A 57671-nucleotide genomic window follows, 5' to 3' on the forward strand; every position below is an offset into this window, starting at 1 on the left:
ACCCCCAAGAACGACGCGGGCGAGCAGCCCGGCCAGATGAGCGTCGCGGACGCGACGGCCAAGTCGATGAACACGGCCTACGCGGCCATGGCCGAGAAGCTCGACATCGCCGACATCAACGGCGTCGCGAAGAAGCTCGGCGTGCACCGTGCCGACGGAGGCGAGATGCACGACTTCGCGTCGTCGATCCTCGGCACGGCCGACGAGATCGCGCCGCTGACCATGGCGACCGCCTACGCCGGGATCGCCGCGGGCGGCGTCTACTGCTCGCCGATCATCGTGGACAACATCAAGGACGACAAGGGCGTCGACATCGGCGGACAGCCGCAGTCGTGCAGCCAGGTCGTCGACCCGCAGGTGGCCGCGGCCGCCGCGGTGGCCATGCAGGGCCTCTGGCGGAACGGCACCGGCGTCGGCGGCCTGCCGGCCGACGGCTACCCCGAGATCGGCAAGACCGGCACGACCGACCTCAAGGACCAGATCTGGATCATCGGCGCGACGTCGAAGATCGCCACGGCCGTGTGGCAGGGCGTCGCGGACGGCCCCAAGAAGAGCCTCCGCAGCTACAACTCCCCCAACCTGGCCGGCTCGACCAGCTACGCGACGGCCCGCGTGCAGTACTTCAAGGCCGTCCAGAGCGTGAACAACACCGTGTACCCGGGAGGCGCCTTCGGTGAGGCTTCCGGTGCTGTTCTCCGCGGCTCGGGCGTCGCCGTGCCCGACATGGCCGGCACGACCCCGTCGGCGGCCCAGGCGCTGCTGAGGGGCGTCTCCCTGGCCTACGCGGACGGTGGCACCCAGCCGTCGGCCCTGCCCGCCGGGCAGGTCATCGGCTCGGACCCCGCCGTCGGCAGCCTCGTGTCGAAGGGCACGACCGTGAAGGTCTTCACCAGCGACGGCAGCGGCGCAGCCGCGGTCCCGGACGTGACCCGGCAGAAGGTGGGCGACGCGGTCAAGTCGATCGGCGGAGCCGGGTTCGACGCGTCCAAGGTGTCCATCGCGGGGTTCACGCCCGGAGACGGGAAGAACGCCTGCCAGGTCGCCTCGACGAATCCTGCCGCCAACACGTCCGTCGCGAAGGACTCGGCCATCGGGCTGACCGTCTACGGCGACAAGGACGGCAACGACCCGGGCAACTGCGCGTGAGCCCACGGAGCACCGGCGGGCCGAGCGCCCTCCAGACGACGGCCGTGACCGCAGCAGCGGGCGCGGCCGTCGGCCTCGGGGCGCTGGCCTGGGGCGTGTTCGTCGAACGCAACCGGTTCACCGTGCGGCACGAGGTGTTGCCCGTCCTCGAGCCCGGCTCCCGGACGCTGACGATCCTGCACCTGTCCGACCTGCACCTGGCACCCTGGCAGGCCGAGAAGCAGGAATGGATCCGCGGCCTCGCCGTGCTCGAACCGGACCTCATCGTCAACACCGGCGACAACATCGGCCACGAGGACGCCCACACCGCGCTCGAGTACGCGCTCGAGCCCTTCCGGGGCGTCCCCGGGGTCTTCGTCAACGGCTCCAACGACTACTACGGACCCTCCCCCAAGAACCCCCTGGCCTACTTCGGCGGACCGAGCAAGGCCCACCGCACGCCCGTCGACCTGGACGTCGACCGGATGCAGTCGTTCTTCACCGACCAGCTCGGCTGGCTCGACCTGAACAACAGGGCCCGTGCGCTCGAGATGCGGGGCTCGCGACTCGAACTCTTCGGGGTCAACGACGCCCACCGCGGCTGGGACCGCCTCGACCGCATCCCCGGCGCCCTCGACGACCTCCGCGAGAACGTGGGCTGGCAGGACGACCACGGTGGACCCGAGCCCATCAGCATCGGCGTCACCCACGCGCCGTACCAACGCGTGCTCAACTCGTTCGTCAACAACGGCGCCGACGTCATCTTCGGTGGTCACACCCACGGCGGACAGGTCCAGGTGCCCGGCTACGGTGCCCTCGTCACCAACTGCGACCTGCCGCGCAGCAAGGTCAGCGGTCTGACGACCTGGAGCCATGCCCGCAAGACCGCACACCTCGAGATCTCGGCCGGTCTGGGCACCTCGATCTACGCCCCCGTGCGGTTCTCGTGCCGCCCCGAAGCCGTGATCGTGACCCTGACGGCCTGAGCATCACCGGAGTGACACGAGCAGGCCCGAACATGGGCTATTCTTGTCAGGTTGCTTCACGTGAGAACGCGAAGACATCGGGGTGTGGCGCAGCTTGGTAGCGCGCCTCGTTCGGGACGAGGAGGTCGTGGGTTCGAATCCCGCTACCCCGACCAAATCAAATGGCTCCACCCTTGGGTGGAGCCATTTGTTTTTCTGTGCTCGTTGGTTCGCCCTTCGGGCGACACGAAATGGCTCCACCTTTGGGTGGGGCCAATTTTTTTGTTTTCGATCATCGGTCGTACTTCGGGCGACACGAAAGAGGCCCCATCGTTTCGTGGGGCCAACTTCCTTGTAATCGCCGGTTCACCCTCGGGCGACACGGGTCAGGCGAGGCGGCCGCCGGACTCGGCGAGATAGCAGGCACCGCAGAGCGACTCGTACGTCACCTGCTGACCGTCGATCGCCACTTGGTCGCCGTCGAAAACGAACCGGTCACCGACCGTGCGCGCCGTGAAGACCGCCTTGCGACCGCAGCGGCAGATCGTCTTGAGCTCTTCGAGCGAATGGGCCACCTCGAGCAGTCGCCGACTACCGGGGAAGGCCACCGTGCGGAAGTCCGTCCGGATGCCGTAGGCCAGTACGGGGACGTCGTCGAGGATCGCGATGCGCAAGAGGTCGTCGATCTGGTGCGGCGCCAGGAACTGCGCCTCGTCGACGAGCAGACAGGCCAGGCTCGACCCGGTCTCGGCCCGGACGGCGTCGCGGCGGGCCGAGAAGACCTGGCGGACCTCGTCGTCGGGGGCGAAGGTGACGTCCGCGGCCCGGGTCACGCCCAGCCGCGAGACGATGGCGTCGTCACCCTTGGTGTCGACGCCCGGCTTGGCGAGCAGGACCCGCTGACCGCGTTCTTCGTAGTTGTACGCCGCCTGCAGCAGAGCCGTGCTCTTGCCGCTGTTCATCGCGCCGTAGCGGAAGTAGAGCTTGGCCACTACTGCAGGTAACCGTCTTCGGCGGCCCGACGGATGAGCTCGGACTTCTTGCTGGCCGGACGGTTGGCCTTGGCGTACTTCTCGCGGACGCGCCGGAGGAAGGTCTTCGCCGTCTCGTACTGCACGTTCATCTGCGCGGCGACCTCGTTGGTGCTGAACCCCGAGACGTACAACCGGAACGCCTCGGCCTCGCCGGCGCTGAGCTTGGGTCGGGTCTGGTTCGCGGCGCCGGCCGGCAGGGGACGCCAGTCGCGCTGCGGGGAGTTGTCGCGGGCGACGCCCATGACCTGGCGGGCCGCATCCATCACCTCTCGCATGGGCAGGGTCTTCGACAGGAACGCCGACGCTCCCGCCTCGAGGGCACGCTCGCGGGACTCGCGGGTGTCGAGACTGGACAGCACGACGACCTTGGCCCCGGCGGCCCGGCAGGTGCGCACGCGGGCCTCGATCGAGACGGGCTCTTTCAACTGGAAGTCGAGGAAGACGAGGTCGGTCGGGAAGTTGTCGCTGTGCACCAGCTGCAGCCAGGTGTGCGCCGTCAGGACGAGGTCGAAGTCGTAGGCGTTGACGTTGATCCAGCTGCTGAGGCTGTCGAGGAGCACCTCGTGGTCGTCGAGGATCGCGAGCCGGACACGACGAGCGGGCGGTGCCTCGGAACCCGGGCCGACGGTGGCCCAGGAGGGTGATGCGACGGGCCTCCCGAAGCCCGGACGGTGGGACGAGCGGCCGCTCGGCTCAGTGCTGGTCATAAGAAAACCTTAGTGTCAGAAGCGACGGCGCCCGGTCGACCCGCAGGTCGCCCGAGACGAGGCGCAGCACGGTCAGACAGGGGGCGAGCGACCGTCGTGCGGCGACGGCCGAGGCCCGGCACGCGAGCTCGATCGTGACGCCCACCCGCGCCTCCTCGGCCTCGAGCAGGACCCGGAGCGAGCGGACGTCGGCGGCCTCGACGTCGTCCACCGTCGCGACGAGGGCCCAGAGAGCGGTGCGGTGCCCGGGGCCCAGGAGATCGGCGAGCCGGTCGGGGTCGACGACCTCGGCGGGCACCCGGCGGCCGGGCGCGGCGAGTCGCCGGGCCAGCCACGTCGCGTCGGCGTCGGCCACCAGGGAGGCGCGCAACGCGTCGGCCACGCGCCGGGCCTCGTCGGCGTCCCCCTCGACGATCCGGCCGGATTCGACGAGCCGTGCGAAGAACGGCACCACCTCGCGGTTGAGGACGGTGACACGGTCCTGCTGGACCGACCGGGCGAGGGTCACCCTGAGGTCGTCGGTGCTGGCCCTGCGGAATCCCGTGGCCCGCGAGACCCACCCCTCGACATGGGCCACGAAGACCCCCGAGAAGGTCGCCGACGCGGCGGTCAGGGCGAGCAACGGGGTGAGGGCGACGACGACGTACGACGCGGTGGGCACCGGTGTGACGAAACCCGGCGCCTCGACCAGGACCACGAGGGCGAGGACCACGGCCACGGCGCCTCCTGCGGCGAGGATCTCGCGTGCCGAGCGGTACGGCGCCACCCCGAGCAGGAGCACCCCGGAGACGATCCCCGCCCAGTCGTCCCGGACGAAGGGATTGCTGCCGGAGGTGGCCAGGGCGGACAGGACACCCGCCACCGCACACGTCGCGGCGACGCACCAGAGCGCCCGCGGCCCGAACGGTGCCCGCAAGGGGCCGGCCGACACGACGAGTGCGACGCCACCCGCGGCCACGGCGACGAGTGCACCGACCGCGGCCCCCGGCGAGGACACGTCGGAGGCCCGCAGCAGCGTGCCGACCACGGCGACGAGCAGGGCGGCGAGAGCCGCCCCGAAGGTGATCGGTCGGGCCGCCAGGGCGCCGAGGGGGTCGACCTGCTGGGGTGATCGATCGGAGGCGCGCCCGAGGGCACGAGGAGGGGCGGGGAGGGTCACGCGGGCACCCCGTCCTCGGTGGCGACGTCGCCGACCACCGGCGCCCCGGCGGCGAACGGGACCCGCAGGACGATCGACGTCCCGCTGCCGGGGGACGACCAGACCTGCACGTGACCGTGGACGCGTGTGAGACGGCCCTCGACCGACGCCGTCAGTCCGAGACGGTCGGGGGCCACCGCCGCCGTGTCGAAGCCGACTCCGTCGTCGATCACCATCACGGTGAGGTCGGTGCCGTCGCCGAAGACGACGAGCTCGGCCCGGTCGACCCCGCTGTGGCGGCTCACGTTCACGAGGCACTGTGCGACCGCCAGGCCGAGGGCGTCCCCGGTGACGGGGTCGAGGCGACCGACGGCCGAGACGTCGCCGGTCACGGCCACCTCGAGGCCGCCCGATCGCGACTGCTCGACGGCCGCGTGCAGTCGGCTGGCCTCCCAGCCGTCGGCGGCCGTCACGGCGGCCTCGGAGGGCACCGACCCCGGTGAGAGCCAGTCGCGCCCCACGAGGAGCTCGAGATCGGCCGCGATCGACCGCGCGGTGTCGGGCGACAGAGGACCGGGGCGGGCGGTGGCCACGGCCGCGAGATGCCCGAGGATCGTGTCGTGGACGAGGGCCGCGGCCTGCTGCTCGATGTCGACACGGATGCCCTGCACCTGCTGCTCGAGTGCGGACCGGTGCAGCCGCGGCTGAGCCGACCGCGCGCGTCCCCGCGACGCCTCGGCGTGACCGGTCACCACCGCGACCAGGACGAAGGCCAGCAGGGCGGTCACGTCGAGCCGCAGGGAGGCCCCCGTGTGCCAGGTCGCCAGCTGCGTGGCGAGCTCGCCCGCCGCGTAACCCGCCGCAGCCCAGAGGAGACCCCGGCGGGGCCCGACGGCGGTGCTGCCGACCATGATGAGGGCGATCTTGGGCAACGAGAGCGAGAACGCGTCCGACGCCTGCACCGCCGCGACCTGCGAGAAGAGGGTGACGGCGTACCAGTAGAGGGCGGCGGTCCCGACGATCAGGTAGGCGAGGTGGGCCGTCGTGGACCGCGTGCGCTCGACAACGACGAGCAGGACGACCATCGGGAGGAGCGAGACCAGAGCGGGCCAGAGCAACAGATCGGGTGTGGCGGCCTGTTTCGTGAGCAGGAGGGCAGCCGCCGCCGCGAGGACGGTGGCCGCGATCGCGTGGCAGGCCCTCGACACCGAGTCGCCGAGCGCCGTCGGCGCCAGGTGGGCAGGGAGGCCGAGCAGCATGGGGCCTCCTCGGCTCGTTCGTGGTCAGGACAGATCATGACAGAAGCCGGACCTGGGCTGTACCCCGACATGTGGGGCCAGTGCGGGTGTCGCGCAGGCAGAGCGCTTCTTCTTGTGCCCCGTTCTGGTCGAGCGGGGCACAACACCCCGTGCCGATGACCTCTGGCCCTCGGAGGCTCAGAACAGTCGCGGCTGTGATCGGGCCCCGCCCGGCAGTTCGTGGGCGATGAGGGCGCGCGGGACCGCGGAGTCACCGGCACCGGCACCGGCACCGGCACCGGCACCGACGGCCAGGTCGGGGATGCCCGCCAGGCCGCCCGTCCCAGCGGCAGGGGCCGCGCCGGTGCCGTTGAGGCCCATCAGTCGGAGGGATCGCGCGCTGTCGTCGAGTGCGGCGGAACGCATCGACCCCGTGGCCGGGTCGGCCTGCCCCTTCTCGAGGCCGTACTCGCGCAGCAGGGGCCGTAGCCGGGCGGCCAGCCAGGAGCGGTAGCCCGTCGGGGCGTAGGTGCCCTGGGCGTAGAGCGCACGGTACTTGCCCACGAGTTCGGGGTGCTCACGCTCGAGCCAGGCGAACCACCACTCTTTGACCCCGGGCTTGAGGTGCAGGGCGCTGTACATGACGCTCGACGCGCCTGAGTCGCGGACGGCGGCGAGCGCGGCGTGCAGGTGGTCGAGGCCGTCGGTGAGGTACGGCAGCACGGGCATCATGAACACCGAGCAGGACAGCCCCAGCTCTCTGGCCGCGGAGACGGTGGCCAGGCGGGCCGCCGTCGTCGGCGTGCCCGGCTCGACCGACTGCTGCAGGTCGTCGTCGTGGACGGCGATCGACATGGCCAGGTCGACGGGCACGTGCTGCGCCGCCTCGGCGAGCAGGGGCAGGTCGCGCCGCAGCAACGTGCCCTTGGTCAGGATGCTGAAGGGCGTGCCCGAGTCGGCGAGGGCGGCGATGATGCCGGGCATGAGCCGGTACCGGCCCTCGGCGCGTTGGTAGGGATCGGTGTTCGTGCCGAGCGCGACCGGGTGGTGCTGCCAGGTGGGGCGGTGCAGCTCACGCGCGAGCACCTCGGCGACGTTGACCTTGACGACGATCTGCCGGTCGAAGTCGTCGCCGCCGTCGAGGTCGAGGTACTCGTGGGTGGGGCGGGCGAAGCAGTACACGCACGCGTGGCTGCAGCCCCGGTAGGGATTGATCGTCCACCCGAAAGGGAGGGCCGAGTCACCCCCCGGCACACGGTTGAGGGCACTCTTCGCGACCACCTCGTGGAACGTCACCCCCGCGAACTCGGGCGTCGTGACGGAGGTGATCAGGTTGTTCAATCGCGCCAGACCGGGCAGCGCCGAGGCGTTCTCGGTGTCGACCGCTTGCTCGGACCATCGCATTCCCCCATTCGAACACATGTTCGAACCAGGGTCAACCCGAGGCCCGCAGCACGGGGACGCGAGGCCCGGGACGGGTCGTCAGGCGTGGATGTGCAACGCCTCGGCGGTCGCACCGATGGTCGACGCGGCACGGCGTTCGTCGGACGAGAGGTCGTCGCCGTACGTGGGGATCATGGCGTTGAGCCGGGGCTTCCACGCCGCGATGCGGTCGGGGAAGCACCGCTCGAGCACGCTGAGCATGATCGGCACGGCCGTGGACGCCCCGGGGGACGCACCGAGCAGGCCCGCGATGGTGCCGTCGCCCGCCGTGATGACCTCGGTGCCGAACTGCAGCACCCCGCCCTTCTTGCGGTCCTTCTTGATGACCTGCACCCGCTGACCGGCCGTGATGCGGTACCAGTCCTTCGGGTCGGCGTCGGGCATGAACTCGCGGAGCGCCTCGAACTTGGTCTGCTTGCTCGCCGCCAGTTGCCCCACGAGGTACTTGACGAGCGAGAGGTTGGCGAGCCCGGCCCGGATCATCGGGTAGAGGTTGTGGGCACGGATCGACGCGAAGAGGTCGAACATCGAGCCGTGCTTGAGGAACTTCGGGCTGAAACCGGCGTAGGGCCCGAACATCAGGCTGGCCTGCCCGTCGACGACGCGCGTGTCGAGGTGCGGCACCGACATCGGGGGCGAGCCGACGGCGGCCTTGCCGTAGACCTTGGCCTGGTGCTTGCCGACGATCGCGGGATCGTCGCAACGGAGGAACTCGCCGCTGACCGGGAACCCACCGAAGCCCTTGATCTCGTCGATGCCCGACTTCTGCAGCAGGTGCAGCGCTCCCCCACCGGCACCGACGAAGACGAAGCGCGCGTCGACGGTCGTCGGCGTGCCACCGACCTGCTTGCGGAGGGCCACCCGCCACGTGCCGTCGGCGAGCTTCGTGAGGTTCGTGACGCGGTGGTCGACCTCGAGGATCGCCCCCTCGCCCTGCAGGTAGGTGAGGAGGAGGCGCGTGAGGGACCCGAAGTCGACGTCCGTGCCGGCGGCGATGCGCGTCGCCGCGATCGGCTGCCCCTTCGCCCGTCCCGGGATGAGGACCGGTGCCCACGACCGGATGACGGACGCGTCGGTGCTGAACTCGAGCCCCTGGAACAGCGGGTGCTCGCGCAGGGCCTCGTGGCGCTTGCGGAGGTACTCGACGTTCTTCTCGCCCCAGACGAAGCTCATGTGCGGGGTCGAGTTGATGAAGGCGTCCGGCTGGGGCAAGGCCCCCTCGGCCACGAGGAACGACCAGAACTGCCGCGACACCTGGAACTGCTCGTTGACCTTGACGGCGCTCGACGTGTCGATGGTGCCGTCGGAGCGCTCGGGCGTGTAGTTGAGCTCGCAGAGGGCGGAGTGGCCCGTGCCCGCGTTGTTCCAGGGGTTGCTCGACTCGAGGGCGACGTCGCCCAGCGCCTCGTAGATCTGGATCGTCCAACTCGGCTCGAGCTGCTTGATCATGGCACCGAGGGTGGCACTCATGATGCCTGCCCCGATGAGGGCTACGTCGACGGGCTTCTTCGCATCGGTCACGACGTCAGTCTAGGCCCGGCCCCTCGGCGACCCCGGGTGGCCGCCGGAGCACGACACCCCGGTGTCTCGATGTCGAGAGACCGGGGTGCGACGCGTCGCCGGCCCCTCGGGCGACCGGCGTCGACGGATCAGGCAACGGCGCGTTCGGCGGCGACGAGCTCGGCGATCTGCACGGCGTTGAGCGCCGCACCCTTGCGGAGGTTGTCGTTGCTGATGAAGAACGCGAGCCCACGGTGACCGGGGACGCCCTCGTCGTGCCGGATGCGGCCGACGAAGCTGGGGTCGGCTCCCGCCGCCTCGAGCGGGGTCGGGACGTCGGTGAGGACCACCCCGGGGGCGTCGCGCAGGAGTTCTTCCGCGCGCTCCGCCGTGATGTCCGAGGCGAACTCGGCGTTGATCGAGAGCGAGTGCCCCGTGAAGACCGGCACCCGGACGCACGTGCCGCTGACCAGCAGGTCGGGGCGCTCGAGGATCTTGCGGCTCTCGTTGCGCAGCTTCTTCTCTTCGTCGGTCTCGTTCGTGCCGTCGTCCACGATGCTGCCCGCGAGCGGGATGACGTCGAAGGCGATGGGACGGACGTACGTGACCGGCTCGGGCAGGTCGACCGCGCGACCGTCGTGCACGAGGCCGATGGTGTCGCCCTCGATCGCGGCACGGGTCTGCTGCAGCAGCTCGTCGGCGCCGGCGAGTCCACTGCCCGACACCGCCTGGTAGGTGCTGACGATCAGGCGCTGCAGGGTGGCCTCGGTGTCGAGCACCTTCAGCACGGGCATGGCCGCCATGGTCGTGCAGTTGGGGTTGGCGACGATGCCCTTGACCGCCTCGCGGAGGGCGTGGGGGTTGACCTCGCTGACCACCAGGGGCACCTCGGGGTCCATGCGCCAGGCGCTCGAGTTGTCGATGACCAGTGCCCCGGCCGCGGCGAACCGTGGCGCGTGTGCCCGCGAGCCCGTCGCGCCCGCCGAGAAGAGGGCGATGTCGAGACCCGCGGGGTCGGCCGTCTCGACGTCCTCGACCACGATGTCGACACCGCGGAACGGCAGGGTCGTGCCCGCCGACCGGGCGGTGGCGAAGAAGCGGATCTCGGCGATCGGGAAGTCGCGCTCGTCGAGCAGCGTGCGCATGACCTTGCCGACCTGTCCGGTCGCGCCGATCACGCCGACGCGCAGTCCTTCGGCCATGGGTGCCTCCTGGGTTTCGGTGGTGCGGGGTTCGGTGGTGCGGGGTTCGGTGGTGCGGGTCCTGGCCCGGTGGGAGCCGGGTCGGGAGGCGCGGTGCGGTGGCCGCGCGCGCCTCCTCGGGTGGTGGGTCGCGTCAGCGGCCGGTGCCGCCGTGGACGACGGCGTCGACCTCGGCGTCGAGGCCGAAGGCCGTGTGGACGACGCGCAGGGCGTCGTTCAGGGTGTCGGCCCGGGTGACCACCGAGATGCGGATCTCGCTGGTCGAGATCATCTCGATGTTGATTCCGGCCTCGAAGAGGGCCGTGAACAGCCGCGCCGAGACGCCGGCGTTGGTGCGCATGCCCGCGCCGACGAGGGCCAGCTTGCCGATCTGGTCGTCGTACTGCAGGGACTCGAAGCCGATCTCGGCCCGGTCGGACTCGAGGGCCTGGAGCACGACGGCACCCTCGGACTTCGGCAGGGTGAACGAGATGTCGGTGCGGCTGGTCGACGCCGCCGACACGTTCTGCACGATCATGTCGATGTTGGCGCCGGTCTTGGCGACCGTGCGGAAGATCTGGGCGGCCTTGCCCGGGACGTCGGGGACGCCGACGACGGTGATCTTGCCCTCGCTGAGGTCGCCCGCGACCCCGCTGATGATGGGTTCTTCCACGTTCTCTCCCTCTTTCGGGTTGACGACGAGCGTGCCCTCGTTGTTGTTGAACGACGAGCGGACGTGCAGGGTGACCCCGTGACGCCGGGCGTACTCGACGGCACGGATGTAGAGCACCTTCGACCCGGCGGCGGCGAGCTCGAGCATCTCTTCGCTCGTGACGCGGTCGAGCTTGCGGGCCTTGGGCACGACGCGGGGGTCGGCCGTGAAGACGCCGTCGACGTCGGTGTAGATCTCGCACACGTCGGCGTCGAGCGCCGCGGCGAGGGCGACGGCGGTCGTGTCGGAGCCGCCGCGACCGAGGGTCGTGATGTCGCCCGTGGACCGGTTGAACCCCTGGAAGCCGGCGACGATCGCCACGTACCCGGCGTCGAGCGCGTCGCGCACCCGTCCGGGCGTGACGTCGACGATGCGGGCCTTGCCGTGCTGGGCGTCGGTGATCATGCCGGCCTGGCTGCCGGTGTACGAGCGGGCCTCGACGCCCAGGCTGCGGATCGCCATGGCGAGCAGGGCCATGCTGATGCGCTCGCCCGCGGTGAGCAGCATGTCGAGCTCGCGGCCGCCGGGCAGCGGGCTGACCTCGTTGGCCAGGTCGAGCAGTTCGTCGGTGGTGTCGCCCATCGCGCTGACGGCCACGACGACGTCGTTGCCGGCCTTCCGCGTCTCGACGATGCGCTTGGCGACGCGCTTGATGCTCTCGGCATCGGCGACGGACGACCCGCCGAATTTCTGCACGATCAAGCTCACGGTGACTCCTGAGAAGGGGGACTGGGCGCGCCGGAGGACGGCTCACGCCTGCGTCCGGCGATTCTATTCGGTGTCGAGAGCGTGTGACGTACGTCGGTCGCGGGGCGTCATCGGCGCCTCTCCCCTACGGTGGACCGATGCCCGACACCACCGACCAGGCCCGCGGCGCCGCCAGCCGCCTCCAGGACAGCCGCGCCCTCACGACCGCCGCCCGCGTCGGCTTCGCCATGAACGGCCTGCTCCACGTCGTGATCGGCGTGATCGCCCTCGGCGTCGCGTTCGGAGGTGGAGGCGAGGCCGACCAGGGCGGTGCCCTCGGGCAATTCGCGTCCCGTCCGGGCGGGGTCTTCCTCCTTTGGCTGATCGTCGTCGGGCTCTGGGGCCTCGGCCTCTTCCAGCTGCTCGAGGCCGCTCTCGTCCGCGGGACGGACAAGGACGCCTGGGCCGAGCGCGCGAAGGAGGGCGGCAAGGGCGTCGCCTACCTCGCCGTCGGGTTCACGGCCTTCACCTTCGCCCGGGGCTCGTCGTCGGACAGCTCGGGACAGACCCAGACGCTCAGCGCCCGGCTGCTCTCCGCACCCGGCGGCGTCGTGCTGCTCGTCGTCGTCGCGCTCGCCATCGTGACGATCGGGGCCTACTTCGTCGTGAAGGGCGTGAAGCAGAAGTTCCGCGAGGACCTCACGCTGCCGGGCGGTGCGGCGGGACGGGGCACGGTCGCCCTCGGCGTCACGGGTTACGTGGCCAAGGGGATCGCCCTCGGCGTGGTGGGGGTGCTGTTCGCGGTCGCGGCCGTCACCTCGGACCCGAGCGAGGCCACGGGGCTCGACGGCGCGCTGAAGGCCCTCGCGGCCCTCCCGTTCGGCGTGGTGGTGCTGACGGCCGTCGCCCTGGGGCTCATGGCCTACGGTGCGTACTGCGCCGTGCGGGCACGGCGCGCCCGCCTCTGACGGGCAGGCGCGCGCCGAACGGGTTCAGGAGGCGCGGGTCGTCATTCGGAGACGAGCCGGCGGCCCTCGAAGGCGCGGCCGAGCGTGACCTCGTCGGCGTACTCGAGGTCGCCGCCCACGGGCAACCCCGAGGCCAGTCGCGTCACCCGGAGACCGAAGGGCGCGAGCATCCGGGAGAGGTACGTCGCGGTCGCCTCGCCCTCGAGGTTGGGATCGGTGGCGATGATGACCTCTTGCACGGTGTCGTCGGCGAGACGCTGCACCAACTGGCGGATGCGCAGATCGTCGGGACCGATGCCGTCGATGGGACTGATCGCCCCGCCGAGCACGTGGTACAGACCGCGGAACTCGCGGGTGCGCTCGATGGCCTGGACGTCCTTGGCCTCTTCGACGACGCAGATCGTGGCGGGCGAGCGACGCGGGTCACGGCAGATGTTGCACGTCTCTTGTTCGCTGACGTTGCCGCAGATCTCGCAGAAACGCACCTTGGTCTTGACGTCGACGAGCAGCTCGGCGAGGCGTGACGTGTCGAACGACTCGTTCTGCACGATGTGGAACGCGATGCGCTGCGCCGACTTGGGCCCGATGCCGGGGAGGCGACCGAATTCGTCGATCAGCTCTTGGACGATGCCTTCGTACACGCGCTACTCGCTTCTCTGAGGCGTGACCCGGGGGGCGATCGTCTCTTCTTCGATGAACTGGGCCCCGAGGATCTCGCGCACGACGGCCTCGCCGTAGCGCGACCCGGTGGGGATGCCCCGGCGCGGGTCACCGGTCGCCGCGCGACGCTCGGCCACCGACGGACCCGCACCGGCGGAGGCGGTCGGTGTGCTGGTGGCCGCTGTGGAGGGCGACGGGGCGGCGGCGGCGGGGCGAGCCGGGGGCACGTCGACCTCGGGCGGAGGAGGCGCGGCGTCGACCGTCGGGACGCCGCCGGGCGGTTCTTCGGTGATGTGCTCGGGTTCGTCGGGCTCGGGGGGCGGGGTCTGCGGGATGGGGGCGACGTCCCACCCGGTGACGGGGGTCGAGCCGCCGGACCGCGCGGCGGCCGCGGACGCCGGAGCGCTGGATCGCCCGGCGGACGCGGGCGCCGCGGCACCGGACCGCGCGGCGGCCCCGGGCGCCGCAGCCGGCGCGGGAGCCAGGGACGGGCTCGGCGCCGGCGACGCGGAGGCCTCGGGCGTCGACGACGTCGCGGCGGGGGCCGTGGCCCGGCCCGTCTCGGACGGCGCCGACCCCGGAGACGCGGGCCCGGACGGCTGGCGTCCGGCCTCGGGTGCCGGTGTGGTCGACCGGCCGGTCTCTCGCGGCGCACCCGACGTGGCGGGAGGGGCGGCGGCGTCGACGGGTGCACCCGTGGGGGTCGGGCCCGCGGGGCCGTCGCCCTCGACGCGGGCGATGTACTTCACCTTGACGCCGAGGACGTCGACGATCGCGCGTCGCAGGTACTCGCTGACGCCCTCGGCCGCGCCCTGCGGCCGCTTGAAGCTCTCGACGTCGTTGGCGCTGGGGAAGGCCAGCGTCAGCACGTCGTCGACGAAGTCGACGACGGTGGCCGTGACGACGACCATCCAGGCCGTGCGCCGCGCCTTCTGGACGACCTCGACGATCTCGGGCCAGCTGTCACGCAACTGCTGGAGCGTGACGGGAGCCGCGCCGCTCCCGGACGCCTGGCCGGTGTCGGGGCTCTGTGCCCACGCGGCCGAGTGCGGTGCGGACGGAGGCGCGGGTTCGGTCGGCGTGGCGGAGTCGGCCTGGTCGGCCCGGGTGGCAGAGGTCGACGGAGCGGCCGTCGCCCAGGACGCCGTCGCACTCTCGACGGCCGACGGGCCACCGGCCGCCTCGGTCGACGGCGTGGCCTCGACGGGCGAGGCGGACGGGGCCGACGCGGTCGGCGCCGACGCGGCGACGGGAGGCGTCGATCGATCCGCCGCGGGCCGGACCTCGGCCGGCCGGGCAGCCGCCTGCGTCGACGGCGCAGCGGACGGACCGGGCGCGGCGGACGGACCGGAGCCGGAGCCCTCGACCCCGACGCGTCGTTCGAGGCGCTCGACCCGGGCGAGGGCGCCCCGGCCGGTCTGGTCGCTCTCGGGGACGAGGACGCGCGCGATCATCAGTTCGAGGTGCAGCCGCGGCGAGGTGGCCCCGGTCATGTCGGTGAGAGCGCGGTTGACGACGTCGGCCGAGCGCGACAGCTCGGCGGCGCCGAAGGCGTGCGACTGGTGCACGAGACGGTCGAGCTCGTCGGCCGTGACGCCCCGCAACACGGCCGAGGCACCCTCGACGGTCGCCCCGACGACGATGAGGTCGCGCAGGCGTTCGAGCAGGTCTTCGACGAACCGCCGAGGGTCTTGCCCGGTCTGGACGACGCGGTCGACCGCAGCGAACGCGGCGGCGCCGTCACGGGCGCCCAGCGCCTCGACCACGTCGTCGAGCAGCGATGCATGGGTGTACCCGAGCAGCGCGACGGCGCGCTCGTACTGGATGGCGCCGTCCTCGCTGCCGGCCATCAGCTGGTCGAGGAGCGAGAGGGTGTCGCGCACCGACCCGCCGCCGGCACGGACCACGAGCGGCAGCACGCCCGGGGCCGCCTCGACCGACTCGCTCTCGCAGAGTTCGTGGACGTACTCGAGCATCTGGGCCGGGGGCACGAGGCGGAACGGATAGTGGTGGGTGCGCGACCGGATGGTGCCGATCACCTTGTCGGGCTCGGTGGTCGCGAAGATGAACTTGACGTGCTCGGGCGGTTCTTCGACGACCTTCAGCAGGGCGTTGAAGCCCTGCGGGGTGACCATGTGGGCCTCGTCGAGGATGAAGATCTTGAAGCGGTCGCGAGCCGGGGCGAACACGGCCCGGTCACGGATGTCGCGGGCGTCGTCGACGCCGTTGTGGCTGGCCGCGTCGATCTCGATGACGTCGAGCGAGCCGCCGCCGTCGCGTGAGAGCTCGACGCACGACGCACAGACGCCGCACGGGGTGTCGGTCGGGCCCTGGGCGCAGTTGAGGCAGCGGGCCAGGATGCGCGCGGACGTCGTCTTGCCGCAACCGCGCGGCCCGCTGAAGAGGTAGGCGTGGTTGACGCGGTTGGTGCGGAGTGCCGTGCGGAGCGGATCGGTCACCTGCGTCTGCCCGATGAGCTCGGCGAAGTTCTCTGGCCGGTAACGGCGATACAGGGCGGTGACCACAGAGCAAGAGTAGTCGGGGCTACCGACAACGGTCGACGGCGGGAGTCGCCGTCGAGGGCCCCTCGCGGCGCCCCGGGCGCACGAGAGGGCCCGTCGTGTCGACGGGCCCTCGGGTGCGGCTCCCGGCCGGGGTGGACTACTCGGCGGACCCCCTCGCGCGACGGCGGACCCTGGTCGCCGACACGAGGCCGAGGCCGATCAGCAAGGCGAAGGCCGCGAGCGAGAACCAGCCGAGGGCGTCCGACCCCGTGTACGCCAGGCCCGAGACGGAGCCGGTCGGGACCGCTCCCCCACCGTTGCCGGTGCCGGTGCCGGTGCCGGTGCCGCCACCCGATCCGGGCAGACCCGGGAAGCCGGGGGTGCCAGGGGTACCCGGGGTGCCCGGGGTCCCGGGCGTCCCGGGAGTGCCCGGGTCGCCCGGCGTGCCCGGGGTCCCGCTGGCCGCCGCGACGGTGAACCCGGTGGTGACCGGGGCCGACGTGGCGCCCGCGATCGTCTCGGTCGCGGCGACCACGTGGGGTCCGACGGCGACGCCCGCGAGGACGACCGTCCAGCTCCCCGTCCCGGGGTCGGCCTGGACGACCTGCGCGGTGCCGTCGTCGAGCTGCACCGTCACCGTGGCACCGGGTTCCGCCGTCCCGACGACCGTCACGGGCGTCGTGCCGCCGGTTCCGGCCTGCAGGACCGAGCCGGCCACCGGGCTGGTGATCACCACGGGGTCGACCGAGGCGATCAGGAGGTCCTGGCTCACCGTGGTCGTGCCCGCGTCCGCGGTCTGCGTCGCCGTGACGACGTAGGCGCCGACCGGGACGTCCGTGAAGTCGACCGCCCAGGTGCCGTCGGCCCCGACCGTCGCCGACTGCGTCGGTCCGCCGCCGAGATCCACCGTGACGAGCGCGCCGGGTGTGCCGGTGCCCGTCACCGCGACGTCCTCGAGGCCGTTCCCGTCGACGTCGGCGATCAACGCGCCGGGTGCCGGCGAGGTGATGACGACGGCGTCGGTGCTAGCGGCCGCCGTGACCGTGAACACGACGGTCTCGGGGGCCGACACCGCGCCTCCCACGGTCTGGGTCACGGACAGGGTGTGCTGCCCCTGCTCGACGCCCACGAGGGTGGTCGACCAGGCGCCGTCGGCGTCCACGTCGACCACGACCGGGAGGCCGCCGTCGATGCTGACGGCCACCGAGGCGTTCGGCTGGGCCGAACCGCCGACCAGGACGTCCGCCGTCCCCGCCGTGCCCGCCGGCAGGATCGAGCCCTGTTCGGGCGAGGTGACCACGAGCGGCGCGACCTCGGCCGCGGGGGCGAGGGTGACGTCGACCGACGCGCTGCCGGTGACGACGCCGCCGACCGTCTGTTCGACGATCACGGTGCGGGTGCCGACCGGGACCGCCGGCAGGGTCACCGACCAGGTGCCCCCGTCGGTGACGGTGGCCGTCTGCGTGATGCCGCCGACGGAGACGGTGACGGTCGCTCCGGGCTCGCCCGTTCCGGTGACCGGCAGGTCGACGAAGCCGTCACCGTCGGTGTCGACGACGAGCTGTCCGTCGGCCGGCGAGGTGATGGTGGGCGCGGCGGCGGGGTCGACCGGGACGGGCACGACGACCACCGAGACCTCGACGGGAGCGCTCGTGGCGCCTCCGATGGTCTGCACGGCCGAGACCGTGTGCGTCCCGGTGCCGAGCACGACCGGCACCTGCCACGAGCCCGAGGCGTCGACCGTCGTGGTGAGGGGGTCTCCCCCGTCGACCGTGACGGCGACGGGTGCGCCCGGCTGCCCCTGGCCACGGACGACGACCGGCGCGGTGCCGGCGTCGCCCGCCTGGTACTGCTGGCCGTCGGTCGGTGCCGTGATCGTGAGCGTCGCGGCGGCCTCGACCACGACCGTGGTCGTGACCGGAGCCGACTCGACCCCGCCGACGGTCTGCGTCGCGGACACCACGTGCTCGCCCACGCCGACCCCCGCGAAGGTGGTCGACCAGTCGCCGTCGTCGTCCACGTCGACCGTGACGGCCGTGCCGTCGTCGAGCGTCACCGCGACGGTAGCGCCGGCCTGGGCCGAACCGGACACCGGCAGGTCCACCGTCGAGGCGGCGGACGGCACGAGGAGGCGCGTGCCCGTCGCCGGGTCGGTGATCCGGATCGGGTCTGCCGCGACCACCGCGAACGGCTGGGTCACGGGGACCGTCGTGACGGTGTCGTACTGCTGCACCACCGAGATCGGTCCGGCACCCACCGGCACCGCGTCGAAGGTCGTGGTCCACGCCCCCGTCGTCGGGTCGGCCGTGACGGCCTGGGTCAGGTCGCCACCGAGCGAGACCGTGACGGTCGCGCCGGGCTGGGCGGTGCCCGACACCGTGACCGGCGTCGTCCGGCCGTCGAGGACGACGACCGTGGCACCCGGGGCGGGCTCGGTGATGGTGACCGGGGTGCCGACCACCACGTCGAGCTGCTGGGTGGCGGGAGTCGTCGAACCGGCCGGCACCGTCTGCGTCACGACGACCGGGTACGAGCCGACGGGCACGTCGCCCACCGTGACGGTCCAGGTGCCCTCGGGGGTCACCGTCGTCGTCTCGGAGAGGTCGTCGCCCACCGCGACCACGACCGTGGCGCCGGGCTGACCCGTGCCGGTGACCGTGACGTCGGTGGTGTCGTCGGCGTCACGGACGACGATCGACGACCCGGCGGGCGGCGAGGTGATCGTCACCGGGGCGGCCACGACGACCGACACGTCCCGCGTGATCGGGGTCGACACGGCGCCGTCGACGGTCTGGGTGACCGAGGCGGTGCGGTCGCCGACCGGGACGCCGTCGACCGTGACGCTCCAGGCGCCGGTCGTCGGGTCGGCCACGACGGTCCCGACCAGGCCGTCACCGAGGTCGACCGTGACGGTCGCTCCGGGCTGGGCCGTGCCGGACGCGACCACCGGGGCGGTGTCGCCCGCGGCGAGCACGACGACCGTCGTGCCGTCGGTGGGCCGGTCGACGACGAGACCCGCTGCCGCCGCGACCGTGAACGGTTGCGTCGCCGCGGCCGAGGTCGCGCCTCGGATCGTCTGCGTGGCGGTCAGGGTGTAGTCGCCGACGGGGACTCCGTCGACGGTCGTCTGCCAGTCACCCTCGGGCCCGACGGTGGCGCCGGCCGTGAGGCCCGTGCCGAGCGAGACGGCGATGGTGGCGCCGGGCTCACCGGTGCCCGAGACGACGACCGACGTGGTGCCGGCCGGGTCGAGCAGGGAGACCGTCGCACCGGGGGCGGGGGTGACGATCGCGGGCGCGGCGGGGGCCACGACGATCGACACGTCCCGCGTGACCGGGGTCGAGGTCGAGCCGTCGACGGTCTGCGTGACCGCGATGGTGCGGTCGCCGACCGGGACGCCCGGCACGGTGACGCTCCACGCGCCGGTCGTGCCGTCGGCCGTGACCGTGCCGGTCAGGTCGTCGCCGAGGTCGACGGCGATCGAGGCGCCCGGCTCGGCCGTGCCCGACACGACCAGGTCGGTCGTCGCGTCCGGCGTCGCCACCGCCACGACGGTCCCGACGGCCGGGGCCTCGATGACGACCGCGGCGGCGGAGACCACCGAGAGGGGTTGGGTGACGGCGGGCGACACCGAGGTGCCGAGCGCCTGGGTGGCGGTGAGCGTGCGCTCGCCGACCGTGACGCCGGCCACGACGACGCTCCAGGCGCCGGTGGTCGGGTCGGCGATCGTCGAGGCCACGAGGTCGACGCCGAGGTCGACGCGGACGGTCGCCCCGGGTGCGGCCGTGCCGCTGACCGTGACGGCCGTCGAGGCGGTCGCGTCGGCGACGGTCACGACGTCACCGGGCTCGGGCTGCAGGACCCTCAACCCGGGACCGACCACGATCCGGAACCCGGCCGCGACGGGGGTCGAGGTCGTGCCGGCCACGGTCTGCGACGCCGTCACCTGGTAGACGGCGGTCGGCAGGTCGGCGAAGAGGACGGACCAGTCGCCGGACGTCGGGTCGGCGGTCGTGGTGACGGCCGCTCCCCCGTTCAGTCGGACCGAGACCGGGGCGCCCGGGGACGCCGTGCCCGAGACGGGGACGTCCACGGTGCCGGCCGGGTCGAGCACCGTGAACACGGTGTCGTCCGGGTCGACGATGACGACCGGGGCGGCCGCGCGGATCTCGAACGAGCTCTCCTGCGCCGGCGAGGTGGTGCCGCCGATGCTCTGCGTCACCGACAGGTCGGCCGCGCCCACGGGCACGCCCGGGACGTCCACGGACCACCGGCCCGTGGCCGCGTCGGCCGTCGTCGTGGCGGCGAGGTCGGCGCCCGTCGCGGGATCGAGGACCACGTCGACCGTGGCTCCCGCCGCGGCGGTGCCGGAGACGGTCACCGTGGTCACGACCTCGGGCCCGGCCACGTCGACGACGGAACCGTCGGCGGGGGTCAGGACGACGAGGGGGTCGCCGGCGAGGATGCGGACCACCCGGGTCTCGGGAGCCGAGACCGAGGTGCCCACCGTCTGGGTGGCGGTGACGGTCCGCGTGCCCACGGGCACCCCGGCGAAGGACACCGTCCAGGCACCCGTCGTGGTGCCGGAAGTGACCGTGTCGGTGAAGCCGTCGCCGAGGTCGACGCGGACGACCGCGCCCGGCTCGGCCTGGCCCGACACGACGAGCGTCGTGGTCGAGGACGGGTCGGCGAGGACGATCGGGACGCCGTCGGCCGGGGCGACGATGGTCAGCGGGGCGGCCGGGTCGATCGTCACGACGCGCGTGTCGGCCTGCTGGACGGTGTCCCGCACCGCCTGTGAGGCCCCGAGGACGCGCTCTCCGACGCCGACGCCGACGAGCGTGACCGCCCAGGCCCCGGTGACGGGGTCGGCGAGGGTGCTGCCGACCTCGGCGCCGTCGAGGGTCACGGTGATCCGTGCGCCCGGCTGGGCGGTGCCGGCGACCGGGACGTCCTGCGTGGCCGCGGGCGAGGCGACGACGTAGCGGATGTCGGCGGCGGGCGTCGTGATGACCACGTCGGCCCCGGAGACGATCTCGAAGGCCCGGGTGACGGGCTCGGTGGTCGTCGTGCCACCGACCGTCTGGGTCGCGGAGGCGACCTGGTCACCCACGGGGACGCCCGGAACCGTGACGGACCAGAGCCCGTCGGGCCCGGCGGTCGTCGGGACGACCACGCCGGCCAGGGTGACCTCGACGGACGCACCGGGGTAGGCCGTCCCGGTCACGACGACGGCGGTGGTGCTGTCGGCGCCGGCGACCGTGACGACGTCGCCGTCACTGGGTGCGGTGATGGAGAGGTCGGCCTCGGCCGAGACCACCGAGAAGTCCGTCGGCTCGGCCTCGAGGAGGTCGGGGCCCTGCTGCTGGCTCGCGCCCACGACGTGGTCGCCGACGGCGACCCCGGTCAGGACGAGGGACCAGGCGCCCTGCGCGTCGGTGGCGACCGGGGCCTGGTCGACGCCGTCCACCGTGACGGTGACGGGCAGACCGGCCACGCCGGTGCCCGCGATGGTGACCGGAGCGGTCCCCTGGTCGTCGGCGACCACCAGCTGGGTGCCGGGGACGGGCGCCGTGATGACGACGTCGCCGCCGACGCTGACCAGGACGTCCCGCGTGACGGCGTCCGAGGTGGAGCCGTTGATGCTCTGGGTCACCGAGACCGTGTGCGGACCGACCGGGACGCCGACGACCGCGACGGACCACTGGCCCGAGACCGGGACGACCACCTGGCCGACGAGGCCGTCGCCGAGGTCGACCTCGACGGTCGCCCCGACCTGGCCCGTGCCCGAGACGACGACGGGCGTCGTGTCCTGCGGTCCCGGGACGAAGTACTCGGCGCCGTCGAGCGGTGCCGTGACGGCCAGGGGCGTGCCCTGCGCGATCGTCAGCGGCTGGGTCACCGGTGCCGAGGTGGTCCCGCCGAGGGTCTGAGTCGCACCGAGCGTGCGGACACCGGCGGGGACGTCGGGGATGACGGCGGTCCAGGCGCCCGTGGCGGGGTCGACCGTGGCAGGCACCTCGAAGCCGGCGCCGAGGCCGACCGTGACGGTCGCCCCCGGGTCGGCCGTGCCGGTGACGGTCACGTCGGCCGTGGTGCCGCCGACGATCGGGATCGTGGCCCCGGGGGCCGGCGTCGAGATGGCGACCGGGGTCCCGGCGACGATCGTCACGACGCGCGTCTGCGCAGGCGACACGGTGCCGCCGACGGTCTGCGTCGCCGAGATCGTGCGCTGACCGACGGGCACGCCGGCGACGTCCACCGACCAGGCGCCGGTCGTGGCGTCCGCCGTGACCCGGCCGGTGAGGCCGTCACCGAGGTCGACGCGGACGTCGGCGCCGACCTGGGCGGTGCCCGAGACGGTCAGCGTGGACAAGGAGGCGCTGTCGGCGACGCGCACCGTGGTGCCCTCGGCCGGGGCGAGGATGTCGAGCGGCGCACCGGCGGCGACCGTCAGCGGCTGCGTGACCGGCACCGAGACGACGCCCGCGACCGTCTGCGTGACGCTGATCGTCCGGGGCCCGACGGGCACGGACGACACGGTGGCCGACCAGGCGCCCGTGGCGTCGGCCGTGGTCGTGGCCACGTAGCCGTCGCCCAGGTCCACGCGGACGGGGGCGTTCGGCTCGGCGGCTCCCGTCACCGTGACCGGGGTGGTCGAGGTGGCGTCGGCGACCGTGAGGGTCGCACCGGGCGCCGGCGTCGAGATCGTCACGCCGGTCGCGGCCACGAGGGTGAAGTCGGTGGTCTGCGGGGCGGACACCGCGCCTCCCACCGTCTGCGTCGCGGTGGCCGTGTAGGTGGCGACCGGCAGGGCCGGGAAGGTCACGGACCAGGTGCCGTTGGGGGCGACCGTCGTGGTGAGGTCGCGGCCGCCGCCGAGGGTGACGGCGACCGGGGCACCGGCCTGCCCGGCACCCGAGACGGTGACGTCACGGGTGGAGTCGGCTCCGGGCAGGCGGTACTGCGTGCCGGAGGTCGGGCTCGTGATGGTCAGGCCCGTGCCGGCGACGACGCTGAAGGCGCGCGTCACGGCGGCGGAGACGTCTCCACCGAGGGCTTGGGTCACCGACGCGGTGTAGCCGCCGACGGGCACGCCCGGGACGGTCGTCGACCAGGTGCCGTCCGCGGCGACGAGGGCCGTGGCCGTGCGGCCGCCGCCCAGGTCGACGGCGACGGTGGCCGTGGGGGTCGCGGTGCCCGAGACGATCACGGGGGTCGTGGAGTCGGCGTCGAGGACCGTGAAGACGCGTCCGGCGGTGGGCGTGGTGACGACGAGCGGCTGCTGCGCGACGACGGTGAAGTCCCGCGTGACGGGGCCGGTGGTCGCGGTGCCGAGGGCCTGGGTCACGGAGGCGCTGTAGGCCCCTGCGGGCACGTTCGCGACGGTCACGCTCCAGCTGCCGTCCGCGGCGACCGTGCCGGTGCCCGTGAGACCGGCACCGAGGTCGACCGTGACGGTGGCGCCGGGCTCGCCGGCACCGGTCAGCACGACGCTGCGCGTGGCGCCCGGGGAGGCCGGGACGACGAACACCTGCCCGGCGGTGGGCGTGGCGATGCTGAGGGGGGCGAGGGCCGCGGCGCGGACGGTGGAGGTCGCGAGGTCGACCCGGGACGCGTTCACCAGCGGGAGTACCGAGAGGCTGACCGCGTGGACGGAGCTCGAGCCGGCGTCGGTGCCTCGGCCGTCACGGAAGCCCGCGCTGTCCTGGGCGTTGATGGTGACGCGGACGAGCTGGTTGAGCAGCGTCGTGAGAGGCGCGAGGGTCGTGACGACCGCGGCGGTCGTGGTGCGCAGGCTGGTCGTCGTGGCGGCGAGCGCCGTGCCGTCCACCAGGGGCGAGTAGAGGCCGCCCACGCTGCCGAGCAGCGTGCCGACGACGGGGAGGAGGGCCCCCCGGAGGACCGTGGCGCCGAGAGCACCGACGAGACCCGACCCGGTGACGGTCGTGGCGGCCGGCTGGACGGTACCGTCGAGCAGCGCGCCGAGGGTGGTCACGGTGCGGGTGCTCAACGTCTCGTTCACGCCGACGACGGCCAACTGGATGCGCAGTGCGACGGCGAGGTCGACGGTCACCTGGGTCGCGCGGATCGCGTCGTCCACGGCGGCTACGAGGTTGGTGGGCAGCTGGTTCTGCAGGATGTCGGTGATGCCGGCGGTGATCGCGGTGATGGTCGCGGGACGCAAGAGGTCGGTGTTCGCGGGCAGACCGTTCAGGGCGTCGAGGTCGATGACCACCTGGCCCGTGCTGGGGATGATGGTCACGGGCCCGCTGGTCAGGGGACGGTCGAGTTCCGCCGAGATCGTCGAGTCGAGGTCGACGGTCGCCTGCACGTTCACCGTTGGCTGGCCGAGCGTGACGGCGCCACCGAGGGGCAGGCCGTTCACGGCCGTGGTGAGCGGGCCGGTGATCGAGTTCGCGAGGCCGCTGACGGCGGTGCTGCCGGCGACCCCGTTGACCGCCGTCCCCAGGCCGCCGACCGTGGAGCGGAGGGACGAGGTCACGCCCTGGACGGCGGGGCTGGTCAGGGTGAACTCCGCACCGGCGACCTGGTAGGCCGTCGTGGGCGTGGTGGCGGTGGCGCCCCGCTGCTGGGTGATCTGCGACGAGAGCGCGCCGAGCTGCAGGGTCACGTCGCTGAGGACGCCCTGCGTGGCGGGCACCTGGGCGAGCAGCGGCTGGAGGCGGAGGGTGGTCTGCTGGGCCGGGCTGCCGTCGCCGACGGCGATCGAGCCGTCCTGGGCGATGAGACCGGCCGAGGCGGTGGCGCCGGTCGCGGTGGCGTTCGCGTACTGACCGTCGACGCCGAGGGTGAGCAGCCCGTTGCCCCCGAGGAGGCGGATGCCGTTGCCCAGACCGACCGTGAGCGCGTTGACGGCGGTGAGGTTCAGCGGGTTGCGCGACGTCGGCGGGTTCTGCGTGGTGCCGAAGGCCGAGTAGGCACCGCCGAGTGCGGCGACCTGGTCGAGCGCGACGATGCCCGTTCCGCCGACGAGCGACGCCTCGGCCTCGCTGCGGTCGGTCGTGGCCGCCTGCGCGGGGACGACGACGACGAGCGCGCCGACGACCGCCGCGACGACGGCGGCCGCCGTCGCCTTCAGTGCGCGGGACGCGTGGGAGCGCCGGGGACGCTCGATCGTCTGGCTTCGCATGGGTGTGCCTCTTCCTGACGGGACGAGCCCGCCGCCTGATCCGAAGAACTCCCGCTGGTGAGGCGGGAGGTGCTGCTGTTCTGTTGTGTCGTCGCCGCGTCGCCGCCCGGGGACGACGACGAGGCGAACGGGACTACCGCGCGGTGCGCGGGCTCGTTCGCCTGGGGCGGGTGCTGCTGACGTGCCGTGGTGAGGGGCTCATCGGTCCTGATCCTGATCCTGATCGTGTGGTGCGGGTGCGACGGCGCCGTCGCGCGTGGTCGCACCGTGGTGAGGGGTGCGGCCGGAGCGGTGGTTGATCGCTCCCGACGAGCTGGTTCGGTCTCGTCGTGATGCCGAGCTTAGGGGGCATCGCGCGGATCGCGCACCCCACGAAGGGGGGCCACGGGGCCTTCGGCCCCCAAAAGAGAAATGACCCCTCACGCACCCGTCAGAGCCCGGTTACCCTTGCTGCATTTCTGCCCTGGGGGAATTGGCCTGGATGACGCCACGTGAGGAGCCTCGACGAGTTTAGCGGCAACTGAGTGGTCGCCGCGACCCGGGGTGTTGCCTGGGGGCATGAGAATCGTCATCGCCGGAGGACACGGCAAGATCGCCCAGCTCCTCGAACGCCGACTCGCCGACGCCGGGCACGACCCCGTCGGCATCGTCCGCAACCCCGACCACACCGCCGACCTCGAGGCCGCGGGGGCCCGTGCCCTCGTCCTCGACCTCGAACGGACCGACGTCGACACGCTCGCCGGCCACCTCGACGGGGCCGACGCCGTCGTGTTCGCCGCGGGCGGCGGCGGCGGCAGCGGCGCCGAGCGCAAGCTGACCATCGACCGCGACGGGGCCGTCCTCCTGGCCGACGCCGCCGAGAAGGCGGGCGTCACGCGCTACGTCATGGTCTCGGCCATCGGCACGGACGACTTCGACCCGGCGCGCGCCGAGCTGCCCGCCGCGAACGACGACGACGTGTACCAGGTGTACATGCGTGCGAAGAGCGAGGCCGACGCCGACCTCCGCCGTCGCGAGGGCCTGGACTGGACGATCGTCCGTCCCGGTGGCCTGACCGACGACGCCGGCACCGGCCGGGTCACGGTCGGCACGACCGTCGAGCGCGGCAGCATCCCCCGCGCGGACGTGGCCGAGATCATCGCCACGGCGCTGATCGAGGGCACCGCCGTCAAGACGCAGTTCGAGGCCGTCTCGGGCGACGTCACCGTCTCGGACGCGCTGGCGACCATCAAGTACTGACCCGCGCCTCCTGGTCGTCCACCGACCACGGAGTGACGGACGAGAGCCCCGGAGGCGCGACCAGCGCACCGGGGCTCTCCCCCGTCTGAGGGTCGGTCGGGTCGTGTACCCGCAGACGCCTCAGCTGAGGGCGGCGGCCTGTCGGGCGATCTCGAGTTCTTCGTTCGTGGGGACGACGAGGACGGACACCCTCGACCCCTCGGGCGAGATGTACCGCGCCTCGCGGGACGCGAGTTCGTTGCGGTCGTCGTCGACGTGGATGCCGAAGAACTCCAGGCCCATGAGCGTCCGACGACGCAGCAGGGCGTTGTTCTCGCCGACCCCTGCCGTGAAGACGACGGCGTCGAGTCCCCCGAGCTGGGCGACGTAGGCACCGATGTAGTGGCGCAGGCGGTGCCGGTAGACGGCCAGCGCCGCCTCGGACACGGCATCGCCCCGGGACGCGCTGTCCTGCACGTCGCGCATGTCGCCGCTGCCGGTGAGGCCGAGCAGCCCGCTGCCCTTGTTGAGCAACGTCTCGAGCTCGGCGAAGTCGAGTCCCGCCTCACGGTGGAGGTGGAACACGGCCGCGGGATCGATGTCACCCGAGCGCGTGCCCATGACGAGCCCCTCGAGGGGCGTCATGCCCATGCTCGTGTCGATGGACCGTCCGCCGTCGATCGCGGCGGCCGACGCGCCGTTGCCGAGGTGCAGCACGATGGTCTTCAGCTCGGCCAGGGGGCGACCGAGGAACTCGGCTGTCTTCTCGCTCACGTACTTGTGCGACGTGCCGTGGAAGCCGAAGCGACGAACGTGGTGCTTCTTCGCCAGCTCGGCGTCGATCGCGTAGGTGTAGGCGGCGGGGGCGAGCGTCTGGTGGAACGCCGTGTCGAAGACCGCGACGTGGGGGACGTCGGGGAAGGCCTCCCGGGCCGCGCGGATGCCCTGCAGGTTGGCCGGGTTGTGCAGCGGGGCGAGGGCCGACAGGCGGTCGATCGCCTTCTCGACGTCGGGCGTGACGACCGTCGCGCGGTCGAACTCCTCTCCGCCGTGGACGACGCGGTGGCCCACCGCGACCGGCGGGTACTCGGCGAAGGACGGGCCGTGCGCCTCGAAGGCGGTCAGCATCGCGGCGAAGCCGGCGGCGTGGTCGGCGATCGGCTGGGTGTCGTTGCGGGTCTCGTCGCCCGTGACCTCGTTGCGGTGACGGGTCGACCCGACGTCCTCGCCGATGCGCTCGACGAGACCGCTCGCGAGCGTGCGCTCGCCCTCGAGCTCGATCAGCTGGTACTTGAACGACGACGAGCCGGAGTTGACGACGAGGACGGTGCTCACGAGGAGGCTCCTTCGGTGCTGGTGACGGCGGCGGCGGCGGCCTGCGTGCCGGCCTGGATGGCCGTGATGGCGACGGTGTTGACGATGTCTCCGACGAGGGCCCCGCGGGACAGGTCGTTGATCGGCTTGCGGAGGCCCTGCAGGATGGGGCCGATCGCGACCGCACCCGCACTGCGCTGCACGGCCTTGTACGTGTTGTTGCCCGTGTTGAGGTCGGGGAAGATGAACACCGTCGCCCGACCGGCGACCTCGGACTCCGGCATCTTGGCGGCGGCCACCGTCGGGTCGGCCGCGGCGTCGTACTGGATCGGCCCCTCGACGAGCAGGTCGGGTCGGCGTTCGCGGACGAGTGCCGTGGCGGCGCGGACCTTCTCGACGTCCGCACCCGAGCCGCTGTCGCCCGTGCTGTAGCTCAACATGGCGACGCGGGGCTCGATGCCGAACTGCTGTGCGGTCTGCGCCGACGAGATCGCGATGTCGGCGAGTTGCTCGGCGGTCGGGTCGGGGATGACGGCGCAGTCGCCGTAGACCAGCACCCGGTCGGCGAGCGCCATGAGGAACACGCTCGACACGACGCCGACGTCGGGCAGCGTCTTGATGACCTCGAAGGCGGGCCGGATGGTGTGCGCCGTGGTGTGCTTGGCGCCCGACACCATGCCGTCGGCGAGGCCGAGCTTCACCATCATCGTGCCGAAGTACGAGACGTCGGTCACGGTGTCCATCGCCTGGGAGACCGCGATGCCCTTGTGGGCCCGCAGCTTGGCGTACTCGGTCGCGAAGAGCACCTGCAGGCTGGGGTCGAACGGGTCGAGCACGCGGGCGGTGGCGAGGTCGAGACCGAGCTCGGCGCCCCGGGCGCGGATGGCCGTCTCGTCGCCGAGCAGCGTGATGGCGGCGACGCCGCGCTGCAACAGGGTGGACGCGGCCCGCAGCACCCGGTCGTCGTCGCCCTCGGGCATGACGATGTGCTTCTGCGCCCCCCGCGCCCGCTCGAGCAGCTGGTACTCGAACATCAGGGGCGTCACCACCCCGGACGGGCTGACCTGCAGGAGGCGCAACAGCTCGGCCCCGTCGACGTGCGTCTCGAAGAGGGCCAGGGCGAGGTCGTACTTGCGTGGCGAGTCGGCGGCGAGGCGCCCGCGGGTCTGCGTGATGGCGAGGGCCGTGTCGTAGGTGCCGGTGCTCGTGGTCGCGATCGGCAGCGGGCTGTCGAGCCCCTCGAGCAGGCGCTCGACCTGCGGGGCGAGGGCGAACCCACCGTTGAGCACGATGCCGGCGAGCGACGGGAAGGTCTCGGAGGCGTGGGCGAGCACCGTCGCGACGAGCACGTCGGAGCGGTCGCCCGGCACCACGACGACGGCACCCTCGGTGAGTCGCGGCAGCACGTTCTCCATCGACATGGCCGCCACGACGACGCCGAGCGCCTCTCGGTCGAGCAGGGCGTCGTCGCCGCGCAGCAGGGTCGCACCGGTGGCCTGCAGCACGGCGCGCATCGTCGGGGCGACGAGGACGCGGTCCTCCGGCAGCGTCCAGATCGGGACCCGCCCGGTGGGTGACGCCTCGAGGGCGTGGCCGATGCCGTCGACGACCTCGTCGAGGTGGTCGGGATCGACCCGGTTGGCGACGACGGCCAGCAGGCTCGCGTGCTCGGAGCGCAGCTCGGCGGTGGTCAGTTCGGCGACCTGGCGCATGTCGGCGCCCGAGCGCCGCGTCTGGCCGTCGGCGCTGCGGCCGCCGAGCACCAGCAGCACGGGCGCGCCGAGGTTGGCCGCGATGCGGGCGTTGTACGACAGCTCGGTGGGGCTGCCGACGTCGGTGTAGTCGGAACCGATCACCACGACCGCGTCGCACTGCCGCTCGACGGCGGCGAAGCGGCTCACGATGGTGGCGAGCGCGGCATCGGGATCGGCGTGCACCGCGTCGTAGCTGACGCCGACGCACTCGTCGTAGGCCAGGTCGACGCTGTCGTGCGACAGCAGGAGTTCGAGCACGTAGTCGCGCTCGTCGGTCGAGCGGGCGACGGGTCGGAACACCCCCACCCGTCCCACCTCGTGGCTGAGCGTGTCGAGCACGCCCAAGGCGATCGTGGACTTGCCCGTGTGGCCTTCGGCAGAGGTGATGTAGATGCGTGTCGACACGCTCGCCAGCCTACGGGCGGCAGCCTTCGAGCCGCCGGGGAAGCGTGCTGGCGGAGGCCGCGAGACGTCTCCTAGGCTCGTCGGCATGCAGATCCGCACCGCGACCGAGGCCGACCTGCCCGGCGTCCTCGAGATCCACGCCGACGCCGTGGCGCACTCCCGGGCCATCTGGACCGACGTCACGCCGACCCTCGAGGGTCGGCGCGAGTGGCTGACCAGCCATCAGGAGGCGCGGCGCAGCGCGATCGTCGCGGTGGACGGCGACGAGGTGCTCGGCTACGGCAGCTACGGGCCGTTCCATGCCAAGGACGGCTACCGGCACACCTGCGAGAACTCGGTCTACGTGCGTCCGGGGCAACAGGGCAAGGGACTCGGACGAGCGCTGATGGCCGAACTCGTCGAGCGGGCCACGCGGGACGAGCTGCACGTCATGGTGGCCCTGATCGAGGCGGGCAACGAGGCGTCGGTGCGGCTGCACGCGTCGCTCGGCTTCGAGAACGCCGGCGTGCTGCGCGAGGTCGGCACGAAGTTCGGCGAGTGGCTAGACCTGCGGTACATGATCCGCCGACTGGCCTGACCCGGGCGCGACGGGACCGACGAGGCGCCGGGACGACGACGGGCGCCGCCTCCGGGGAGACGACGCCCGTCGTGGGCAGAGCGGTGGGGTCAGCGTCCGGTCGACCCGTCCTGTCCGGTGTCGCCGGGCGTGTCGAGCCGACCGTCGACGGCCGGGTCGGGCGACACGACGTCGACCTGGAGCGGAGGCTCGGCGACGACGGCCGAGGCGGACGTCGCCCGGCTCACCGGGGAACCGTCACGGCCACCCCGGACCCGGCGTTTGACCGCCTCCCAGGGGCGGGCGAGTCGTGTGCCACCGGCCTGGGTCGGGGCGTCGACCTCGAGCCCGTAGTACGCGCCGACGTGCTCCAGGAGGACGTCGCGCTCGGCCTTGTCGTACGCACGACGTTCGCGGGTGAAGGCGATGATCGTCGACCAACAGGTCAACAGCAGCACGATGCTGAACGGCAGCGCCGTCGTGATCGCCGCGGTCTTCAGGGCGTCCAGACCGCCGGTCAGGAGGAGCGCGACGGCGAGCAGGGCGGCCACCAGGGCGAAGAACACCCGGAGCCAGTTCTTCGGCTCGATGTCGCCGCCCGACGCGATCATCGCCATGACGAGCGATCCGGAGTCGGACGAGGTGACGAAGAACACGCCGATGAGCAGGATCGCGCCGAACGTCAGGACCGTCCCGGCGGGCAGCCCGCCGAGCAGGGCGAAGAGCGACCCCTCGACGTCGACCGAGCCGTCGGCTCCGACGAGGCCACCCGAGCCGTCGGTCTGCTGGTGGATGGCGGCACCACCGAGGACGGCGAACCACAGGAAGGTGAGGGCGGTCGGGACGAGCAGCACGCCGAAGACGAACTGGCGGACCGTGCGGCCCTTCGAGATGCGGGCGATGAAGATGCCGACGAAGGGCGCCCACGACATCCACCACCCCCAGTAGAACGTGGTCCAGGCGCCCTGCCACTCCTCGCCGGCCGCGCCCTGCTGGGCGGTCACGTTGAAGGACAGGCCGACGACGTTCTGCAGGTAGGCGCCGATGGACTGCACGAAGTCGCGCAGCAGGAACTGCGTGGGTCCGACGATCAGGATGAACAGCAGCAGGGCGGCCGCGAGGATGAGGTTGAAGTTCGAGAGGATCTTCATGCCCTTGGTCACGCCGGTGACGAGCGACACGATGGTGACCGCCGTGATGACGGCGATGATCGCGATCTGGCTCACGATGCTGCTGTCGGCGATGCCCGCGGCCTCGAGGCCGGCGCCGATCTGGATGACGCCGAGGCCGAGCGAGGTCGCGACGCCGAACAGCGTGCCGACGAGGGCGATGACGTCGATCAGGTTGCCCCAGCCCCCGCGGACGCGGTTGCCGAGGAGGGGCTCGAGGGCCCAGCGGATGGAGACGGGACGACCCCTCCGGTGGATCGCGTAGGCGAGGGCGAGTCCGAGGACGACGTAGATGGCCCAGGCGTGCAGCCCCCAGTGGAGGAAGGTCTGGGTCAGGGCCTGCTGCGCGAGCTGGTCCTCGGTGCCGGTGACGCCCGGTCGTGGCGAGGCGAAGTGGCTGAGGGGCTCGGAGACGCCGTAGAAGACGAGGCCGATGCCCATGCCCGCGGCGAAGAGGAGCGCGAACCACGAGCCGGTCGAGAACTCGGGCTCGTCCTTGTCCTTGCCCAGCTTGATGCCACCGAACCTGCTGAACCCGAGGAACAGGCTGAAGCCGACGAAGAAGGCGGCGATCAGCACGTAGTACCAGCTGAAGTTGCGGACGATGCCGCTCTGCAGGCCGAGGAACAGCGCCTCGGCCGAGGCGGGGGCGATCAGGGTGTAGGCGACGAAGCCGAGGACGACGACGGCGGCCGGCCAGAAGACCCAGCGGCGCAGTTGAGGGGTGGTCGAGACGGTCTCCGTCAGGGAAGCGGGATGGTCGGCGGGGGGCCCGGAAGGGGAAGGAGTTGTCGTGGCCATGCCTCCATGGTGACGGTTGAGGGGCCCGCCGTCCCAATCACGACGTCGTCCGGGTCACCGATCCTGGTGACGGTAGTACCGGTTGCGGGGTCGCAGGACGGCCGTCGCGAGGACGGCGGCGAGCACCGACGCGACGAGGATGGCCACCTTGGCGTCGTCGTCGTGAGCGCTGCCGAGCCCGTAGCTCAGTTCGGCGACGAGCAGGGACACGGTGAAGCCGATGCCCCCGAGGAGGGCGACGCCGGTGAGGTCCACCCACTTGATGCTCCGGTCGAGTTCTGCCCGGGTGATCCTGGTCGTGATCCAGGTCGTCGCGAGGATGCCGACGGGTTTGCCGAGGACGAGGGCGGCGATGATGCCGATCGTGACCGGACTGGAGAGAGCCGTCCTCAGGCCGTCGAGGCCACCGAAGGCGACCCCTGCGGAGAAGAACGCGAACACGGGGACGGCGAAACCGGTGGAGATCGGCCGGAAGCGGTGCTCGAAGACCTCGGAGAGCCCCGGTCCCGCATCCGGGCCGCCACTGGCCTGGCTCCGGATGACGGGGACGGCGAAACCGAGGAGGACGCCGGCGACGGTGGCGTGGACCCCGGAGGCGTGGATGAGCCCCCACACCAGGACGGCGACCGGAAGGAGGATGAACCAGTTCGCGGCGGGGTGAAGGCCGAAGAACCGTCGGAACCTCTGGGTCAGGAACACGTACGCCGCGAGCGGCACGATGGCGAGTGCCAACGGGACGACCTCGATCGCGCTGGTGTAGACGAACGCGATGATGCCGATGGCGATGAGGTCGTCCACGACGGCGAGGGTCAGCAGGAAGATGCGCAGCGCGCTGGGCAACCTCGAGCCCACGATGGCGAGGACCGCGACGGCGAAGGCGATGTCGGTCGCGGTGGGGATGGCCCACCCCCGCACCGCCTCCGGGTCGGAGGCGTTGACGGCGGTGAAGATCAGGGCGGGGACGAGGACTCCGCCGAACGCGGCGGCCACCGGCACGATCGCCTTGCTGACCTTCCGCAGCTCTCCGGCGACGAACTCCCGTTTGAGCTCCAGCCCGACGAGGAAGAAGAAGATCGCGAGGAGGCCGTCCGCGGCCCACTCCCCCACGCTCAGGTGCAGCCCGAGACCCGCCGGGCCGAACTCGAAGTCCCGGAGTGCGAAGTACGCCCCCGAGAGCGGTGAGTTCGCCCACACGACCGCCAGGACGGCGGCGACGACGAGGACGACCCCGCCCACGGTCTCCTTCCGGAGGATCTCGCCGAGGCGGGTGGACTCCGAGGTCGTCTCTTCGGCGAAGAGTCCGGGAGCGACGGTGGGAGGCGGGGAAGAGGGCAGGTCGTCGTGGGGCATCGTCGTCCTGTCTTACCAGACGACGCCGGGGCGGGCACGGGTCGAGGTGACGGCGACCGTCACGCCCGTGTCAGAGCCGGGGCGAACGTCGCCGCGACGACGGTGACGTCGTCGGCCTGCTCGTCGTCGCCGACCAGCTCGGCGACCTTCTGCACGATGTCGCTCGGGTCACCGGACGAGATGAGCAGCAGTTGGAACTGGCTGAAGGCGTGCAGTTCGTCCGGGAAGAGATCGAGGACCCCGTCGCTGATGCAGACGATCGTGTCGCCTGGGTGCAGCTGGTCGGCGTACGACGTCCAGCGGTCCCCGAGGCCGATGGGGAGGTCGGACGACTGCAGCCGCTCCACGAGACCGGTGGCGCGCCGGATGAGCGCCAGCCCGTGTCCGCCGTCGGCCCAACGGATCTCGCCCGACGGAGTGATGCGGGCGTGGAAGCACGTGGTGAACTGGACGTCACCGTCACCGCTCGCGAGGCCCGTCGTCGCACGACGCAGGGCCACGGCGGGGTCGAGATCGTCCGACGAACTGCGGATGACGGAACGCACGGCGGCGGCGATCATCCCCGCTCCGACGCCTTTGCCCATGACGTCCCCCACGGTCAGGGCGATGCCGTCCGGGGTGGGATACCAGTCGTAGAAGTCGCCCCCGACGGCGCGGGCGGGGATGCACCTCCCCCGGACGGCGAACATCTCGGGAAGGAGGCTCGTCTTCGGTGGCAGGAGCGACTGCTGGATGGTCGCGGCCCGGTCGAGCTCCCGTTCGACCGCGTGCTGCTGCGCTCGGGACAGCTCCACCTTGCGGCTCGCCTGCCGGGCGAGCTCGTTGATGGCGAGGCCGATGGTGGCGTAGATGGCCAGGGAGAAGGCGATGCGGATGAACTCGCTGGGCGCGCGTCCGCTCGGCTCGATCACGAACGGCAGCATGAAGGTGACGGCCGATCCGATCAGCAGCCACACGATGCTGAGCCGCCCCGGCCACACGGCGATCCAGACGATCGGCAGCAGGATGATGGGGATGAAGACGGACCCGCTGTCACCCGTTCCGTAGCGGAGCAGGCCCACCGCGACGAAGTCGGCGGCGGGGATGACGATCTCCCAGGTGAGCAGGCGGGGACGCCGGGAGACCACCGAGGCGAAGACGACGCCGCAGAACGCGGCGAAGACGCCGGCCCACATGCTCGGTGCATCGCTGACGGGCAGCCACGGGATGAGCGTGCTCACGACTGCGGCGAGCAACACGAAGAGGAAGACGAAGCCCTGCTTGAGCAGGGCGACGTGACGTCGCGAGCCGGCCGACATGACCCGCGCGAGGAGGCCGGAGTCGCCCCAGACGCTGGGGCGCAGGGTGTCGTTGCCCAACTGACTGACGCTCATGACCCAAGGCTAGGGCGACCGGGCCTCCATCGGGGAGAAGGCGATGCCCCAGAACGTGGGGCGAGGACGAGAAACGGCCCCTCCCGGGGAGGGAAGAGCCGTCTCGATGCGGAGGATAGGGGATTCGAACCCCTGAGGGCTTGCACCCAACACGCTTTCCAAGCGTGCGCCATAGGCCACTAGGCGAATCCTCCAGGGCGGGCACACGGTGAACCGTCGCACGACCGAGACCAGCGTACCGGACTCCGCGGGGCCCGGGGGACGCCCCCGTGTCGCTGCTGACCTTGAGGCTCCCTCATGGCTACCGTCGGGGCATGACCGACGCGCACCGCCCCTCCTCGGAGCACCCCGACGCCGCCCTGCCGCCGCGGGCCCGCGCCGTCGTCGCCGCCCTCCGTGCCGCCGGTGCCGAGGGCGAGGTCCGCGAGTTCGACGAGTCGACGCACACGGCTGCGCAGGCCGCCGCCGCCCTCGGCTGCGAGGTGGGCGCCATCGCCAGCAGCCTGGTGTTCCACACCGGCGGGGAGGCCCTGCTCGTGCTCACCAGCGGCGCCCACCGGGTCGACACCGACCTGGTGGCGTCGACGCTGGGCCGGGGCCCGATCATGCGGGCGAACGCCGACCAGGTGAAGCGCGCGACCGGCCAGGTCATCGGCGGCGTGGCCCCGGTCGGCCACCCCAGCCCGGTGCGGACGCTCGTCGACACCGCGCTCGAGACCCACGACGTGCTCTGGGCGAGCGCCGGCACCGCGAACACCGTCTTCGCCACGACGTTCGCCGAGCTGGTGCGCGTGACCGGGGGCACCCCGGCGCGCGTCGCCTCCGACGACCTCTGAGACCGGCCCCCTCGGTCCTCGACGTCGGCGGCCACCCGTAGCATTTCCCCATGCCGCCCCTCACGTCCGCCCGCGTCGACGCCTGGCTCTGGGCCGTCCGGCTCTACAAGACCCGCTCGGCCGCCAACGCCGCCTGCCGGGCCGGTCACGTGCGGGTGAACGGCGAGCGCGTCAAGGCCGCCCAGGCGGTCCGTCCCGGCGACGAGGTCCGGGCGCGCATCGCGGGCTTCGAGCGGATCGTCGTCGTCAAGACCTGCCTCGTGAAGCGCGTCGGTGCTCCGGCCGCGGCCGAGGCGATGACCGACCTCACTCCCCCGCCACCGCCGCGCGAAGAGGTCGCCGCCGTACCGGTCCGCGACCGAGGCGCGGGCCGCCCGACCAAGCGCGACCGTCGCGAGATCGAGCGCCTCCGGGACCGCGCAGAGAGCTGACACTCGCTCGAGTCCCCCGATCACGGGCTCCCCGCACTGGGGTGGGACGCCCCGGTATCTGTGCGAACGCATCGTCTACGCTGAGGGCACGGCGCTGCCCCGACAGCAGCAGCCTCGGGTCGGGGGACTCGGGGTCACGCCGACCCCGGGGGGACGACATGAACACGACCGACGCGGCGATGCCGACCGAGCGGGGCACCGTGACGGTGCGGCCACGGCGCGAACTCGCCCGGAGCGCCACGCTCACCGGCGTCTTCAGCCTGTCCCCCGTGCTGATCGCGGTGCTGTGGCTGACCCTGCCGAGCGGCCACCAGAGCGGCGTGCTGGCCGTCACCTGCGGCGTCGTGGTGATGGGACTGCTCATGTACTGGCGCTACCGCCTCTCGTACGCGGCCGTCACGCGCAGCGAGTTCGTCAAGCGGGGGTGGTTGCCCGGCTTCGTCCGGCTGCGGCGCGACGAGGTCGACTCCCTCGTGCTCGTCCGCACCTACCGGGACCACTCGACCGAGACCGTCACGCAGCTGCTCGCCCTCGACGACGAGGGGCGACGCCTGTTCCGGATGCGGGGCACGTACTGGTCGGAGGCGTCCGTGCACGCCGTCGTCGACGCACTCGGCATCCCGACGACCGTCCTGTCCCGGGCCCTCACCCGCCGCGAGTTCTTCGCGGCCTACCCCGACAGCCCCTACTGGTACGAGAGCCGCCCGTGGATCGGGGTCACCATCGCCTGCGGCCTGTTCGCCCTGGCGACCGGCACGCTCGTGGTGCTCTTCCAGGCGTTCGGCAACCCCGCCTGAGGACGTGCCCGCGGGCCCGGGCCTGCACCGCCTCGGGCTGCACCGCCTCGGGGATGCACCACCTCGGGGCTGCACCGACCCGGGGCTCAGCGGCGACGCAGCGTGCCGAAGATGCCCTTGACGACCTCGCGCACGACCGCCTTGCCGGCACTCGACCCGAGGACCTCGCCGAGCAAGCCGCCGGTCGATCCGGACCCCGACGAACGGGACCCCGAGGAGGCGCGGGTCGTCGTCCCGCGCCCGGCACGCGCCTTCGCGGCCGCCCGCTCGGCTCGCTCGAACTCCTTCTGCTGACGTTCGTACTCGGCCTGGGCGGCCTTCCGCTCGCGCTCGGCGGCGGTGACCGCCCGGGCGTCCGCCTTCTCGCGGGCCGCGGCCTCCTTGAGCTGGGCGTCGATCGTGGCCTGACGTGCCGCGGCGTCGGTCCGTTCGCGCTGGTCGAGCGCGGCCGCCTCGAGCTTGCGGGCCAGGATCTCCCGGGCCGAGTCGCGGTCGATCGACGCACCGTAGGCGGCGATCAACGGCGACGCCGCGACCGCCGCGGTCATGACGTCGGCCGGGGTCGGCGACATCGAACCGCGCGGGGCACGGAGGCGCGTCCACGCGACCGGGCTGGGAGCCCCCTTCTCGTTCATGACCGTCACCACCGCCTCCCCGGTGGCGAGGCCGGTGAGCACCGCGGCGAGGTCGTAGTCGCTCGTCGGGTACGTCGACACCGTCGCCCGCAGGGCCTTCGCGTCGTCGGGCGTGAAGGCGCGGAGCTGGTGCTGGACGCGCGAGCCGAGCTGGGCGAGCACCTCTCCCGGGACGTCCTTCGGGGTCTGGGTGACGAAGACGATGCCCACGCCCTTGGACCGGATGAGCCGGACGGTCTGCGTGATCTGCGCCAGGAACTCCTTCGAGGCGTCGGCGAACAGCAGGTGCGCCTCGTCGAAGAAGAAGACGAGCTTCGGCTTGTCGAGGTCGCCCACCTCGGGCAGGTCGTTGTACAGGTCGGCGAGCAGCCACATCAGGAAGGTCGAGAACAGCGCCGGCTGGTCGTGCACACCGGGCACCTCGAGCAGGCTGACGACGCCACGACCGTCCTCGGCCGTGCGGAGGAACTCGGCGGTGTCGATCTCGGGCTCGCCGAAGAACGCGTCGGCCCCCCGGTCGGCGAACGTGATCAGCTCGCGGAGGATCACCCCGACGGTCTGTCTGCTCAGCCCGCCCAACCCCTCGAGTTCGCCCTTGCCCTCGTCGCTCGTCAGCCAGGTCAGCACGGCCCGCAGGTCGGACAGGTCGAGCAGCGGCAGACCGGCCTGCGCGGCGTAGTGGAACACCAGGCCGAGGCTGCTCTCCTGCGTGTCGTTGAGGCCGAGCACCTTGCTGAGCAGCAGCGACCCGAAACCGCTGACCGTCGCGCGGACCGGCACGCCGGTGCCCTTGCCGCCGAGGGCGAAGTACTCGGTCGGTGCCGCCTGCGGCGACCAGTCCTGGCCGATCCCCCGCGTGCGGGCCAGCAGCTTCTCGTTCGCCTCGCCCGGCGTCGCGATGCCCGACAGGTCGCCCTTCACGTCGGCCGCGAAGACCGGGACCCCGGCCGCCGAGAGCTGCTCGGCGAGCACCTGCAGGGTCCTGGTCTTGCCCGTGCCGGTCGCACCGGCCACGAGCCCGTGCCGGTTGAGCATCGCGAGCGGGATGCGCACGGGCACGTCGACCCGGGCATCGCCGTTCACGAGGGCGCCGAGCTCGAGGGCGGGACCGTCGAAACCGTAGCCCGCGCGGACGAGGTCGACCGCCGACTCGTCGAGCGGCCCGCCGGGCGGGACGGGCAGGCCGTCGACCGGGGTGCCGGCGACCGGCTCGGGTTCGGTCAGCCCGGCGTCCGCCGCGGCGTCGGCGACGTCCGCCTCGGCCGCGAGCCGCTCGGCCCGCGCGAGTGCCGCCTCCGCGTCCTGCTTCGCCTTCTCGGCGGCGGCGACCGCTGCGGCGGCCTCCGCCCTGGCCTGCTCGAGCGCGTCCGTCATGCGGCCAGCCTAGGCACCCTGCGCACCGCGGTCCGGGCGAGTTCGGCCACACCGGGCGACGCCGCACGCCGGCCTCGTCCGGACCCGCCCGTGATCGACCCCGCGAGCGCCCCCGTCATCGACCCCGCGAGCGGCACCGTCAGGCGCGGCGCCCCTGCCAGATCCAGCCGCGACCCCGCACGCGCTCCTGCTCGTCGAGCAGCCGGTGCGCGACCGGGGCCCAGAGGACGACCGCGACCCCGGCACCGATCAGCAGTCCGCCGATCGTGTCGGTCAGCCAGTGCGCCCCGAGGTAGGTGCGGCTGAGCAGCATCAGCACCGTGTAGGCCGCGCCTGCGACCCACACCCAGACGCGTCGCAGGATCACCCCGAGCACGACGGCCAGCGTCGCGGCGTTGGACGTGTGGCCCGAGGGGAACGAGCCGTAGTCGCTCACCACGAGGATGTCCTCGGGACGGGCCCGGCCGAACGTGTGCTTGACGACCTGGACCACGCCCGCGCTGAGCGCGCAGGCGGCGATCCAGTAGAGCGCGGCCCAGGGGCGACGGCGCAGCAGGAAGAGCGCGGCGACGCCCAGCGGGACGACGAAGACGCCGACCACGCCCGCGCCGATCGAGTTGAAGATCAACGAGGGGACGTCCCAGAACGGGCTGCGGTGCTCGACCAGTTCGCCCATGAACCGCTCGTCGACGCCGATCACCCCCGCCCGGGCCGTGATCACGACGCCGAGCAGCAGCACGACGCCGATGGCGCCGAGCGCGCTGAACACCCACCAGCGGCGCTGCACGCGGCGGGCCACCCGTTCTTCGGACGGCGAGGCGGGCTTCGGGGCGAGCGGGTCGGTGCGCATCCCCAGACGGTACCGGGAGGCGCGGGTCGGCGACCGGGAGGCGCCGGTCGTCGACGCTCGACGACGGACGACCGGGAGGCGCGGGTCAGCGACCCAGCGCCGGCACCGTCCGCGGGCGCACCAGCAGCCACAGGCTCGCGATGGCCACGCACGAGGTGGCGACCATGACGCTGCCCATCGGCACGGCGGACCCGATGCCGAGGAACCCGACCACCGGCGAGATGAGCCCCGCCAGGCCGAAGTTCAGCGCGCCGAGCAACGACGCCGCCGTCCCTGCCTCCTTGCCGTGGTTGGCGAGCCCGAGCACCTGGACCTGCGGGAACGAGAAGCCGCAGGCCGCGATGAAGAACCACAGCGGCACGAGGATGCCCACGAGCCCGGCACCGAGCGAGTCGAGCACGACGATCGACGCGGCGGCGAGCAGCAGGACGATCGTCGAGCAGGCGAGGATCCACTGCGGCCCGACCCGCCGGGCCAGCCGCGAGCTGATCTGGACGCCGGCGACGATCCCGAGCGAGTTGATCGCGAACAGGTAGCCGTACTGCTGGGCGTTCAGGCCGTAGACCTCCTGGAAGAGGAACGACGAGGCCGAGAGGTACGAGAACAGGCCTGAGAAGACCATCGCCCCGATCAGGGCGACGCCGACGAAGATCCGGTCGCTGAAGAGCACCTTGTAGCGCTGTCCGAGCGTCGTGTGCCCGGCCTCGTGCCGCCGGGCGGGCGGCAGGGTCTCGACGATCAGGAAGATCGCGGCGATGATCACGAACGCGCCGTAGGCCACGAGGAACACGAAGATGCCGCGCCAGCTGGTGAAGGCCAGCAGCTGGGAGCCGATCACGGGCGCGACGATGGGGGCGAGCCCGTTCACCAGGGCGAGACGCGACAGCATGCGCACGAGCGGCAGCCCACCGAACAGGTCGCGCACCGTCGCCATGGCGACGACGCCCCCGGCGGCGGCACCCATGCCCTGCAGCACCCGGAACACGGCGAGCAGCTCGATGGTCGGCGCGCTGGCGGCGCCGATGCTGGCGAGGATGTGCACGGCGGTCGCGACGATCAGCGGCGTGCGACGGCCGACCTTGTCGCTCCACGGCCCGACCAGCAGCTGCCCCACCCCGAAGCCGATCGTCGTCGCCGTCAGCGTCAGCTGGATGACGCCGCTGTCGACGGAGAAGTCCCGGCTGAGTTCGGGGAACGCCGGCAGGTAGAGGTCGATCGTGAACGGCCCGAGCGCGGTGAGCGCGCCGAGCACGACGACGTAGACGAGCCGCTGGCGGCGGGTCAGGGAGTCACCCGGGTGGACGACGGTGGTCACGAGGCAGGTCCTGTCTGGGGGGTCGCGGAGGGGCGGTCACGGAGGGAGGGCACGGGGCGGTCACGGATCGGGGCACGCGAGGAGGCGCGGCCACGACGACGAGGCCGGCTCGCGGCTCGAATCGATGCGACCCGGCCGTCGCGCACGACCACCACGAGATCGGAGGGGGTGGGAGGAGGGAGGGGAACGGCGTCGCTGCACGACACCCGTCGGTTCTCAGCCTAACCCCGCCGTGCACCCCCGCGACAGCCCTTCCGCCTCGGCGGCTCGCGCCGTGCCGTGTCGGCGCGTCGGCCCGGTCTAGGCTCGACCTGGCCTCGGACGCGATCGTCCCGTCCGAGCACCCGAGGAGGAACGTCCATGGTCGACGCGCGCATCGTCCAGACCACGAAGGCACTGCACGCCGCCGTCGTCGAGCTCGCCTCGACCCGGCCCGTGTCGAGCATCTCGGTCGCCGACGTCACCCGGGCCGCGGGGATCAACCGCGCGACGTTCTACAGCCACGCGACCTCGCCCGGCAGCCTGCTCACCGCGGTGCTCACCCCCGAGCTCGACGCCATCCGCGACGAGGACCACGCGCTGCGGCTCGACGGCCGGGCCGACGGCCCCGACGCGACGCGGCGTGCGATGGAGAAGGTCGTCGACCACGTCGTGCGGTACCGCGAGATCTACCGTCTCGCCCTGCCCGACCCGCTCGACGCGTCGATCCACCAGGCGCTGGCCCGCCACTTCGAGGAGTCGAGCGTGCAGCACCTCTCCGGCCTGCCCGCCGGCAGCCTCCCCGAGGGGCTCGCGGTGCACATCGCCGCCGGCCACCTGGCACACGGGCTCGTGGGAGCCGTCGAGGCCTGGCTCGGCGGCAAGCGGACGAGCCGCCGCGCCCTGCTCGACACCATGAACCTCATGCTGCCCACCTGGTGGGGTTGACCCGCAGCGCTCCCCGTTCCGACGGCTCGGCGGGCCGCCCAGCCGCCTAGGAGGCGCGCAGCAGTCCCGGCCCCACGCGCAGCACCCCGTCGGTGAGCGGTTCGCATCGGACTCCCCCGCGGCCCCGGAGCGCGCGGAAGGCCCCCGCGCCGAACACCACGTCCATCCACGCGCACGGGTTCGCCGCCCGGTTCGCGCGGAACGACACCGGGCCGTCGCCCGTGTCGAGGTCGAACTCGCGACCCACGAGGGCGTCGACGTCGATGCCGCGCACGACCACGTTGCGACGCGTCAGGGCGGCGTCGAGCACCGTGCCCTCGGGCAGGCCGAGCTCGCGGGCCAGGTACCCGAGCTGCTCGGCGGCGAAGAGGGTGACCGAGGCCCCGCGGTGCGCCGGGGCGTTGAAGTAGCGGTCGCCCACGATGCCGAGGTGGGCGCGCACGGTGACGGCGTCGTGCGACTCGGGGCCCGTGGTCGGGGCCGGGGCCGGGCCGTCGGCGGGGCGGCCGACGTAGCGGGACCGGGGCGAGGCGAGCAGCGACTCGACGGTGACCGGCGTCGCGGACGCGGCCCGCGCCTCCTGCGCTCGTCGGTCGGTGTCCACGGACGCACGATACCGCCCGCCGACGACGACGGCCGGGCACCCCGTGCGGGGTGCCCGGCCGGTGCCGGTGCTGCCCGAGGGCAGCGGGGGTGCTACTTGGTGAGCGGCTCGAGCGTCGTGTCGTTGGCGTACGCCTCGGCGGCGTTGTCCTTGGTCACGATCTGCGGGGGCAGCAGGTAGGCCGGGACGACCTTGCTGCCGTTGTCGTACGACTCGTCGTCGTTCGTCTCGGCCTTGTCGCCCTTGCTGAGCGAGCTGACCATCGCGACGGCCTGCTTCACGAGGTTGCGGGTGTCCTTGTTGATGGTCGAGTACTGCTCGCCGGCCATGATCGACTTGACCGACTCGACCTCGGAGTCCTGACCGGTGACGGTCGGGATGTCCTTGCCGGCCTGCTTCACCGAGGTGATGATGGCGCGGGCCAGGGTGTCGTTCGGGCTCAGGACGCCGTCGAGCTCCTTGTCACCGTAGGTGCTGGTGAGCAGCGAGTCCATGCGGCGCTGGGCGTTCTCGGGCTTCCAGCCGTCGGTCGCCGTCTGCTTGATGTCGGTCTGGCCCGAGGCGACGACGAGGGTGCCGTCGTCGATCTTCGGCTGCAGGACGCTCATCGCGCCGTCGAAGAAGACCTTCGAGTTGGCGTCGTCCGACGAGCCGGAGAACAGCTCGACGTTGTAGGGGCCGTCGGCCTTCTTCGCGGCCATGCCGTCGAGCAGGGCCTGGCCCTGGAGCTCGCCGACCTTGAAGTTGTCGTACGCGACGTAGTAGTCGACGTCCTCGGTGTTGAGGATCAGGCGGTCGTAGGCGATGACCACGGCGCCGGCGTCGTGGGCGGCCTTGACCTGGGTGCCGAGCTGGCCACCGTCGGCCGCGCCGATGATGATGACCTTCGCGCCCTTGGTGACCATGGACTGGATCTCGTCCTGCTGGTTGGCCACGGTGCCGCTGGCGGCCGCGTACTGCACGTCGGGCTTGAACCCGGCGTCGGTGAGGTCCTTGGTGAACAGGTCGCCGGCGAGGACCCAGTTCTCGCTCGTCTTGGCCGGCAGGGCCACGCCGATGGTCGAGCCGGACTCGAAGCCCGAGGCCGCGTCGCCCGAACCCGCGTCGGTGCGGGCCGAGTTCGAGCAGCCGCTCAGGATCAGCGTCGTTGCTGCGGCGACCGCGAAGGTCGTCAGCGCGAGTTTGCGCATGCTGTGTCTACTTTCTCGTTGTGAGGGGTGATGCCGTGTGGTCGCCCGCGGTGCGGACTCCCGGTGGAGGCGCGCCCGGCCGTCGATGGACGGGCGCGCGGGTGGTGGGTCTAGTTGGGCGTCGTGGCCTTGGGACGCTGCACGTCCGAGATGTCGCCGTTCGGTGTGAGTGCGGGCTCGGTCGTCTCGGCGTCGCGACCGACGCCGTTCTGGGCGCCCGGGGGCAGGTCGGAGGCCGCGATGCCGTTCTTGTCGCGACGCAGGCCCCGGGTGAGGAACCCGGTGATGGAAGGACGACCCTGGCTCTTGTTGTAGACGTCGACCGCGACCGCGATCAGGAGCACGAGGCCCTTGATCATCTGCACCTTGTCGGAGCCGACGCCCATGAGCTGCAGGCCGTTGTTCAGCACGGCGATGACGAAACCACCGACGATCGAGCCGGTCACCGTGCCGATGCCGCCGGCGACGGCGGCGCCACCGATGAAGACCGAGGCGATGGCGTCGAGCTCCCAGTTGAGGCCGTCCTGCGGGCCGGAGGCACCGGCACGGGCGACGTAGATCATGCCGGCCAGGGCGGCGAGCACGGACATGTTCATCATGACGAAGAAGTTGATGCGCTTCGCCTTGACGCCCGAGAGCTCGGCGGCGTGCGAGTTGCCACCCACCGCGTAGATGTGCCGACCGAAGATCGTGTTCTGCGTGACGAAGCCGTAGACCAGGACGAGCACGCCGAGGATGATGCCCGAGATCGGGAACGACGTCCCGACGCGGCCGCCGGCGAAGAGCGTCGCGGCGTAGGCGATGATCGCGACCAGCACGACCAGCTTGACGGCGCTGACCCAGAGGGGAGCCCGCTCGGAGCCCATCTTCTGCTGGATGCGACGCAGGCGGAACTCGTTGTAGACCACGGCGACGATGATGACGAGGCCGAGCAGCAGGGTCGCGTTGTTGTAGCCGGTGTTCGGACCGAACTCGGGGAGGTAACCCGCGCCGATGACCGTGAAGCCCTCGGGGACCGGGATGGTGTCGGCGTTGCCGACGAACTGGTTGGCACCGCGGAAGAGCAGCATGCCGGCCAGCGTCACGATGAAGGCGGGGACGCCGACGTAGGCGACCCAGAAGCCCTGCCAGGCGCCGATGACCACGCCGACCACGAGGCCGAGCAGGATCGCGGCACCCCACGGAAGACCCCAGCTGTCCATCGCCTTGGCGACGACGATGCCGCTGAAGGCGGCGACCGAACCGACCGAGAGGTCGATGTGGCCGGCCACGATGACCATCACCATGCCGATGGCGAGGATCAGGATGTACGAGTACTGGCTGACCAGGGCGATGAGGTTCGTGGGCTGCAGGGTGAGCCCGTCGGTCAGCACCTGGAAGATCAGGATGGCCACGACGAGCGTCGCGATCATGCCGAACTGGCGCGCGTTCGACGTGTTGCCGCCGAACACCTTCTTCAGGTCTTTGATGCCACTCATGCGGCTTGCTCCTTCTTCTTCGAGGTCATGGTTCGCATGAGCGTCTCGGCGTCGGCCTCGGAGGCCTCGATCTCGTTCGTGACGGAACCCTCGAAGATCGTGTAGATGCGATCGGAGAGCCCCAGCAGCTCGGGCAGTTCGGACGAGATGACGATCACGCCTTTGCCCTGGGCCGCGAGCTGGTTGATGATGTTGTAGATCTCGAACTTGGCGCCCACGTCGATGCCTCGCGTGGGCTCGTCGAGGATGAGCAGGTCGGGGTCGGTGAACATCCACTTCGCCAGGACGACCTTCTGCTGGTTGCCGCCGGAGAGCTTGGCGACCCCCTCGTCGACCGTGGGGGTCTTGACGCGCAGGCTCTTGCGGTAGTCCTCGGCGATCGAGTGCTCTTCGTAGGTGTTGACCACGGAGGCCTTCGAGATCTTGGTGAGCTTGGCCGCGACCGTCGAGCGCTTGATGTCGTCGAGCAGGTTGAGCCCCAGCACCTTCCGGTCTTCGGAGACGTAGGCCAGGCCGTTGTCGATCGCGTCCGAGACGTTCTTGATCTCGATCTTCCGGCCGTCCTTGACGATCTCGCCCGAGACGAACTGACCGTACGAGCGACCGAAGATGCTCATCGCGAGTTCGGTGCGACCGGCGCCCATCAGGCCGGCCAGGCCGACGATCTCGCCCTTGCGCACGGTGATGGACGATCCCTTGCAGACGAAGCGTTCGGCCGTCTGCGGGTGGCGCACCCACCAGTCCTTGACCTCGAAGAAGACCTCGCCGATCTTCGGGGTGCGGTCGGGGAAACGGCTGGCCAGGTTGCGGCCGACCATGCCGCGGATGATGCGGTCCTCGTTGACGCCGTCCTCTTTCACGTCGAGCGTCTCGATGGTCTTGCCGTCACGGATGATCGTGATGGAGTCGGCGATGGCCTCGATCTCGTTGAGCTTGTGGCTGATCATGATCGACGAGATGCCCCGACCCTTGAGGCCGCGGATGAGGTCGAGCAGGTGCTGCGAGTCGGCCTCGTTGAGGGCCGCGGTCGGCTCGTCGAGGATCAGCAGCTTGACGTTCTTGTTCAGCGCCTTGGCGATCTCGACGAGCTGCTGCTTGCCGACGCCGAGGTTCTTGATGGCGGTGTCGGGGTCGTCCTTGAGGCCGACGCGGGCGAGCAGGTCGATGGCCTTCGTCTTCGCCGCGCGCCAGTCGATGGCCCCGAAGCGGGTCGGCTCGTTCCCGAGGAAGATGTTCTCGGTGATCGAGAGCTCGGGGATCAGCGCCAACTCCTGGTGGATGATGACGATGCCCTGCGACTCGCTCGAGCGGATGTCGCGGAAGCGCATCTCGGCACCCTGGTAGACGATGTCGCCCGTGTAGGTGCCGAACGGGTAGACACCCGAGAGGACCTTCATCAGCGTCGACTTGCCGGCGCCGTTCTCGCCGCAGATCGCGTGCACCTCACCGGCGCGGACCTGCATCGACACGTCGTCGAGCGCCTTGACGCCCGGGAACTCCTTCGTGATGGAGCGCATCTCGAGGATGACGGGAGAGTCAACGCCCATGCGGGGCACCCCCGGGGATGTGGCTGCTCGCGAGCTGTTCGCTCTGCGTCACGGCACTGGGCACGTCGTCCTCGACCTTCGACCTCGTCGTCGTCCGCCGGTGATGTGCACCGACGGGCATCCTGTGATTCGTCGCCGCCGTGCCGGGCCGTCCGTCGAGCCTGCCGAAGGGGCCGGACCCGCCGAATGTGACCGTTCACACTGCGACTGGAGCAAAGCTAATCCCGAGAGGGGGTGCTGTCAAATGCCGATGCCGATCCGTTATCGAACGCGGGCCGACCGACGCGCGCCGCGCCTCCTGACGGTCGTCCCGCCGTGCGGTGACGGGCCGTCAGAGGAACCAGGGGCGCGAGGTCGACCCGCGCACCACCAGTTCCGGAGGGATCAGGGTGCGGTCGACGACCGTGCCGCCCTCGAGCTCGGCCACGACGAGTTCGACGGCGCGTCGGCCGATCAGGGCGAAGTCCTGACGCACGGTCGTGAGCGGCGGCCACAGGTGCGGCGCGGTCGGCGAGTCGTCGAAGCCTACGACGCTGACCTCGCGGGGCACGTCGACGTCGGCCTCGCGGAAGGCGTGCAGCAGGCCCACGGCCATCAGGTCGTTGGCCGAGAACACGGCGGTGAAGTCGCGGCGGCGCAGCAGTTCCTGCCCGGCCGTGTAGCCGAAGTCGGCGGTCAGGTCGCCGAGGATGGGCGGCTCGATCGACAACTCGGCCTCGCCCATCTCGAAGAGGAAGCCCTGCATCCGCTCGTCGGCCTCGATCCAGTCCTGGGGTCCGGCGACGTGCACGATGTGCCGGTGGCCGAGGTCGATCAGGTGCCGGGTCGCGAGGCGCGCCCCTTCGAACTGGTCGACCGAGAGGCTGTGCGCCCGGGCCCGCTGCGTCGAGTCGAGCGCGACGATGGGGACGTCGAGGTCGAGCTCGTCGATCACGTCGAAGAACTTGCGTTGCGGGGCGATGACGATGATCGCCTCGACCGCCTGGTTGGTGAGCAACTGCAGGCTCGCCCGGACGTCGTCCGACACCGTCGTCGTGCTCGCGATGCTCAGCCGGTAGCCGGCCGTCCGGGCCGCGACCTCGATGGCGTTGACGATCGTCTGCGGACCGAAGTGGACGTTCTGCAGGGTGAGCACGCCGATGGCCTTCGACCGGCTGGTGACCAGCGCCCGCGCGGCCTGGTTCGGTCGGTAGCCGATCTCGTCGATGACGTCGAGCACCTTCTGCCGCGTGCTCGGCCGGATGCTGGGACTGTCGTTGAGCACACGCGAGACGGTCTGGTACGAGACCCCTGCGAGAGCGGCCACGTCGCGGATGTTGGGAGCACGCACCTTGTCGATGTCAGGCTTCACCGTCGCTCCGTCGCTCTGTGACCGGGCGATGTGACCGTACACATCGTCGTCCGGAGACCATTATGCATTCCCCGGAGGTCGCCGACGTCCCGGACGGGGGTCACCGCCCCGTCGCGACGCCCGGCGCCGGCACCGGCATCGGCGGAGCGGCGGCACCATCGGCGGGCAGGAGGCGCGGTCACCGTCCCCGGGGCACCGCGCGGCCGCTCAGGGCGAGCGCGAGCACCGCGACGCCCGTGCCGACGGCGAAGCAGGCGACGAAGGCGAGGGGGCTGGACGCGCCGCCGAGCACCCCGAACGCGGCGCCGGTCAAGGCCAGCGCGACGGCCGAACCGGTGGAGTCGGCGATGGTCAACGCCGAACTGTTGAACCCGCGCTCGGACTCGGTCGACAGCGCGAGGACGAGCACCGAGAAGCGGGGGTACATGAACCCCATGCCGAATCCGGCGACGGCCCAGGTCGCGATGAGGAAGGCCGGGGGCAGGTGGAACAGGGGGGTCAGCGCGGCGACCACGACGCCGAGGAGCACGAGGACGATGCCGATGCGGATGCCGTCGCGCTGGGCCACCCGGTCGCCGAGCCTGCCCTGCACCCAGCTCGCGAACGCCCAGCCGAGCGCCCCCAGGGTCAGCGTCACGCCGGAGGCCGAGGCGCTGAAGTCGTATTCGGCCGAGAGCATGTACGGGATGTAGACCTCGCTGCCGAGGAACGCCGCCCCCACGAGACCGCGCAGCAGCACCAGGGTGGGCAGCCCCGGGGCGGCGCGCAGCGTGCCCGGCGGCAACAGGGGCCGGAGCGCCACGGCGAGCACGACCACCGCCACCACGATGACGACGACGGTCAACCAGGTCGGGAACTCGGAGACCAGGTTGAGGGCCAGCACGCCGAAGGCCGCGCCGACCGACCAGAGGATGCGACCGATGCTCCAGGGCACGCGCCGCGCACCCTCGGCCACCTCGGGCGGAGGGACGCGACGCAGGCTCGGCAGGACGGCGAAGAACGCGGGCACGGCGAGGCCGAGCGCACCCAGGAAGACCCAGTGCCAGCCCACCGTCTCGGCCACGACGCCCGCGACGAGTGGCCCGACGAGGCCCGGGACGACCCAGGCCGCGGCGAACCCCGCGAAGATCGACGGGTGCAGGCCCGGCGGGTAGAGCCGGGCGACCATGACGTAGAGCCCGACGATGACCGCGCCGGAGCCGACGCCCTGCACCAGACGGCCGAGCAGCAGCACGACCATGTCGGGCGCGGTGCCGACGACGAGCAGCCCGACGGCGAACAGCAGCATCGAGGCGATGACCACGACGCGCGGCCCGCTGCGGTCGGCCCAGTTGCCCGCCACCACCATGCCGACCAGGCCGGACGCGAGGGGCGCCGCGAAGCTGAGCGAGTAGAGCGCTTCGCCGTCGAGCTCACGGCTGATGATCGGCATGATCGTCGTGACCGCGAGCGACTCGAACGCCGCGATGCCGATGAGGGCGCACATGCCGAGGGTGGCCAGCCGGTACCGACCGCTGAGCACGCCCTCGGGGCGGGTGCTCACGGCGGCGGCGTCGGTCATGTCGTCAGCCTAGGCCGAGCCACCGACGGCACCCCCTCCCCTAGGATCGCCCTCAGGCGGCGAGGGGCGTCGCCTGCGTCTGGGGGTCTGTCTCGTGTCCACTTCTTCTCACCGTGCCGGGTCCGTCCGCGGTCTCGCCCTGACGGTCGCCCTCGGCGTCGTCCTCGGGCTCGGGACGACCACGGTCGCCGTCGCGGCTCCCGTCACCGCCGGTTCGACCTCGTCCCCGACGCTCGCCCAGCAGGACGCGGGTTCCGACCACGAGATGGGGGCATCGGGCGGCACCCGGGACGGGGCCGACGAACGCCTCTCCCGCGCCGCGGCCGTCTCGCCTCCTCGTGGCGTGCCCGGCTTCGACGTCAGCTCGTACCAGCCGTCCCCCGACTTCGCCGCCGCGCGTTCGGCGGGCGCCCGCTTCACGTTCGTCAAGGCCTCCGAGGGCGTGCCCGGCACCTACACGAACGGCAACCCCACCGGCAGCACCAACCGCTACCGTTCCGCCCAGTTCGCCGGCGCGCAGGCGGCGGGGCTGACGGCCGGTTTCTACCACTACGCGTTGCCCTTCTACTCGTCCGGGGCACCGCAGGCGCAGTTCTTCCTCGACAACGCCACGGCCTGGAGACCCGGCATGCTGCCCCCGGTGCTCGACGTCGAGGTGTCGACCAACCCGACCAAGCAGGGTGGACGCTGCTGGGGGCTGTCGCAGTCCGAGATGGTCACCTGGATCCAGTCGTGGATCGGCACCGTCGTCGCCCAGCAGGGCGTCCAGCCGCTGATCTACACCAACCAGGACTTCTGGAGTTCGTGCACGGGCAACAGCTCGGCGTTCCCGAAGGACCGCCTCTTCGTCGCGTACTACCCCACGGCGACCACGAACACCCCGGTCACCCCGCCGACCTCGTCCTTCGCGACCTGGACGTTCTGGCAGTGGTCCCAGACCGAGGACTCGCCCTACCCCGGTGACCAGGACGTGTTCAACGGCACCGAGGCCGACCTCGCGGCCCTCACCCGCCCGACCACCCCGGCCGTGGGCCGTCTCTCGGGAGCCGACGCCTTCGCCACCGCGGCGACCATCGCCGCCAGTGCGTTCACCCCGCCGGTCGTCGTGGACGGCAACGCCCCGACCAAGGCCTCGATCCCCCTGGTCTACGTCGCGTCCCGCAGCACCTACCCCGACGCCCTCGCCGGGGGCGCGGCCGCCGGCTACCGGGGCGCCCCGGTCCTCCTGACCTACCCCGACACCCTGCCCGACGCGACCCGCGCCCAACTCGCCGAGCTCCGCCCGCAACGCGTCGTCGTCCTGGGCGGGGTGGCCGCGGTCTCCGACACGGTCCGCCAGCAGCTCTCCCAGATCGCGACGACCGGCGCCGCCGGTGTCACCCGCGTCTCGGGTGCGGATCGTTTCGACACGTCTGCGACGATCTCGAGCACGACCTTCCCGAAGGGTCGGGGCGGGACGGCCTACGTCGCGACCGGCCTGGACTTCCCCGACGCCCTCTCGGGCGCAGCCCTGGCCGGCGGCCCCGACAAGGGCCCGATGCTGCTCACGCGGCCCGACGCCCTGCCGCAGACGGTCTCGGCCGAGCTCACCCGGCTGGCCCCTGCACGCATCGTCGTGCTCGGCGGGGTCAACGCGGTGGGAGAATCGGTCATCGCCCAGCTCCGGGCCGTCGCGCCCACGTCGCGGCTCTCGGGTGCCGACCGTTTCGACACCTCGGCCGTCATCGCCGCCGCCGGCTACCCCGCCGGTTCCGACGTGGCGTTCGTCTCGACGGGTGTGAACTTCCCCGACGCGCTCGCCGGAGCACCGACCGCGGGCCGGCTGGGCGGTCCCGTCCTGCTCACGCGGCCCGACGCGCTGCCCGTCAGCGTGCGCACCGCCCTGACGAAGCTCGGCGCCGACGGCCTGGTCGTGCTGGGTGGCCCCAACGCCGTCAGCCCGGCGGTCGAGGCCGGGCTCTGACCGGGGCCCGTCCCTGACGGACGCGCTCGACGTGGCCACGTGACGGAGGCGCGGTGCGGGACCACCCGCACCGCGCCTCCGTCGTCCCTCGCGAGGGCGCCTACGCGTCGAGGCGGGCGAGCGCCTGCGTGACGTCGCCGAGCAGGTCGTCGACGTCCTCGATGCCGACCGACAGCCGCACGATAGAGTCGGGCACCTCGAGCTCGGTGCCGCGCACCGAGGCGTGGGTCATCTCGCTCGGGTAGCCGATGAGCGACTCGACGCCGCCGAGCGACTCGGCCAGCTGGAACAGCTCGGTCGACTCGGCGAACCGTCGGGCCGCGGCCGCACCCGCGCTCAGCTGCACCGAGAGCATGCCGCCGAACGCCCGCATCTGCCGGGCGGCGAGTTCGTGGCCCGGGTGGGACTCGAGCCCCGGGTAGTAGACGCGCTCGACCGCCGCGTGCCCCTCGAGGGCCCGGGCGATGGCGAGGGCGTTCGACGAGTGGCGGTCGACGCGCACGCCGAGCGTCTTGATGCCGCGCACCGTGAGCCACGCCTCCATCGGCGCCGACACGGCACCGACGCCGAACTGCACGAAGCCGACCTTCGCGGCGAGCTCGTCGTCGCGCACGACCACCGCGCCGCCCACGACGTCCGAGTGACCGCCGATGTACTTCGTCGTCGAGTGGACGACCGCGTCGGCCCCCAGGGCGAGGGGCTGCTGCAGGTACGGCGACGCGAACGTGTTGTCGACGACGACGACGGCCCCGGCCGCGTGTCCGATCTCGGCGAGCGCCGCGATGTCGCTGATCTTCATCAGCGGGTTGCTCGGGGTCTCGACCCAGAGCACGGCCGTCGGGGCGGCCTGGACCGCGGCACGCACGGCGTCGAGGTCGCTCATCTCGACGGTGTCGAGCGTGACGCCCCAGGGCACCCACACCCGGTTGACGAGGCGGTGCGTGCCGCCGTAGACGTCGTTGCCCATGACGATGCGCGTGCCGGGTGCCAGGACCGAACGCAGCAGCGCGTCCTCGGCCGACAGCCCCGAGGCGAAGCTGAACGCGGCGCTGCCGCCCTCGAGGTCGGCGAGCAGGGTCTGCAGCGAGTCGCGCGTCGGGTTCGCCGACCGCGCGTACTCGTAGCCGCCACGGAACCCGCCGATGCCGTCCTGGACGAACGTCGACGACTGGTAGATCGGGGGGACGACGGCACCGGTGGTGGGGTCGAAGTCCTGGCCGGCGTGGATCGCCCTGGTCGAGAAGCCGTGGGTCATGAGGATGTCCTTTCGAGGGGGACGGGTGGTGCAGACGGAGGGGGACGAGGAGGCGCGGGCCGGGCCGCCGGGTGACGGTGCCGCCCCGGCCGCTCAGGAGGACAGGAAGGAGAGGACGTCCTGGCGGGTGACGACGCCGACCGGGCGGCCGTCGTCGGTGACGAGCAGGGCGTCGACGGACTCGAGCGCGGATCGGGCCGCCGAGACGGGTTCGTTCACGCCGATCAGGGGCAGGGGGTCGCCGAGGTACGCCGAGACGGCGTCGCCCATGGTCGCGCCGCCGCGGAAGATGGCCTCGAGCAACGCCTTCTCCTCGATGGCGCCGACGACCTCGCCGATTACGACCGGGGGCTCGGCCGAGAGCACGGGCATCTGCGAGACGCCGTAGGTCTTCATGATGCCGATCACGTCGTGGACGGTGTCGGACGGGTGGGCGTGGACGAGGTCGGGCAGCTGCCCGGTCTTCGAGGCGACGAGGTCGCGGACCGACCGCTCGTCGTGGCTGACTCCGAAGCCGTACGAGCGCATCCACGCGTCGTTGAAGATCTTGCCGAGGTAGCCGCGCCCGCCGTCGGGCAGCAGGGCGACGACGACGTCGTCGGGGCCGAGCTCGCGGGCCACGTCGAGGGCGGCCGCGACGGCCAGGCCGGACGAGCCTCCGACCAGCAGTCCCTCCTCGCGGGCGAGGCGCCGGGTCAGCTCGAACGAACGGGCGTCGTCCGCCGCGATGATGCGGTCGACGACCGAGGGGTCGTAGGCGGCAGGCCAGAAGTCCTCGCCGACGCCCTCGAGCAGGTAGGGGCGGCCGGTGCCCCCGCTGTAGACGCTGCCCTCGGGATCGGCGCCGACGACCTGCACCGCGCCTCCGGACACCTCTTTGAGGTAGCGGCCGGTGCCGCTGATGGTGCCGCCGGTGCCCACGCCCGCGACGAAGTGCGTGATGCGGCCGTCGGTGTCGCGCCAGATCTCGGGGCCCGTCGTCTCGTAGTGGCTGAGCGGCCCGTTGGGGTTGGCGTACTGGTTCGGCTTGAACGCCCCGGGGATCTCGCGCGCCAGGCGGTCGGAGACGCTGTAGTACGACTCGGGGCTGGTCGGCTCGACGGCGGTCGGCGTGACGACGATCTCGGCGCCGTAGGCCTTGAGGACGTTGCGCTTGTCCTCGCCGACCTTGTCGGGCAGGACGAAGACGCAGCGGTAGCCGCGCTGCTGGGCGACGAGGGCGAGGCCCACGCCGGTGTTGCCGCTGGTCGGCTCGACGATGGTGCCCCCGGGCCCGAGCAGGCCGTCGCGCTCGGCCGCGTCGATGATGCGCGTCGCGATGCGGTCCTTCGACGAACCGCCCGGGTTGACGTACTCGACCTTGACGAGCACGGTCGCCGTGATGCCCTCGGTCACCTTGTTCAGCTTGACGAGCGGCGTGTCACCGATCAGGTCGAGGACGGTCTCGGCGTACTTCACGGGTGCTCCGGTTCTCGCGGGGCCCTCGTGGGGCGCGCGCAGGTCGACGACTCGGGTGGTCGGGTCGGTCGGGGCGTCCCCGCCGGACCCGTTCGTCGAGTCTAATGACGGGGTCGTGGCGTGTGACGGAGGGTCGGCGGGCCCGACCGGCTGGCACGCGCCTCCCAGGCAGTCGTGAGAGAAAATGGGTGACGCATCCACGATCGGGTGCGTCCCGACCACCTCCCCGACCCCAGAGGACCCCCGTGGCCAGCAGCGACAAGCCGACCGACAAGCCCACCGTCAAGCAGCAGCGAGACGCCCGGCGTCACGAGAAGGTGGCCGAGCTCAAGCGGCAACAGGCCCGGGCGAAGCGCAACCGCACCATCGGCATCGTCACCGCCTCGGTCGCGGGCGCGGCGGCCATCGCGCTGGTCGTCACCTTCGTCGTGACGAGCGGCCAGCCGCGGCAGGACCCCCAGGCCATCGAGATCGACGGCGTGAAGACCTACTCCGACCTCACCGCGAACCACGTCGGCGGCAGCGTCGACTACGCGATGACCCCTCCCGCGGGCGGCGACCACAACCAGATCTGGCTGAACTGCGGCGTCTACACCGAGCCCGTGCCGAACGAGAACGCCGTCCACGACCTCGAGCACGGCGCCGTCTGGTTCACCTACGACCCCGAGCAGGTCAGTGAGGGCGAGATCGAGGCGCTGCGCGACTTCGCCCCCGACACGTACGCGGTCGTCTCGCCCTACGAGGGCCTCGACTCCCCCATGTACGTCTCGGCCTGGGGCGCCCAGTTGCCCTTCGCGAACGTGACCGACGACGAGGCCACCGTGTCCGACTTCGTCACCAAGTACTGGAAGTCCACGAACGCCCCCGAGCCCGGTGCGCCCTGCAGCGGCGGCGTGGACGGCACCGGCAAGATCGCGTGACGGCACCGGGGCACGACGACGACGCGACCGACGGGGCGGGGCTGCACCGCGCCTCCTCGGGTCGTCGGCTGAGGCTGGTGATCGCGGGGGTCCTGACCGTGGCGATCGTGCTGCTGGTCGGCGTCGCGCTCGGGCGGCTCAGCTCGCCCACCCCCGTCACGCCCGGCACGGACAGCGTCGAGGCGGGGTTCTCGCGCGACATGCAGGTGCACCACGAGCAGGCCGTGCAGATGGCGATGATGGTCCGCGACCGGACCGACGACCCCGCGGTCCGCTCGTTGGCCTACGACATGGCCCTCACGCAGTCGCAGCAGGCCGGTCAGATGTACGCCTGGCTCGAGCTGTGGCGCCTGCCGCAGGCGCCCTCCGAGCCGACCATGACCTGGATGACCCGTCCGACCCTCGACGGGGACTACGGCAGCCACCACATGACCGACGACGGAGGCGCGGGCGGCTCGGCCACGCCCGTCGCCACCCACGAACCCGGCGGCCGCATGCCGGGGCTGGCGACCGACGAGCAACTGGCGGCACTGGCCTCGGCGAACGGCGTCGAGGCCGAGCGGATCTTCCTGACCCTGATGATCGCGCACCACGAGGGCGGCATCGAGATGGCCGACGCCGTCCTGGCGCGCAGCGAGGTGCCGCAGGTGCGGGCCTTCGCCTCGGGCATGCTGCAGACGCAGCAGAGCGAGGTCGACGCCATGCAGGCGATGCTCGTCGAGCGCGGCTGACAGGACACCGCAGCGCTACGACGACACCTGCTGCCCGTACAGCTCGGCGTACACCCCGCCCAGGGCCAGCAGCTCGTCGTGCGTCCCCCGCTCGACGACGCGACCGGCCACCACGACGAACACGACGTCGGCGTCGCGCACGGTCGAGAGCCGGTGCGCGATGGCGATCGTCGTCCGGCCACGGGTCGCCGTGTCGAGGGCCTCTTGCACCACGCGCTCGGACACCGTGTCGAGGGCGCTCGTCGCCTCGTCGAGGACCATGACGGCGGGGTCCTTCAACAGGACGCGAGCGATGGCGATGCGTTGTTTCTCACCGCCCGAGAGCCGATAACCCCGCTCGCCCACGATCGTGTCGTAACCGTCGGGGAACGACGCGATCGTCTCGTGGATGTTCGCCTGCCGGGCTGCGTCGACCAGCTGTTCGTCGGTCGCGTCGGGTCGCGCGTACCGGAGGTTGTCGCCGATGCTGGCGTGGAAGAGGTAGGTCTCTTGGCTGACGATGCCGATGTTGCCGACCAGCGATTCTTGGTCGAGGCGCCGGACGTCGGTGCCGGCGAAGCGCACCGCTCCGCCGGACGCCTCGTAGAACCGCGGGATCAGGTACGAGACGGTCGTCTTGCCCGCACCGCTCGGGCCGACGAAGGCGGCGAACTGACCCGGTGCGATGTCGAACGAGACGCCGTCGAGGGTCTTCTGCCCGGGCTCGGCGTCGGGGTACGAGAACGAGACGTCGTCGAACTCGACCCGCCCGAGCTGCGTCTCGTCGACCGGCTCGGCCGAGGGGTCGTTCGTGATCGCCGGGTGGAGGTCGAGGTACTCGAAGATGCGGGCGAACAGCGCTCCGGAGGTCTGCAGGTCGAGGGCCACCCGCAGCAGCCCCATGAGCGGGAAGGTCAAGCGGGCCTGCACCGTGGTGAAGGCCACGATCGTGCCCGCCGTCACGGGCACGTCACGGAGGATCAGCCAGGCCGCGACCAGGTAGATGAGGGCGGGGATGACCGAGAGGAAGATCTGGACGACGGCGAAGAACCACTGCCCGCTCATCTGCTGACGCACCTGCAACCCGATCTGGGTGCGGTTCTCGGCCGAGTAGCGCTCGACCTCGGCGCGCTGCTGGTTGAAGCTCTTCGCCAACAGGATGCCGCTGACGCTCAGCGCCTCCTGCGTGATGGCGGTCATGTCGCTGAGCGACTCCTGCGTCTTGGTGGCGATGCGGGCGCGCACCTGGCCCACCCGTCGCTGGGCCACCACCAGCAGCGGCAGCAGGACGACCGTGACGACGGTCATCTGCCAGCTGAGCACGAGCATGGACACGAAGGCCGCGATGACCGTGACCGTGTTGCCGAGGACGCTCGAGATGGTGTTGCTCAGCACGTTCGCGACGCCGCCGACGTCGTTCTGCAGGCGCGACTGGATGACCCCGGTCTTGGTGCGGGTGAAGAACGCGAGCTCCATGCGCTGAAGGTGCCCGAAGAGGCGGATGCGCAACGCA

40 protein-coding genes, 2 tRNA genes and 1 other RNA gene (2 of these 43 only partly in view) are annotated in these 57671 nt (G+C 72.0%); 13 read left to right on the top strand and 30 right to left on the bottom strand.

Going from position 1 to position 57671, the window contains the following annotated elements:
• From QRN23_RS06535 to QRN23_RS06545, 3 genes are all read left to right on the top strand, one after another.
• A protein-coding gene (locus QRN23_RS06535) for a transglycosylase domain-containing protein (protein WP_285062958.1) crosses the window boundary here: on the top strand, positions 1–1146 show its end. Its footprint begins 1413 nt before the window's first position; 1146 of the gene's 2559 nt are visible here — the last part of the coding sequence; its start codon lies off the left edge, out of view; it ends in the stop codon at positions 1144–1146.
• Positions 1147–1190: 44 nt separating this feature from the next.
• Positions 1191–2111, top strand: a complete 921-nt coding sequence (locus QRN23_RS06540) for a metallophosphoesterase (protein ID WP_123570827.1) — start codon at positions 1191–1193, stop codon at positions 2109–2111.
• A gap of 78 nt (positions 2112–2189) precedes the next feature.
• A tRNA-Pro gene (locus QRN23_RS06545) sits at positions 2190–2266 on the top strand.
• Positions 2267–2476: 210 nt separating this feature from the next.
• On the opposite strand, the gene QRN23_RS06550 is transcribed toward QRN23_RS06545, so the two are convergent.
• The 8 genes from QRN23_RS06550 to QRN23_RS06585 all read right to left on the bottom strand — a co-directional run bounded on the left by QRN23_RS06550 (position 2477) and on the right by QRN23_RS06585 (position 11751).
• Positions 2477–3082, bottom strand: coding sequence for a thymidine kinase (locus tag QRN23_RS06550; RefSeq protein ID WP_056046465.1), 606 nt, complete (start codon positions 3080–3082; stop codon positions 2477–2479).
• Positions 3082–3831, bottom strand: a complete 750-nt coding sequence (locus QRN23_RS06555) for a response regulator transcription factor (protein ID WP_082460304.1) — start codon at positions 3829–3831, stop codon at positions 3082–3084. The genes QRN23_RS06550 and QRN23_RS06555 overlap by 1 nt, the downstream gene beginning before the upstream one ends.
• Positions 3818–4990 (bottom strand): hypothetical protein, encoded by a 1173-nt coding sequence (locus QRN23_RS06560; protein WP_192124701.1) that lies wholly within the window; start codon positions 4988–4990, stop codon positions 3818–3820. The genes QRN23_RS06555 and QRN23_RS06560 overlap by 14 nt, the downstream gene beginning before the upstream one ends.
• Positions 4987–6228 carry a sensor histidine kinase gene (locus tag QRN23_RS06565; RefSeq protein WP_123570486.1) on the bottom strand — a complete coding sequence of 414 codons (1242 nt, stop codon included), beginning with the start codon at positions 6226–6228 and terminating at the stop codon, positions 4987–4989. The genes QRN23_RS06560 and QRN23_RS06565 overlap by 4 nt, the downstream gene beginning before the upstream one ends.
• A 177-nt stretch (positions 6229–6405) precedes the next feature.
• Positions 6406–7611 carry an Rv2578c family radical SAM protein gene (locus QRN23_RS06570; RefSeq protein ID WP_285062960.1) on the bottom strand — a complete coding sequence of 402 codons (1206 nt, stop codon included), beginning with the start codon at positions 7609–7611 and terminating at the stop codon, positions 6406–6408.
• Positions 7612–7689: 78 nt separating this feature from the next.
• Complete coding sequence (locus QRN23_RS06575) at positions 7690–9171, bottom strand: malate:quinone oxidoreductase (protein ID WP_123570488.1); 1482 nt, start codon at positions 9169–9171, stop codon at positions 7690–7692.
• Positions 9172–9299: 128 nt separating this feature from the next.
• A complete protein-coding gene (locus tag QRN23_RS06580) occupies positions 9300–10352 on the bottom strand; it encodes an aspartate-semialdehyde dehydrogenase (RefSeq protein WP_173151274.1) in 1053 nt (350 codons plus the stop codon).
• A gap of 133 nt (positions 10353–10485) precedes the next feature.
• On the bottom strand, positions 10486–11751 hold the full coding sequence (locus QRN23_RS06585; protein WP_055971466.1) for an aspartate kinase: 1266 nt from the start codon (positions 11749–11751) through the stop codon (positions 10486–10488).
• Between the two features lie 137 nt (positions 11752–11888).
• On the opposite strand from QRN23_RS06585, the gene QRN23_RS06590 reads away from it, so the two are divergent.
• Positions 11889–12698, top strand: a complete 810-nt coding sequence (locus QRN23_RS06590) for a DUF1206 domain-containing protein (RefSeq protein WP_285062964.1) — start codon at positions 11889–11891, stop codon at positions 12696–12698.
• A 41-nt stretch (positions 12699–12739) separates the two neighbouring features.
• On the opposite strand, the gene recR is transcribed toward QRN23_RS06590, so the two are convergent.
• From recR to ffs, 4 genes are all read right to left on the bottom strand, one after another.
• On the bottom strand, positions 12740–13339 hold the full coding sequence (gene recR, locus QRN23_RS06595) for a recombination mediator RecR (RefSeq protein WP_043595550.1): 600 nt from the start codon (positions 13337–13339) through the stop codon (positions 12740–12742).
• Positions 13340–13342: 3 nt separating this feature from the next.
• Positions 13343–15883, bottom strand: a complete 2541-nt coding sequence (locus QRN23_RS06600) for a DNA polymerase III subunit gamma and tau (RefSeq protein WP_285062967.1) — start codon at positions 15881–15883, stop codon at positions 13343–13345.
• Between the two features lie 136 nt (positions 15884–16019).
• Positions 16020–25016: a choice-of-anchor G family protein gene (locus tag QRN23_RS06605; RefSeq protein WP_285062969.1), complete on the bottom strand. Its 8997-nt coding sequence runs from the start codon at positions 25014–25016 to the stop codon at positions 16020–16022.
• 407 nt (positions 25017–25423) lie between these two features.
• An RNA gene (gene ffs / locus QRN23_RS06610) (signal recognition particle sRNA small type) lies at positions 25424–25520 on the bottom strand.
• Positions 25521–25574: 54 nt separating this feature from the next.
• Between ffs and QRN23_RS06615 the strand changes: the two genes are divergently transcribed.
• Positions 25575–26255: an SDR family oxidoreductase gene (locus QRN23_RS06615; RefSeq protein WP_285062971.1), complete on the top strand. Its 681-nt coding sequence runs from the start codon at positions 25575–25577 to the stop codon at positions 26253–26255.
• Positions 26256–26375: 120 nt separating this feature from the next.
• Here QRN23_RS06615 and QRN23_RS06620 read toward each other — a convergent pair whose 3' ends face one another.
• Both QRN23_RS06620 and pta read right to left on the bottom strand, forming a co-directional pair.
• Positions 26376–27569: an acetate/propionate family kinase gene (locus tag QRN23_RS06620; RefSeq protein WP_159826145.1), complete on the bottom strand. Its 1194-nt coding sequence runs from the start codon at positions 27567–27569 to the stop codon at positions 26376–26378.
• Positions 27566–29707 (bottom strand): phosphate acetyltransferase, encoded by a 2142-nt coding sequence (gene pta / locus QRN23_RS06625; protein WP_173151283.1) that lies wholly within the window; start codon positions 29705–29707, stop codon positions 27566–27568. Before pta ends, QRN23_RS06620 begins: the two co-directional genes overlap by 4 nt.
• Positions 29708–29792: 85 nt before the next feature.
• On the opposite strand from pta, the gene QRN23_RS06630 reads away from it, so the two are divergent.
• A complete protein-coding gene (locus QRN23_RS06630; protein WP_285062975.1) occupies positions 29793–30284 on the top strand; it encodes a GNAT family N-acetyltransferase in 492 nt (163 codons plus the stop codon).
• Between the two features lie 89 nt (positions 30285–30373).
• Here the strand turns inward: QRN23_RS06630 and QRN23_RS06635 are convergent, their stop codons facing one another.
• The 4 genes from QRN23_RS06635 to QRN23_RS06650 form a co-directional block, all read right to left on the bottom strand.
• Entirely contained in the window at positions 30374–32233 is a 1860-nt protein-coding gene (locus QRN23_RS06635; RefSeq protein ID WP_285062977.1) for a BCCT family transporter, read from the bottom strand.
• A 54-nt stretch (positions 32234–32287) separates the two neighbouring features.
• A complete protein-coding gene (gene nhaA, locus QRN23_RS06640) occupies positions 32288–33583 on the bottom strand; it encodes a Na+/H+ antiporter NhaA (protein ID WP_285062979.1) in 1296 nt (431 codons plus the stop codon).
• 59 nt (positions 33584–33642) lie between these two features.
• Positions 33643–34956 carry a PP2C family protein-serine/threonine phosphatase gene (locus QRN23_RS06645; protein WP_123570498.1) on the bottom strand — a complete coding sequence of 438 codons (1314 nt, stop codon included), beginning with the start codon at positions 34954–34956 and terminating at the stop codon, positions 33643–33645.
• A gap of 109 nt (positions 34957–35065) precedes the next feature.
• Positions 35066–35150: transfer RNA gene (locus QRN23_RS06650), tRNA-Ser, on the bottom strand.
• Positions 35151–35270: 120 nt separating this feature from the next.
• Between QRN23_RS06650 and QRN23_RS06655 the strand changes: the two genes are divergently transcribed.
• The 3 genes from QRN23_RS06655 to QRN23_RS06665 all read left to right on the top strand — a co-directional run bounded on the left by QRN23_RS06655 (position 35271) and on the right by QRN23_RS06665 (position 37020).
• Positions 35271–35792 (top strand): YbaK/EbsC family protein, encoded by a 522-nt coding sequence (locus QRN23_RS06655; protein WP_285062980.1) that lies wholly within the window; start codon positions 35271–35273, stop codon positions 35790–35792.
• Between the two features lie 50 nt (positions 35793–35842).
• Entirely contained in the window at positions 35843–36223 is a 381-nt protein-coding gene (locus QRN23_RS06660) for an RNA-binding S4 domain-containing protein (protein ID WP_056046493.1), read from the top strand.
• A 158-nt stretch (positions 36224–36381) separates the two neighbouring features.
• The gene (locus QRN23_RS06665; RefSeq protein WP_123570500.1) at positions 36382–37020 is read left to right on the top strand and encodes a hypothetical protein; all 639 of its coding nucleotides are present in this window, start codon (positions 36382–36384) and stop codon (positions 37018–37020) included.
• Positions 37021–37106: 86 nt separating this feature from the next.
• On the opposite strand, the gene QRN23_RS06670 is transcribed toward QRN23_RS06665, so the two are convergent.
• The 3 genes from QRN23_RS06670 to QRN23_RS06680 all read right to left on the bottom strand — a co-directional run bounded on the left by QRN23_RS06670 (position 37107) and on the right by QRN23_RS06680 (position 41194).
• Positions 37107–39029, bottom strand: a complete 1923-nt coding sequence (locus QRN23_RS06670) for a helicase HerA-like domain-containing protein (protein ID WP_285062981.1) — start codon at positions 39027–39029, stop codon at positions 37107–37109.
• 139 nt (positions 39030–39168) lie between these two features.
• Positions 39169–39879 (bottom strand): phosphatase PAP2 family protein, encoded by a 711-nt coding sequence (locus QRN23_RS06675; RefSeq protein ID WP_123570502.1) that lies wholly within the window; start codon positions 39877–39879, stop codon positions 39169–39171.
• Between the two features lie 85 nt (positions 39880–39964).
• A complete protein-coding gene (locus QRN23_RS06680; protein WP_056046500.1) occupies positions 39965–41194 on the bottom strand; it encodes a multidrug effflux MFS transporter in 1230 nt (409 codons plus the stop codon).
• A gap of 360 nt (positions 41195–41554) precedes the next feature.
• Here QRN23_RS06680 and QRN23_RS06685 point away from each other — a divergent pair, with 360 nt between their 5' ends.
• Complete coding sequence (locus tag QRN23_RS06685) at positions 41555–42121, top strand: TetR/AcrR family transcriptional regulator (RefSeq protein WP_285062982.1); 567 nt, start codon at positions 41555–41557, stop codon at positions 42119–42121.
• Positions 42122–42167: 46 nt separating this feature from the next.
• Here the strand turns inward: QRN23_RS06685 and QRN23_RS06690 are convergent, their stop codons facing one another.
• The 6 genes from QRN23_RS06690 to QRN23_RS06715 form a co-directional block, all read right to left on the bottom strand.
• Positions 42168–42725, bottom strand: a complete 558-nt coding sequence (locus QRN23_RS06690) for an MOSC domain-containing protein (RefSeq protein WP_056046502.1) — start codon at positions 42723–42725, stop codon at positions 42168–42170.
• 92 nt (positions 42726–42817) lie between these two features.
• Positions 42818–43915 (bottom strand): substrate-binding domain-containing protein, encoded by a 1098-nt coding sequence (locus QRN23_RS06695; RefSeq protein WP_056046504.1) that lies wholly within the window; start codon positions 43913–43915, stop codon positions 42818–42820.
• A gap of 110 nt (positions 43916–44025) precedes the next feature.
• Positions 44026–45393, bottom strand: a complete 1368-nt coding sequence (gene mmsB, locus QRN23_RS06700; protein ID WP_043592911.1) for a multiple monosaccharide ABC transporter permease — start codon at positions 45391–45393, stop codon at positions 44026–44028.
• Positions 45390–46940 (bottom strand): multiple monosaccharide ABC transporter ATP-binding protein, encoded by a 1551-nt coding sequence (gene mmsA, locus QRN23_RS06705; RefSeq protein ID WP_056046505.1) that lies wholly within the window; start codon positions 46938–46940, stop codon positions 45390–45392. Before mmsA ends, mmsB begins: the two co-directional genes overlap by 4 nt.
• A 331-nt stretch (positions 46941–47271) precedes the next feature.
• The gene (locus QRN23_RS06710) at positions 47272–48291 is read right to left on the bottom strand and encodes a LacI family DNA-binding transcriptional regulator (protein WP_233568360.1); all 1020 of its coding nucleotides are present in this window, start codon (positions 48289–48291) and stop codon (positions 47272–47274) included.
• A 178-nt stretch (positions 48292–48469) separates the two neighbouring features.
• On the bottom strand, positions 48470–49852 hold the full coding sequence (locus QRN23_RS06715) for an MFS transporter (RefSeq protein ID WP_285062984.1): 1383 nt from the start codon (positions 49850–49852) through the stop codon (positions 48470–48472).
• A 94-nt stretch (positions 49853–49946) separates the two neighbouring features.
• Here QRN23_RS06715 and QRN23_RS06720 point away from each other — a divergent pair, with 94 nt between their 5' ends.
• On the top strand, positions 49947–51815 hold the full coding sequence (locus tag QRN23_RS06720) for a cell wall-binding repeat-containing protein (RefSeq protein WP_285062986.1): 1869 nt from the start codon (positions 49947–49949) through the stop codon (positions 51813–51815).
• A 100-nt stretch (positions 51816–51915) separates the two neighbouring features.
• Here QRN23_RS06720 and QRN23_RS06725 read toward each other — a convergent pair whose 3' ends face one another.
• Together QRN23_RS06725 and QRN23_RS06730 are read right to left on the bottom strand one after the other, a co-directional pair.
• Entirely contained in the window at positions 51916–53070 is a 1155-nt protein-coding gene (locus QRN23_RS06725) for a cystathionine gamma-synthase (protein ID WP_056046507.1), read from the bottom strand.
• A 93-nt stretch (positions 53071–53163) separates the two neighbouring features.
• Positions 53164–54528 (bottom strand): cystathionine beta-synthase, encoded by a 1365-nt coding sequence (locus tag QRN23_RS06730; RefSeq protein ID WP_285062987.1) that lies wholly within the window; start codon positions 54526–54528, stop codon positions 53164–53166.
• Between the two features lie 245 nt (positions 54529–54773).
• Between QRN23_RS06730 and QRN23_RS06735 the strand changes: the two genes are divergently transcribed.
• Both QRN23_RS06735 and QRN23_RS06740 read left to right on the top strand, forming a co-directional pair.
• Complete coding sequence (locus QRN23_RS06735) at positions 54774–55448, top strand: thioredoxin-like domain-containing protein (protein ID WP_123570507.1); 675 nt, start codon at positions 54774–54776, stop codon at positions 55446–55448.
• The gene (locus tag QRN23_RS06740; protein ID WP_285062988.1) at positions 55445–56179 is read left to right on the top strand and encodes a DUF305 domain-containing protein; all 735 of its coding nucleotides are present in this window, start codon (positions 55445–55447) and stop codon (positions 56177–56179) included. Before QRN23_RS06735 ends, QRN23_RS06740 begins: the two co-directional genes overlap by 4 nt.
• A 15-nt stretch (positions 56180–56194) precedes the next feature.
• On the opposite strand, the gene QRN23_RS06745 is transcribed toward QRN23_RS06740, so the two are convergent.
• A protein-coding gene (locus QRN23_RS06745; protein ID WP_123570508.1) for an ABC transporter ATP-binding protein crosses the window boundary here: on the bottom strand, positions 56195–57671 show its 3' portion. 398 nt of this gene lie beyond the right edge of the window; the window shows 1477 of its 1875 coding nt (coding positions 399–1875); its start codon lies off the right edge, out of view; its stop codon occupies positions 56195–56197.

The organism is Frigoribacterium sp. ME-P-080, assembly GCF_030209595.1.
Taxonomy (GTDB): Bacteria; Actinomycetota; Actinomycetes; order Actinomycetales; family Microbacteriaceae; genus Frigoribacterium.

Coding starts and splice junctions, on each gene's coding strand:
- QRN23_RS06555 (WP_082460304.1), bottom strand. CDS start 3,831: ATGACCAGCACTGAGCCGAGCGGCCGCTCGTCCCACCGTCCGGGCTTC.
- QRN23_RS06565 (WP_123570486.1), bottom strand. CDS start 6,228: ATGCTGCTCGGCCTCCCTGCCCACCTGGCGCCGACGGCGCTCGGCGAC.
- QRN23_RS06570 (WP_285062960.1), bottom strand. CDS start 7,611: ATGCGATGGTCCGAGCAAGCGGTCGACACCGAGAACGCCTCGGCGCTG.
- QRN23_RS06580 (WP_173151274.1), bottom strand. CDS start 10,352: ATGGCCGAAGGACTGCGCGTCGGCGTGATCGGCGCGACCGGACAGGTC.
- QRN23_RS06590 (WP_285062964.1), top strand. CDS start 11,889: ATGCCCGACACCACCGACCAGGCCCGCGGCGCCGCCAGCCGCCTCCAG.
- QRN23_RS06605 (WP_285062969.1), bottom strand. CDS start 25,016: ATGCGAAGCCAGACGATCGAGCGTCCCCGGCGCTCCCACGCGTCCCGC.
- QRN23_RS06615 (WP_285062971.1), top strand. CDS start 25,575: ATGAGAATCGTCATCGCCGGAGGACACGGCAAGATCGCCCAGCTCCTC.
- QRN23_RS06630 (WP_285062975.1), top strand. CDS start 29,793: ATGCAGATCCGCACCGCGACCGAGGCCGACCTGCCCGGCGTCCTCGAG.
- QRN23_RS06635 (WP_285062977.1), bottom strand. CDS start 32,233: ATGGCCACGACAACTCCTTCCCCTTCCGGGCCCCCCGCCGACCATCCC.
- nhaA (WP_285062979.1), bottom strand. CDS start 33,583: ATGCCCCACGACGACCTGCCCTCTTCCCCGCCTCCCACCGTCGCTCCC.
- QRN23_RS06645 (WP_123570498.1), bottom strand. CDS start 34,956: ATGAGCGTCAGTCAGTTGGGCAACGACACCCTGCGCCCCAGCGTCTGG.
- QRN23_RS06655 (WP_285062980.1), top strand. CDS start 35,271: ATGACCGACGCGCACCGCCCCTCCTCGGAGCACCCCGACGCCGCCCTG.
- QRN23_RS06660 (WP_056046493.1), top strand. CDS start 35,843: ATGCCGCCCCTCACGTCCGCCCGCGTCGACGCCTGGCTCTGGGCCGTC.
- QRN23_RS06665 (WP_123570500.1), top strand. CDS start 36,382: ATGAACACGACCGACGCGGCGATGCCGACCGAGCGGGGCACCGTGACG.
- QRN23_RS06670 (WP_285062981.1), bottom strand. CDS start 39,029: ATGACGGACGCGCTCGAGCAGGCCAGGGCGGAGGCCGCCGCAGCGGTC.
- QRN23_RS06675 (WP_123570502.1), bottom strand. CDS start 39,879: ATGCGCACCGACCCGCTCGCCCCGAAGCCCGCCTCGCCGTCCGAAGAA.
- QRN23_RS06685 (WP_285062982.1), top strand. CDS start 41,555: ATGGTCGACGCGCGCATCGTCCAGACCACGAAGGCACTGCACGCCGCC.
- QRN23_RS06695 (WP_056046504.1), bottom strand. CDS start 43,915: ATGCGCAAACTCGCGCTGACGACCTTCGCGGTCGCCGCAGCAACGACG.
- mmsB (WP_043592911.1), bottom strand. CDS start 45,393: ATGAGTGGCATCAAAGACCTGAAGAAGGTGTTCGGCGGCAACACGTCG.
- mmsA (WP_056046505.1), bottom strand. CDS start 46,940: ATGGGCGTTGACTCTCCCGTCATCCTCGAGATGCGCTCCATCACGAAG.
- QRN23_RS06715 (WP_285062984.1), bottom strand. CDS start 49,852: ATGACCGACGCCGCCGCCGTGAGCACCCGCCCCGAGGGCGTGCTCAGC.
- QRN23_RS06725 (WP_056046507.1), bottom strand. CDS start 53,070: ATGACCCACGGCTTCTCGACCAGGGCGATCCACGCCGGCCAGGACTTC.